This window comes from Pricia antarctica (assembly GCF_900101815.1).
Lineage (GTDB): Bacteria > Bacteroidota > Bacteroidia > Flavobacteriales > Flavobacteriaceae > Pricia > Pricia antarctica.
The window spans coordinates 634,386-692,056 of the sequence record NZ_FNAO01000001.1; the positions used below are offsets into that span (position 1 = coordinate 634,386).

The 57,671-nt window shown below is 45.1% G+C and carries 42 protein-coding genes and 2 tRNA genes (1 of these 44 only partly in view); 24 read left to right on the forward strand and 20 right to left on the reverse strand.

Features of this window, described 5'->3' with window-relative positions:
• From BLT07_RS02625 to BLT07_RS02640, 4 genes are all read left to right on the forward strand, one after another.
• A protein-coding gene (locus tag BLT07_RS02625) for a T9SS type B sorting domain-containing protein (RefSeq protein WP_091865397.1) crosses the window boundary here: on the forward strand, positions 1 to 8,530 show its 3' portion. It extends 6,122 nt beyond the left edge of the window; only the last 8,530 of its 14,652 coding nucleotides appear in the window; its start codon lies beyond the left edge, outside the window; its stop codon occupies positions 8,528 to 8,530.
• 19 nt (positions 8,531 to 8,549) lie between these two features.
• Positions 8,550 to 9,503: a PorP/SprF family type IX secretion system membrane protein gene (locus BLT07_RS02630; protein ID WP_091865644.1), complete on the forward strand. Its 954-nt coding sequence runs from the start codon at positions 8,550 to 8,552 to the stop codon at positions 9,501 to 9,503.
• 68 nt (positions 9,504 to 9,571) lie between these two features.
• Positions 9,572 to 9,934, forward strand: coding sequence for a dihydroneopterin aldolase (gene folB, locus BLT07_RS02635; RefSeq protein WP_091865647.1), 363 nt, complete (start codon positions 9,572 to 9,574; stop codon positions 9,932 to 9,934).
• Positions 9,935 to 9,978: 44 nt separating this feature from the next.
• Positions 9,979 to 10,049, forward strand: a tRNA-Cys gene (locus BLT07_RS02640).
• Between the two features lie 118 nt (positions 10,050 to 10,167).
• On the opposite strand, the gene BLT07_RS02645 is transcribed toward BLT07_RS02640, so the two are convergent.
• The 3 genes from BLT07_RS02645 to rnr all read right to left on the reverse strand — a co-directional run bounded on the left by BLT07_RS02645 (position 10,168) and on the right by rnr (position 14,097).
• Positions 10,168 to 10,845 (reverse strand): LysE family translocator, encoded by a 678-nt coding sequence (locus tag BLT07_RS02645; protein WP_091865398.1) that lies wholly within the window; start codon positions 10,843 to 10,845, stop codon positions 10,168 to 10,170.
• A gap of 167 nt (positions 10,846 to 11,012) precedes the next feature.
• Positions 11,013 to 11,687: a head GIN domain-containing protein gene (locus tag BLT07_RS02650; RefSeq protein WP_091865400.1), complete on the reverse strand. Its 675-nt coding sequence runs from the start codon at positions 11,685 to 11,687 to the stop codon at positions 11,013 to 11,015.
• Between the two features lie 193 nt (positions 11,688 to 11,880).
• On the reverse strand, positions 11,881 to 14,097 hold the full coding sequence (gene rnr / locus BLT07_RS02655; RefSeq protein ID WP_091865402.1) for a ribonuclease R: 2,217 nt from the start codon (positions 14,095 to 14,097) through the stop codon (positions 11,881 to 11,883).
• 704 nt (positions 14,098 to 14,801) lie between these two features.
• Between rnr and BLT07_RS02665 the strand changes: the two genes are divergently transcribed.
• Positions 14,802 to 15,731 (forward strand): cation diffusion facilitator family transporter, encoded by a 930-nt coding sequence (locus BLT07_RS02665; RefSeq protein ID WP_091865406.1) that lies wholly within the window; start codon positions 14,802 to 14,804, stop codon positions 15,729 to 15,731.
• Positions 15,732 to 15,878: 147 nt separating this feature from the next.
• Positions 15,879 to 16,322 (forward strand): GNAT family N-acetyltransferase, encoded by a 444-nt coding sequence (locus BLT07_RS02670; RefSeq protein ID WP_091865649.1) that lies wholly within the window; start codon positions 15,879 to 15,881, stop codon positions 16,320 to 16,322.
• A gap of 29 nt (positions 16,323 to 16,351) precedes the next feature.
• Here the strand turns inward: BLT07_RS02670 and BLT07_RS02675 are convergent, their stop codons facing one another.
• Both BLT07_RS02675 and dcm read right to left on the reverse strand, forming a co-directional pair.
• Positions 16,352 to 16,726 (reverse strand): hypothetical protein, encoded by a 375-nt coding sequence (locus tag BLT07_RS02675; RefSeq protein ID WP_091865407.1) that lies wholly within the window; start codon positions 16,724 to 16,726, stop codon positions 16,352 to 16,354.
• A 336-nt stretch (positions 16,727 to 17,062) separates the two neighbouring features.
• The gene (gene dcm, locus BLT07_RS02680; RefSeq protein ID WP_091865408.1) at positions 17,063 to 18,319 is read right to left on the reverse strand and encodes a DNA (cytosine-5-)-methyltransferase; all 1,257 of its coding nucleotides are present in this window, start codon (positions 18,317 to 18,319) and stop codon (positions 17,063 to 17,065) included.
• 107 nt (positions 18,320 to 18,426) lie between these two features.
• Between dcm and BLT07_RS02685 the strand changes: the two genes are divergently transcribed.
• Positions 18,427 to 19,617, forward strand: coding sequence for a C40 family peptidase (locus BLT07_RS02685; protein ID WP_091865411.1), 1,191 nt, complete (start codon positions 18,427 to 18,429; stop codon positions 19,615 to 19,617).
• Here the strand turns inward: BLT07_RS02685 and BLT07_RS02690 are convergent.
• From BLT07_RS02690 to BLT07_RS02705, 4 genes are all read right to left on the reverse strand, one after another.
• The gene (locus BLT07_RS02690) at positions 19,607 to 20,668 is read right to left on the reverse strand and encodes a Gfo/Idh/MocA family protein (protein WP_091865414.1); all 1,062 of its coding nucleotides are present in this window, start codon (positions 20,666 to 20,668) and stop codon (positions 19,607 to 19,609) included. The two genes, BLT07_RS02685 and BLT07_RS02690, sit on opposite strands and share 11 nt — an antisense overlap.
• A gap of 192 nt (positions 20,669 to 20,860) precedes the next feature.
• Positions 20,861 to 22,984: a pyrroloquinoline quinone-dependent dehydrogenase gene (locus BLT07_RS02695; RefSeq protein ID WP_091865417.1), complete on the reverse strand. Its 2,124-nt coding sequence runs from the start codon at positions 22,982 to 22,984 to the stop codon at positions 20,861 to 20,863.
• Between the two features lie 30 nt (positions 22,985 to 23,014).
• Positions 23,015 to 23,878: a fructosamine kinase family protein gene (locus BLT07_RS02700; protein ID WP_091865419.1), complete on the reverse strand. Its 864-nt coding sequence runs from the start codon at positions 23,876 to 23,878 to the stop codon at positions 23,015 to 23,017.
• Positions 23,879 to 24,039: 161 nt separating this feature from the next.
• Positions 24,040 to 25,137: an SGNH/GDSL hydrolase family protein gene (locus BLT07_RS02705; RefSeq protein WP_091865422.1), complete on the reverse strand. Its 1,098-nt coding sequence runs from the start codon at positions 25,135 to 25,137 to the stop codon at positions 24,040 to 24,042.
• Positions 25,138 to 25,350: 213 nt separating this feature from the next.
• On the opposite strand from BLT07_RS02705, the gene BLT07_RS02710 reads away from it, so the two are divergent.
• Together BLT07_RS02710 and BLT07_RS02715 are read left to right on the forward strand one after the other, a co-directional pair.
• Positions 25,351 to 26,457, forward strand: coding sequence for an acyltransferase family protein (locus BLT07_RS02710; protein WP_245726429.1), 1,107 nt, complete (start codon positions 25,351 to 25,353; stop codon positions 26,455 to 26,457).
• A gap of 37 nt (positions 26,458 to 26,494) precedes the next feature.
• On the forward strand, positions 26,495 to 27,304 hold the full coding sequence (locus tag BLT07_RS02715; RefSeq protein WP_091865424.1) for a 3-keto-disaccharide hydrolase: 810 nt from the start codon (positions 26,495 to 26,497) through the stop codon (positions 27,302 to 27,304).
• A gap of 58 nt (positions 27,305 to 27,362) precedes the next feature.
• Here the strand turns inward: BLT07_RS02715 and BLT07_RS02720 are convergent, their stop codons facing one another.
• The 6 genes from BLT07_RS02720 to BLT07_RS02745 form a co-directional block, all read right to left on the reverse strand.
• Positions 27,363 to 28,145 carry an SDR family NAD(P)-dependent oxidoreductase gene (locus BLT07_RS02720; protein WP_091865426.1) on the reverse strand — a complete coding sequence of 261 codons (783 nt, stop codon included), beginning with the start codon at positions 28,143 to 28,145 and terminating at the stop codon, positions 27,363 to 27,365.
• A 134-nt stretch (positions 28,146 to 28,279) separates the two neighbouring features.
• Complete coding sequence (locus tag BLT07_RS02725) at positions 28,280 to 29,911, reverse strand: S41 family peptidase (RefSeq protein WP_091865428.1); 1,632 nt, start codon at positions 29,909 to 29,911, stop codon at positions 28,280 to 28,282.
• Between the two features lie 17 nt (positions 29,912 to 29,928).
• Positions 29,929 to 30,303 carry a ribonuclease P protein component gene (gene rnpA, locus BLT07_RS02730; RefSeq protein ID WP_091865431.1) on the reverse strand — a complete coding sequence of 125 codons (375 nt, stop codon included), beginning with the start codon at positions 30,301 to 30,303 and terminating at the stop codon, positions 29,929 to 29,931.
• A gap of 4 nt (positions 30,304 to 30,307) precedes the next feature.
• Positions 30,308 to 32,167: a M1 family metallopeptidase gene (locus BLT07_RS02735; RefSeq protein WP_091865434.1), complete on the reverse strand. Its 1,860-nt coding sequence runs from the start codon at positions 32,165 to 32,167 to the stop codon at positions 30,308 to 30,310.
• Between the two features lie 101 nt (positions 32,168 to 32,268).
• The gene (locus BLT07_RS02740; RefSeq protein WP_091865437.1) at positions 32,269 to 33,900 is read right to left on the reverse strand and encodes a S8 family peptidase; all 1,632 of its coding nucleotides are present in this window, start codon (positions 33,898 to 33,900) and stop codon (positions 32,269 to 32,271) included.
• 594 nt (positions 33,901 to 34,494) lie between these two features.
• Positions 34,495 to 35,415, reverse strand: coding sequence for an MBL fold metallo-hydrolase (locus BLT07_RS02745; RefSeq protein WP_091865439.1), 921 nt, complete (start codon positions 35,413 to 35,415; stop codon positions 34,495 to 34,497).
• A 261-nt stretch (positions 35,416 to 35,676) separates the two neighbouring features.
• On the opposite strand from BLT07_RS02745, the gene BLT07_RS02750 reads away from it, so the two are divergent.
• Positions 35,677 to 37,686: a cation:proton antiporter gene (locus tag BLT07_RS02750; RefSeq protein WP_091865442.1), complete on the forward strand. Its 2,010-nt coding sequence runs from the start codon at positions 35,677 to 35,679 to the stop codon at positions 37,684 to 37,686.
• Between the two features lie 136 nt (positions 37,687 to 37,822).
• Positions 37,823 to 39,721 (forward strand): cation:proton antiporter, encoded by a 1,899-nt coding sequence (locus tag BLT07_RS02755; RefSeq protein WP_091865445.1) that lies wholly within the window; start codon positions 37,823 to 37,825, stop codon positions 39,719 to 39,721.
• Positions 39,722 to 39,835: 114 nt separating this feature from the next.
• Here BLT07_RS02755 and BLT07_RS02760 read toward each other — a convergent pair whose 3' ends face one another.
• From BLT07_RS02760 to lepA, 3 genes are all read right to left on the reverse strand, one after another.
• Complete coding sequence (locus BLT07_RS02760) at positions 39,836 to 40,069, reverse strand: GTP-binding protein LepA (RefSeq protein WP_091865447.1); 234 nt, start codon at positions 40,067 to 40,069, stop codon at positions 39,836 to 39,838.
• A 317-nt stretch (positions 40,070 to 40,386) separates the two neighbouring features.
• On the reverse strand, positions 40,387 to 42,021 hold the full coding sequence (locus BLT07_RS02765) for a fasciclin domain-containing protein (protein ID WP_091865450.1): 1,635 nt from the start codon (positions 42,019 to 42,021) through the stop codon (positions 40,387 to 40,389).
• A gap of 616 nt (positions 42,022 to 42,637) precedes the next feature.
• Positions 42,638 to 44,434: a translation elongation factor 4 gene (gene lepA, locus BLT07_RS02770; protein ID WP_091865453.1), complete on the reverse strand. Its 1,797-nt coding sequence runs from the start codon at positions 44,432 to 44,434 to the stop codon at positions 42,638 to 42,640.
• A gap of 217 nt (positions 44,435 to 44,651) precedes the next feature.
• Between lepA and BLT07_RS02775 the strand changes: the two genes are divergently transcribed.
• Both BLT07_RS02775 and dusB read left to right on the forward strand, forming a co-directional pair.
• Positions 44,652 to 47,051, forward strand: coding sequence for an outer membrane beta-barrel family protein (locus BLT07_RS02775; RefSeq protein WP_091865455.1), 2,400 nt, complete (start codon positions 44,652 to 44,654; stop codon positions 47,049 to 47,051).
• 35 nt (positions 47,052 to 47,086) lie between these two features.
• Positions 47,087 to 48,085 carry a tRNA dihydrouridine synthase DusB gene (dusB, locus tag BLT07_RS02780; protein ID WP_091865458.1) on the forward strand — a complete coding sequence of 333 codons (999 nt, stop codon included), beginning with the start codon at positions 47,087 to 47,089 and terminating at the stop codon, positions 48,083 to 48,085.
• 21 nt (positions 48,086 to 48,106) lie between these two features.
• Here dusB and BLT07_RS02785 read toward each other — a convergent pair whose 3' ends face one another.
• Entirely contained in the window at positions 48,107 to 49,300 is a 1,194-nt protein-coding gene (locus BLT07_RS02785; RefSeq protein WP_091865461.1) for an ABC transporter permease, read from the reverse strand.
• A 26-nt stretch (positions 49,301 to 49,326) separates the two neighbouring features.
• A complete protein-coding gene (gene rbfA, locus BLT07_RS02790) occupies positions 49,327 to 49,719 on the reverse strand; it encodes a 30S ribosome-binding factor RbfA (RefSeq protein ID WP_091865463.1) in 393 nt (130 codons plus the stop codon).
• A 268-nt stretch (positions 49,720 to 49,987) separates the two neighbouring features.
• On the opposite strand from rbfA, the gene mce reads away from it, so the two are divergent.
• The 11 genes from mce to BLT07_RS02855 all read left to right on the forward strand — a co-directional run bounded on the left by mce (position 49,988) and on the right by BLT07_RS02855 (position 57,619).
• A complete protein-coding gene (mce, locus tag BLT07_RS02795; protein WP_091865466.1) occupies positions 49,988 to 50,389 on the forward strand; it encodes a methylmalonyl-CoA epimerase in 402 nt (133 codons plus the stop codon).
• A gap of 102 nt (positions 50,390 to 50,491) precedes the next feature.
• Positions 50,492 to 50,565, forward strand: a tRNA-Ile gene (locus tag BLT07_RS02800).
• A 979-nt stretch (positions 50,566 to 51,544) separates the two neighbouring features.
• Positions 51,545 to 51,901 carry a single-stranded DNA-binding protein gene (locus BLT07_RS02810; protein WP_091865655.1) on the forward strand — a complete coding sequence of 119 codons (357 nt, stop codon included), beginning with the start codon at positions 51,545 to 51,547 and terminating at the stop codon, positions 51,899 to 51,901.
• Positions 51,902 to 51,972: 71 nt separating this feature from the next.
• Complete coding sequence (locus tag BLT07_RS02815; RefSeq protein WP_091865472.1) at positions 51,973 to 52,359, forward strand: DUF6876 family protein; 387 nt, start codon at positions 51,973 to 51,975, stop codon at positions 52,357 to 52,359.
• 74 nt (positions 52,360 to 52,433) lie between these two features.
• Positions 52,434 to 52,883 carry a JAB domain-containing protein gene (locus BLT07_RS02820; protein WP_091865475.1) on the forward strand — a complete coding sequence of 150 codons (450 nt, stop codon included), beginning with the start codon at positions 52,434 to 52,436 and terminating at the stop codon, positions 52,881 to 52,883.
• A 12-nt stretch (positions 52,884 to 52,895) separates the two neighbouring features.
• Positions 52,896 to 53,093, forward strand: coding sequence for a hypothetical protein (locus BLT07_RS02825; RefSeq protein WP_091865478.1), 198 nt, complete (start codon positions 52,896 to 52,898; stop codon positions 53,091 to 53,093).
• Positions 53,094 to 53,489: 396 nt separating this feature from the next.
• Positions 53,490 to 54,065 (forward strand): BfmA/BtgA family mobilization protein, encoded by a 576-nt coding sequence (locus BLT07_RS02835; RefSeq protein ID WP_091865484.1) that lies wholly within the window; start codon positions 53,490 to 53,492, stop codon positions 54,063 to 54,065.
• Between the two features lies 1 nt (position 54,066).
• Positions 54,067 to 55,092, forward strand: coding sequence for a MobB family relaxase (gene mobB / locus BLT07_RS02840; RefSeq protein WP_091865487.1), 1,026 nt, complete (start codon positions 54,067 to 54,069; stop codon positions 55,090 to 55,092).
• A 48-nt stretch (positions 55,093 to 55,140) separates the two neighbouring features.
• A complete protein-coding gene (locus BLT07_RS02845; protein WP_091865657.1) occupies positions 55,141 to 56,739 on the forward strand; it encodes a type IV secretory system conjugative DNA transfer family protein in 1,599 nt (532 codons plus the stop codon).
• Between the two features lie 118 nt (positions 56,740 to 56,857).
• Positions 56,858 to 57,061, forward strand: a complete 204-nt coding sequence (locus BLT07_RS02850) for a phospholipase D-like domain-containing protein (RefSeq protein ID WP_091865490.1) — start codon at positions 56,858 to 56,860, stop codon at positions 57,059 to 57,061.
• A 99-nt stretch (positions 57,062 to 57,160) separates the two neighbouring features.
• Positions 57,161 to 57,619: a phospholipase D-like domain-containing protein gene (locus BLT07_RS02855; RefSeq protein ID WP_175455232.1), complete on the forward strand. Its 459-nt coding sequence runs from the start codon at positions 57,161 to 57,163 to the stop codon at positions 57,617 to 57,619.
• Positions 57,620 to 57,671: the final 52 nt, after the last annotated feature.

Genomic DNA, 57,671 nt, shown 5'->3' on the forward strand with positions numbered 1-57,671 from the left:
CGATGCCTCCTTTACCTATAGCTTAGATGGTACGGCCGGTGTTTCTGGTGCCGGTGCCAATATCTTCAACAACGTCACCTTAGGGATCCATACTGTTACCGTCAACTATGGAAGAGCGTGTACTACGGACATTAACGCAATCGTAGCTGATGGAAATGCATTCGAGGCCTCAATTACAGCCTCTGAGAACCTGGATTGTAACGGGGACGCCTCCGGTACGATTACCATCGATGCCGATAATTTTGGTGCGGGAGGTTACGAATATAGCTTGAACGGTGCTGCTTTTGTCGGGCCGTTTACTACGGCAGAACAGCTTACCGGACTTTCGGCAGCTGCGCATACCATCGATGTACGCGATGTTGATAATGCCATTGCCGGTATGCCCGGTTGCACCGTACCCTTAAGCCGAACATTGACAGAGCCTGCGGCAATGGCGGCTTCAGCCAGTATTACCGAACAATTGACCTGTACCAACGGTGGTGCCACTATAACCGCTAGCGCAACAGGTGGAACTCCCACCTATATATATCAGTTGGAAGATACCGGTGGAACAGCCATAGCTTCCTACGATTTCGCGACTAACGGAAACAACACGGCCTTCTCAGGTCTTGCCGCAGGAGACTATATCGTACGCGTCAGGGATACCAACGGCTGCGAAGATGAAATCGATACTGCCCTAACGGTCGACCCGACGCAGGCCATAACCTTTGATGTGACTCCCGTTGCCTGTTACTCCGGTGCCAACGATGGAACCATTGTAGTCAACGTTACCGATGGAAACGGCGGCTATCAATTTAGGATCGATGGAGGTCCATGGATAACACCTTCCCTGGCTTCCGCAACTACCTACACCTTCGAAAACTTGGCGGACGGAACCTATGGCATAGAAGTAAGGGATTCCTTCGGATGCCCCTCCCCTTTGCCTGCACCTCAAACGGCAACTGTTGCTCCACAACTGGTTACGTCCGTAGATGTCCTGGCTATCAGTGCCTGTAACGATGGCTCGATCACCGTAAACGCAACCGGTGGAAACGGCATCTTGGTATATGCAATAGTTCCGGCAAATACAAGCCCGTCCGGACTATATACTACCACGAGTAGCTTGGTCATTGACAATGCAGCGGCTACCTCGAATCCCGCAGGTTACGACGTATATGTGCTTGACGACAATGGTTCGGGTACCTGTGCATTTGTACAGGAAGATATTCTCTTGACCCCCGTTGCCTCTTTAACGGTAAGCGGTACGCCAACAGACCCTGAATGTTACGACGGTCTTGGAGCTATCGATGCTACCGTAGGGGGCGGAACCGGGCCTTTTACTTATGATCTTGTAGATCTATCCCCGGCAGATGGCATCGATTACGGTACATCCAATGCTAACGTTTCAACCACATCCTTAGCGTTCAATGGAATTGGTGTCGGTGATTATGAAATTACCATTACAGATGTCAATAGCTGTACGGTAACCTCATCTACAATTACAATTAACAACGCCGTCGAAATTACGGCCAACATTTCACCGCTACTGCCAACAACCTGTACTAGTACGACTGAAAGTGATTATGGGTTCGAGTTTTTAACAGTAACCGCTCCCACAGGAACTGTTGAATACAGTAACGACGGAGGAACTACTTGGCAGGCTTCGAACGAACTACGGGGTACTGTGTCAAACCCGACATTTTCGGGTACGTCGGTATATCCTTCTATTCGGGTCACTTTGGCAAGTGGCACTGTCTGTCAAAAAGATTTTCCGCGATATCTTATTCCATATCCTTTGGATAACTTGGATATTAGTATCAGCGCCATTGTTGTTAACTGTAACGACCTACAAGTTAGGGTTCAGGGTACCGCTGGGGTCGCTCCTTATGAGTATTCCTATGCTGAAGACCCTGCCAATTTTAACCCTGGAACAGCGACATGGCAACCGGGCGGAACTATAGATTCAGGCGGAAATACGGTTACTGCAGGTGATGGACTTTACAATTGGACCGGTCTGACCCCTGGAAGAACCTATGTGTTCTACGTAAGGGATAATTCAGGATGTGTACGTCAAAGTCTTATCAATGTTAATGACTTGATTGCCGAGCCGATAGAAATAACGGTAGATGTTACGCCCAGCTGTTTCAATGCAGCACCTGGAGTAGGAAACGGGGAAATTACGTTTACACTTAATCCTAGTGCTTCAAGCACCCATATTCGATGGGAAGTTTTCGAATTAGGAAATGCCACGCCCATTCAAGTTAGTGGCGGAGGAGCTTCCGCAGTGAATATTCCTTACAACAATACAATCACGGCGACAGGTCTTGCCGAGGGCGAGTACTATGTGCAAGTTGTTCAGTCAGACGGCACCACGGACACCTGTACAGGTGGTAGTGAAAATGCCTTAGTCGATCAACTAAATGCAATAACCGCAACACCTGTAGTGACCCGGAATATCTCCTGTAACCTGCCCGGATTGATTTCCATAAACGGAATCAATGGTGGCGGCGGCCCCGCTTATACCTTTGATGTAACCGGACCGGCTGGATTTACAGCTTTAACCGGATTAAACAGTAATCCTGTACAAATTCCGATCAATTCACCTGTTGGCAATTACACCGTTACTATAAACGATCAATATGGTTGTCCGGTCGCTTTGGCCCCGGTCGCTTTGACCTTGTCGCCGAATCCGACTATTACATCCGTTACACAAGACAACTGTAACGCGCCTATAGCCCTTACCGTGGTCGGTGCCTCGGCAGCGGGAAATATCCGTTATGCCATCGTACCAGCAGGCGACCCCGTACCTACCACATACTTAGATAATAATGGTGTCTTTAATAGTGTTGCCCCAGGCTCTTATGATGTATACATTATAGACGGCAATGGTTGCACCAATTCACAAGCTGCGTTTGTTGTGCATCCTGTTTTATCAGCCAAAACGGAACTTACCAAGGTGTTGGATTGTACCGCCTCACCGGAGGCGACCATCAGTATCGAAGCCTTGACCGGATCTGGAAGTTATGAATATTCCATAACCAACACCGCCGGGGCGCCCGCTGTTGTGCGCACCGCTTTTGGCGGAAGCGCCTTTGATTACTTCGCGCCATCCGCCGGTGATTACACAATCACTATTTATGATACCAATACTCCCGATAATACAGGCTGTAACAGGGCGTTTGTAGTAACCGTTCCTGCAAGAATAGAGCCCGTAGTAGCCAATATAACAGCAACGGATATAACTTGTATAGGTGATACGGATGGAACGATTACCATTTCCGCAGTTGACAATGGCGTAGGCCCATATTCCTTTGAAATCACCTCTTTAGATGGTGCCGCGACTAGCATCAACCCGACAAATTCAACGAATACGACTGCAACATTTGCGGGCTTGGCGCCTACTATCGCCGCAGGTTATATAGTGACCGTAACCGCCGATGCCGGCACGAACAACTGTTCTACGGATAGCGCCGCGATTACCATCGCAGAGCCCTCGACCATTGTAGTGACCTTAGATCCAATCGTAGAATTTGCGTGTGCCACTGGAAATAACGATAATGATGCAAGTATTTCGGTTGCAGGAGTTGCTGGCGGATCAAATACTTTTGTTCGCTACGAATTTATCAACGACCAAGGTACAGCCGCTACTGGCGACGACGTGGTCGTTCAGAACGGTACAAATACCGTTTACACGGAAACAGATACAGATGGTGGCACTTACATTGTAAATGTTTATGATAACAAAGGATGCGTAGGCAGTACAACGGCCACCATTTTGCCCTTCGTAGAAATCAGCGATCCAACCGTTACCGTCGATAGCGATGTTACCTGTAACCCCGGCGACGATGCCCAAGTTTCTATTGGGATTACCTTGAATCCTGTTACTGGAACACCGAATATAGAATATGCGGTTGCAGGTACCGATAATGCGTATAATGCACCTAATCAGGCTTCAAATATATTTACTGCACTAGGTATCGGCAACTATGAAGTTACCGTAACCAACACGGATACCGGATGTTTTGTCCAAACCACTTTCGAGCTCGAAAATCCGAATAATTTTGAGATTATCACGACCACGGTAGATGTCGAATGTCATGGAACTGATGGGTCGGTAAGCTTTACAATCAATGATCCAGTAAACCCGTATTCCAATGGATTTACTTGGCAGATTTATGATTCGCAGGGAACTGCCGCTGTCGGAGACGATGTGCCCATCGTCGGAGCCAACGGGATTTGGGCCACTTTCGGCCCGACTACGCCGTTTGCCATCGGCGCAGGGGAGTACCGTGTGGAAGTTGCCCAAGATTCAAATCCATTATGTGTGGCGTCGGAATTCTTTACCATAGCCGGGCCAAGCGACCCGATTACAGCGGATAGAGACGTCAACCCTATCACTTGCATAGGCAACGACGGTGTCATCGAAATCATTGACGTACTCGGCGGATGGGGCGGTTACGAATACTATGTTGGAACTACTGCGCCCGCTTCTGCATCTGTATTCGTTACCAATCCTAGATTTGATACGCTTTCCGCTGGAACGTATCAAGCCTGGGTCATTGACCAAAATGGATGTCAGACAGAAGTTCAGAGCAATATAATTCTCGACGATCCGACACCGATAACCGCAGACCTACAGATCAACCAAGCCAATTGCACCAATTTTGAGGGCGAAATAGAAGTTAATAATGTCTTGGGCGGCCAAGGCAGCAATTATACGTATCAATTAATCAAAGATGGTATGGCCATACGCGCGCCACAAAACACGAGAGTATTCTCTGGATTGGATGCAGGCATCTATGAAGTACAAATCACGGATCAGTGGACGTGTATGTTTACCACGTCGCCGGCAGAAATTTTATTCGAACCCATCTCGCCTTTGGCAACTGTGGTTAAGACCATAGATTGTTCGACCACAGATTCGGGAGGGCAGATTACCATAACACAGACAGGTGGTTCGGGCAACTTCGATTATATTGCGAATTATCCTGATGGGTTTACCTCGGCCTTCAATTCAACTGGCGTATTTACTGGCCTAAATCAAGTGGGTGATTATGTGTTTACGATTACCGACCAAGATGCGGCGCAAGCCTGTCCGACTTACATCTCGCAAAGGCTCGAAACAGCCGTACAACCCGTTATGTCGATAGATACGTTTATGGACGTCACCTGTAATGGTGCCGATGACGGAACCATCTCCGTTAGCGTTCCCGACAATGGGGTAGGACCCTATACTTTTGAGATTACCTCCGGGCCCGGCAGTTCTACTGCCTTCCCGATAGCAGCAACCTCATCGACTGCCACAACAGCGACATTCAACGGTTTGGAAGGAACCGCATCGGGCATTACCTATACCATCCGTGCGACGGGCATAAACGCTTGTACGGACAATATTAGCCAACAAATCGTCCAGCCAGATGCTATTGCGAACGTAAACGCGACCGTAACAGAATTTCTCTGTGCCGCGGGCAACAATTCGAACCACGCTGTCATCGCCGTTGACCCTACGGCTATCACCGGCGGTTCGGGTAGTTATGTGCGCTATGAGTTCATCAACACGACGACCACGACAACAGTTCAGAACGGAGCCAGCGCATCCTATACGGAAACCGATGTCGCAGGCGGGGCCTATACCATAAACGTCTACGACGATAAAGGCTGCGTGGGAACTACCACCACTACGATTCTCCCTTTTGTAGAGATCAGCCTTCCAACCGTCACCACTACTCAAAATGTAGCTTGTTCACCATTGAACAATGCTGAAATTGAAGTGGGAATTACCGTTACGCCAGCGACTGCGACCCCTAATTTAGTATATACTTTGACAGGTATCGGTTCGACGGTATATCCTACCCAAACTATTAGCTCTATGAACAACCCGGAGACATTCGCGGGTCTAGAGTTCGGCACCTATAGTGTTTCTATTACCAATACGGATACCGGTTGTGTTATCAACACCGTTCATAAAATCAATAACCCCGATACCATTAAAGCAATCGCTACCAAACTTACTGATGAAGAGTGTTTGAACAACGGTATAGATGATGGCAGTTTTAGCTTAGAGATAAATGATTATTCAGGGGATTATAGCTATCAAGTATATGATAGGGATGATAATGCTGTGGTCGGTTTTAGCGGCACTGGTAATACCTCTACCGTGCTCCCTCCGGTTACCGGTCTTCCCGGCGGTGTTTACTACGTGCGCGTAACCGCGACCAATGCGCCTAGGTGTGATGATAATTCCAATTACTTTACCATCAATGCCCCAAGTGCAACGATAACCGCGACCGTCCGTGAAGAAGCTAATGTAACCTGTTCGAACGACCAAGGTAAAATCTTTATAGACCCAACGGGCGGAAAAGGACCTTATACTATCCATCTGGAAAACACGGATACAAGCCAAGTGTACAACGAAACCAACGTATCCGCCTTTATTTTCGAAGGCCTGGCCGCAGGAGATTTCAATGTCACCATCACGGATGCCTTTGGATGTGTGTTTTCGGATACTTACGAATTAATTCGACCTGACGATATCGTGCCCACTATAGCTCAGACTCCCTTGACCTGTTTCGATGGCAATACGGCAAGTATCGCGACTAGCATTGGACCTAGAACCAATCCGACCGCACCTGTTTATGAATATCAGCTGTTGAGTTATGGGGATAATCCCACTAATACACCGCAACAGTCCGCATTTCAACCGTCGGCTAGTTTTACAGGCTTATCCGCTGGATTTTATCGTGTGTTTGTAAAAGATAATGTAAGCTGTTCAGATGAAAGCAATATCATAGAGATAGTCAATCCCACGGAAGTAGAAGCGGCGTTGATCAGAACAAGCCCATTGACCTGTGCTACGGGCGTCGAATTAGAGCTGAGCGCCACTGGCGGCAGCGGCATCTACGAATACAGTACCGACAAAGCCACATGGAACCCCATGACCGGCAACAGCGCAAACCTACCCTTAAGCGGTATGTTGAGCGCCGGAGTCTATCAATATTATGTCAGGGATGCCGCAAATAGCTGTGCCGCAGTACTATCGAATTCCATCGAAGAGGATATCATCGAGAATGTGACCTTGATTGTCGATAAATCTGCAGCGGTAATCAACTGTAATGGTGACAATACCGCTATCATTTACGCAAGCGCAACAGGTGGGCTTGGAAACTATGAGTATTCGTTGTATACCAATGCTTCGTTAAGCGCTGCTTCCCGGGTAGCCGGACCGCAAGCCGACGGAGAGTTTAGTGGATTGGCCATGGGCAGCTATTATGTGAACGTGACCAGTGGAAATGCAATTACCAGGGATTGTACAGCTCCCGCTGAAGAGGTAATAATTACCGAGCCGGATTCCGTATCCGTTGTAAAACCTGACGATTTCACCAATGTATCCTGCAACGGCGCCAGCGATGGTACGATAACCGTTGAACTCACTGGGGGTGTAGGCCCATATCAATATGCCATTTCACCCAATCTGAACAAATTCGAAAACGAAAACACGTTCGAGGACTTGGCTGCCGGCGCTTATAGGGTTATCGCTACAGATCGTAACGGTTGTTTTGTATATCTGGATTATACCATAATTGAGCCTGACGTACTGGAGGTAACCCCTACCGTCTTGGCGGAAGTCTGCGAAGGTGAAGAAAACGGCTCTATAGAACTATCGATTATCGGAGGTACCTCGCCGTACAGTACCCGTTTGAACAGCGAAACCAACTTTGTTCAGGGCAGGACCGTCGTTAGTGATTTAGCATCCGGTAGCTATATCGTCTTTGTGAGGGACGCCATGGGCTGTGAGGAATTTGTGTCCGTAACCATCGATCCGGGCGTAAACCTGAACGCCAGCGTAGAACCGGTGTATGGGTGCGAGGATAACATCCCCAGCAATTATATCAATATTGTATTGAATGATGCCAGCATTTCTCAAGAGGTGTTATATGCCCTTGATTCGGAAGACCTGAACGATATGCAATTGAATCCGTTTTTTAGGGATATTGCCCCGGGAACGCATTATATCGCAATCTCCCATGCCAACGGATGTATCGTGACCCATAGCTTTGAAATCGAAGACTATGAGCCCTTGACCATCAGTGTCGAACAAAGTAACATCAATGAGCTCACCGCGACAGTAAATGGCGGCAAGGAAGAGTATACCATTTATTTTGGGGATAAAAATAACGGATCGGACAATACGTTCATAATAAACCGTACTGACACCTATGTGGTAACCGTGTTAGATGAAAATGGCTGTGAAGCTTCTGCCAATATCTTTATAGAGTTCATCGATATCGATATTCCGAACTTCTTCAGTCCCAATGGAGATGCGGAGAATCAGTATTGGAAACCACAAAACGATGAAGGCTTCCCGCAGATACTAACGATCATATTCGATCGTTATGGTAGGGAAGTGTACCGTATCGGCCAGGGAGATCGCGGATGGGACGGTTTTTACCAACAGAACGAACTGCCCACAGGCGATTACTGGTACATCATAAAACTCAACGGCGAGAACGATGATCGGGAGTTCGTCGGACACTTTACCCTATATCGATAAATTCTTAACCTACTTTACCATGCGCAAATTCATACTGACCCTGCTTTGCTTATGTGGCCTTTTTGCCGCTAGGGGCCAAGAGCTTAACTCGCCCCAATTGTCCCAATATCTGGCGGATAACCCATTTGTACTGTCCCCCGTATATGCGGGTATCGGCGACCATGTCAAAATACGCCTGAACGGACTTACCCAATGGGTGGGTATCAAAGATGCGCCCCAGACCCAGTCTTTGGCGGCCGACATGCGCCTTGGCGAAAAATCGGGCCTCGGTCTTTTTTTGTACAACGATAAAAACGGGTATACCAAACAACAGGGAGCCAGAATATCTTTTGCACACCATTTGACCTTAGACCGCTACGATGATGAGTTTTTGTCGTTCGGAATATCCTATAACTTTAACCAGTTCAGAATCGATATCGACCAGTTTATCAATGCCAACCTTGATCCGGGAGTCATCAACAACCGGCAGACCACCAATCACAACTTTGATGTGGGGGCCATGTACCGCTACGGAAAATTCTACTTCAGCGCGAACGCCTCGAACCTATTGGGCAAAGATCCCAGTAATTTCACTTTTAACGCTGACGAGCCCAATGAGCTAAGAAATTACTATGCCTATACGGGATATCGGTATCGAAAGAACAAGAATTCCGATGTAGAGATCGAGCCTTCACTATTGTTCAAAATGTTTGAAAGCGACGGTCGCTCGGAAACGGATCTGAACCTAAAATTCCGATTCTACGATTTTGAGGATTATTACTATACCGGCGTCAACTACCGTTTCTTGAACGATCAAATTGGGGACCCTTTGTACATTGCTCCCTTTGCGGGACTTAAAAAGAGCAATTTCTATTTTGGATATTCCTACCAAATCATTCTCAATGAGATTATTACGTATAGTACCGGAACCCATGTTGTGACCATTGGCGTAGACTTATTTCAAGGGCTTAGTAATTGTCGGTGTACCTATTGAGATAAAAATCAGCATCAGACGCGTGCTATTTTCTAGTGTATTCGTTTAACTTTGCGGAAACCTTTACAGTGGGAAAAGTAAGAATCGACAATATTCGGGTGTACGCCCATCACGGATGCCTAAAGGAAGAAACCGCTATCGGCAGTGAATATCGCGTGGATGTTTCGGTGGATGCCGACCTTTCAAAAGCCTCGCTTTCGGATGCCTTATCCGATACTGTGGATTATGTACACATCAACCATATCGTGAAGCAAGAGATGGAAATTCCTTCAAAACTTTTGGAAAAAGTAGGTCAACGTATTATCACCCGAATTTTTGACGAAATCGATATTGTGAATAAAGCCAAGATCTGGGTCTCAAAAATAAATCCGCCTATTGGTGGTGACGTAGAAAAGGTAACCATTGTCATAAAGGAAAAAAGGGTGTATTAGATTTTCCAATGTACGAGAAAGAATTACCTTTGCAAAATAAATCTGGCATCGTGGCCGAGTGGCTAGGCGCAGCTCTGCAAAAGCTTGTACAGCGGTTCGAATCCGCTCGATGCCTCTAAAAATCCTGACTATGGTAGTCAGGATTTTTTTTTGCCCGGCAATGCTCCCGCTAGTTTGGTACTAATGGGCGGATGAGTGGGATTTACCAAGTGAGCGCCCATTTTATGATAGATTCAGGGGTGTATTCCCAAATCGATATTCTCAATACCTTTTTCGATGTCAAATTGGTCTTTGGGCAAAAATCCCTTCACTATCAATACGATGCCACATATGATCAAAATGAGACCGAGTATTTTTTTTACCCAAAATATGCGTCTAAAGGTGAGTTTTTGTTTGAGCTGTTTGGCCAAGAGAATTTTTAGGATATCCGTTGCGAAATAGGCTCCTATCATGGACGAAAAAAATAACAGTATACGTTCGGGATCATTGTCAAGGCTGGGACCGACCACGATGATAATGCCCAACCAGAACACCAAAACCCCAATATTGATGAAATTGAGCAGAAAACCCTTGACCGTAAGGTTCAAATAATTGCTTTTGGTGGATTTAAACTTGGATATCGCCTTTTTGGAAGGCTTTTTAAAGAAGATGGTTATGCCGTAAACCAAGAGAATTACGCCACCAAAAACGAAAAGTCCCGGTTGGTTGCTGAGATTTTCCAAGAGTTGAAAACTGCTGAAATAGGCAATTAGCAGAAAAAGTATATCGGCTAAAATTACACCCACATCAAAAGCCAAGGCAGCCCTAAAGCCTCTTGTCGCACTGGTCTCCAATAGCACAAAAAAAACAGGCCCAATCATAAAGCTTAATAAAAAGCCCAAAGGTATCGCTGCCTGTACGTCTTGCCACATATCAGTTATTAGTGTTATGTTATGCCTGCTTAACGGCAGGATAGGGTTAAAAGTTAACAGTTAAAACCGAAACAACAATCCCTATTAACTAATAACGATTAACTATTAACATTTTGAGTGGTATGATTAACTTTTATCAACACCTGATGTAACTTAATTTAAACAAATCACATCCGTGTTATCGTACCGCCAAACACTGTTTTTTCATCCATTTTTACAGGGTTCCCGTATACCAGAACTTCGCCACCCGCCTTGACGGTAGCCTTTACATAATCGGAAGCATAAATTTCTGCGCGTGAGCCCGCGTTTACGTTGATTGTAGAAAATTTGGTTTTCAGCGCCTTACCTTCATAAACACCCCCCGTGTTTATGGCTACATCTTGTAAATCAGAGGTTCCTGTAGTAATAATTATACCTCCGGTCACCGTTTTTATCAACAATTGCTCTACTTCCGCGGTGAGAACAATCTCGCCGCCTTCCTGTGCCTTCAATTCCAATACGTCTTGTGAAATGGTTTGTTTAGAGCTGATGCGAGCATCTTCGTTAACATCGATTACGACCAATTTTTCGGTGTAATACACATCGACGAACGTACGGTAACCGCTAAAAATTTTATCAAGCTGCATCCGGATTTTGAGTATACCGTCGTTGTTGACGATAGCCACTTTTTCGATATTCTCGCCCGTAACGACAGCTTTGTTGACGTCTGACTTTATCAGATTTATGGATAGGCCATCAAAAGCTTTGACCTCCGTAAACGGGCTGAGCTCTTGGGTAACGTCTTGAGCTGAAATAACACCTTGCCCCAGCAGTACTATCATAAAAAACATGAACTGTTTCATGATGTCAAATTTAGGTCGGTTGTATAGAACCATTCCTGAAGAGAGACAATTCATTGTATCTGTTCTCTACAGAAAAAGTTGTCGGTCTATATATAAACAAAATCCGTTCCGAAAAATTGTCTTGTTTCGATATAGGCACTCCCTTTACGTTGAAATACCCGGAACGCCATCATGGATTTTGTTTTACTCTATCCTAAGCTTCATGTTTACCAATTAAGGAAAAATCGAGATGTCGTTTTAACAGGTCGGTATCTTTTACCATCACCACGACCTCATCACCCAACTGATAGGATGTCTTCGTACGTTCTCCTACAATAGCGTACTCTTTTTCATCAAAGATATAATAATCACCCTTAATATCACTGATGCGTACCATACCCTCGCATTTGTTCTCTATAATTTCAACGTAGATGCCCCAGTCGGTAACACCACTGATTACGCCAACAAATTCTTGATCTTGATGATCTTGCATGAACTTGATCTGCATATATTTGATGGAATCACGTTCGGCACTTGAGGCCAGATATTCCATATCGGAGGAATGCTTGCACTTTTTTTCATAGACCTCTGCATTGGCCGATTTTCCACCATCTAAATAATGCTGAAGCAAACGGTGGACCATCACATCGGGGTACCGGCGAATGGGAGAGGTAAAATGCGTATAGTAATCGAAGGATAGTCCATAATGCCCGATATTATCGGTGGTATAGATAGCCTTGCTCATACTGCGGATGGTCAGGGTATCGACCAGATTTTGCTCCTTTTTACCCTTTACGTCGCTTAGAAGCTGATTTAGTGAACTGCTGATGGATTTTTTGTCCTTAAAATCCAACTTATGCCCAAAACGGGATATGATACCGTTCAAAGCCATCAGTTTATCAGGATCGGGATCGTCATGAATTCGATAGATAAACGTTTTCTTTGGCTTTTGCTTTCCAATAAACTCCGCCACTTTTCGGTTGGCCAAGAGCATAAACTCCTCTATCAATTTATTGGCATCCTTCGATTCCTTAAAATAAACGCCTTGGGGTTCGCTATCGGCGTTCAATATAAACTTGACTTCTAACTTATCGAACGATAAGGCACCGTCTTGCATACGTCTGCTGCGCATAATCTTGGCCAAGCGGTCCATTTCCAGCGTAGCCTTTACGACGACATCGGCAACCGCATAGGCCGCATCACGAATAGAAATGTCTTCGGGAATATCTCCTTTTTCGGTCTCTATAATATGCTGTGCCTCTTCATAGGCAAAACGTTCATCGGAATTGATAACGGTTCTGCCAAACCATTGGTTCTTGATTCCGGCGTTGTCCTTATCCATCTCAAAAATGGCGGAAAAGGTATATTTTTCTTCATTTGGACGTAAGGAACAGGCGTTGTTTGACAATACCTCTGGAAGCATAGGTACCACGCGATCGACCAAATACACCGAGGTAGCGCGCTCGTACGCCTCATCCTCTAAAATAGTATCGGGTAAAACATAATGGGAGACATCGGCTATATGGATACCTATCTCATAATTTCCATTTTCTAAGACCTCAAAGGACAATGCGTCGTCAAAATCCTTGGCATCCTTAGGGTCGATGGTAAAAGTTAAGGTGTCGCGCATGTCTCTACGCTTGGCAATTTCTTCGGCTTTGATGGAAGTATCTATGGTATCCGCGAAACGCTCGACTTCGGTCGGGAAATCATAGGGCAGTCCATATTCCGCTAGAATGGCATGAATTTCAGTGTTGTGTTCCCCAGGCTTACCGAGTACTTCGGTTACTTTCCCAATAGGTGAATCGCCATTATCGGCCCAGCTTTCAAGGGTTACGACCACTTTATCGCCATTGTTGGCATCCATCGTACTTCCCTTTGGTACAAAAAAATCGGTATACATTCTAAAATCCGTAGGACGAACGAAGGCAAAAGTCTTCTGTAGGTCGAGGATTCCGACAAACTCTGTCTTTTTCCGTTCTAGAATTTTTGTGACCTCTCCCTCGAGCTTTTTACCCTTTCTAGGTTTAAATATGTTCACCTCGACCATATCGCCGTGAAAGGCCTTGTTGACGCGGTTCTTCGGGATGAACACATCATCGTCCATACCTTCGATAACTATATATGCATCGCCTCTACCGGTAAGGTCGACTTTTCCCGTATGAGTACTTCCGCCAAGTTTATTTTTAGATGTAGCGCTGCCAACAACTTTATATTTGCCTTGGTCTTCTTCTTCAATCCTATTTTCGGCTTTCAACTGCCCCAGGCGTTTGATCAATTGATTGCGGTCTTGCGTATCGGTCAGGTCAAGCTTGGCAGCTATCTGTTTATAATCGAATGTTTTCTGGGGTTCTTTTTCAAGCGTAGTGAAGATGCCTTTCGTAATCTCGTTCTTTCTATGGTTTCTGGCTTTCTTTTTCTTCTTCGTCATTAATAATAATTATGTATTTGGGCGGAAAATTACGAATTATACACGTAGTATCCGTAGTTTCGGCCGTTAAGTTGTTGGTTTGAACGGTATAGACCTTTCGAACCTGCGCTCCTTTACTGCAGATTTTCTTTAGGGTTATCAACATTTATTACATATTCTATTTTCTTTTTTAAAATTTTAAATAAAAAATGGTGGTTATGATAGGGTGTTGATAGCGGTATAAAAATTGAAAGTAAAACTTGCTTTGAACAGAAACGTAAACTTGTTGACAACGTATACCGGTTGTCGATGCTTCTGAATCAAAAGATTATACCGGTTATGAAAATTGGTTGATAACCGATGTTAACATCCAATTTTTGATAAGTGAATTGAAATTGAATGTTGATTAGTGAGGATATTTGTTTGACAGACCGCTATCAAGTTCGAACAACTATTTTCTGCGTTTCGGATTCAATTTTGTAAGCGGGAATCGGAATGGGAAATCCTAATTTAGTATCCCATTTCTTTTGATAGGTTATCAACACCTATAGACTAAGTTATACCCTACAAATGAACATCCGTATATGGGAAAATAGAAATATTTCTTGTGAACGTGCGATACAGTGTTGTAAAGCGCTACTATTCGTATATTAATAAGGATGTGGCTATCTTCGTATTTTCTTTGTTAGCATATCTATGGAGTATTTTTAAATTGTAAGCCTTTTATGTCCCATTCCCATTCCCATTCCCATACTCATTCTCACAGTCATTCCCATCCCGATCTAAAAGGAAGGAACCTGATTGTTTCCATCTTACTAAATATTCTGATAACGGTTGCACAGGTAATAGGAGGCTTGATTTCGGGCAGTCTTTCGCTTTTGTCGGACGCCCTTCACAATTTCAGTGATGTAATGTCACTTATCGTAAGCTATATAGCCAATCTTCTTACGAAAAAAGAAGCATCTGACCGGAAGACATTTGGATACAAGAGAGCCGAAATTATTGCAGCTTTCGTCAATGCCGCTACCTTGATTGTTGTAGCCGTCATATTGATTAAAGAGGCAGTCGAACGCTTCCTTAATCCACAGGAAGTAGCTTCGGATTTGGTTATTTGGCTCTCTCTATTGGGTATTGTGGCCAATGGATTCAGTGTTTTGCTTTTAAAGAAGGATGCCGGCAGCAATATGAACATGAAATCTGCCTATTTGCATTTACTGACAGATATGTTGGCTTCTGTCGCCGTCTTGATAGGCGGCCTATTGATGAAATTCTATCAGGTATACTGGATAGATGCGGCACTTACTTTGGCCATTGCACTTTATTTGATTTACATGGGTTACGACCTTTTAAAAGATTCGACCCGAGTCTTAATGCTTTTTACGCCCAATACGATACACGTTGAACAAATTGTCGAGGCTATCCAGAAATTATCGTCCATCAAGAACGTGCACCATATACATATATGGCAATTAAACGAAGATGAAGTACACCTTGAGGCGCACGTCGATTTTAATGAGGATATCCGATTATCGGAGTTTGATAACATCTTGGGCAAAATAGAGAAGGTGGTATACCATGAATTCGGAATCAATCACGTTAATATTCAACCTGAATTCAATAAACCGGATAGTAAGCTAGTAATCGTTCAGGATTAAGGTCGCCACACAATGTCTTTCATACCCACTGTAATGAAAGGCATTGTGTACCGACTACAACAATAGATGTATCACGTCCCCACCATTAGAGATGCATCTTTACCATGGTTAGCAAGCGTGCGGACCTTGGGCCTAGAAACCTATTTTATGATAGAGATTGAAGTCAAGACGTTTAAAAAATTGACCAACAAAGAGCTTTACGAACTGTTGCGTTTAAGAAGCGAGGTATTCGTTGTAGAACAGGATTGTGTATATGAAGATCTCGATGGCAAGGATCAAAAGGCATTACACGTTATTGGAACGAAAGAAGGTGAGATTGTCGCCTATGCCCGTATTTTCAAGTCTGGTGATTATACGGATGAAGCGAGTATCGGTAGAGTAGTAGTAAAGAAAAATCAGCGTAAATTCGGATATGGCAAAATTATCATGAAAAATGCAATACACGCGGTTCATGACCACTTTAACGAAAATGTCATTCGTGTGTCGGCGCAGATGTATCTGGAGCGCTTCTATCACGATTTAGGCTTTAACCAAGTCGGTGATGGCTATTTGGAAGATGGTATCCCGCACATAGGGATGGTTCGAAAATAGTAGGAAAGCGATTTTTCTCTTAAAAGTTCCTATATCTTGATAGGCTCCTTGTTGCTGAGGTTAATATCCTCTAACATGGTATCCGTAAATTTATAGTGTCCTCTTGTAGTGATAATTCGAAACCGATTGGAATTCATTCGGCTCAAAGTATCCAAAAACAGCCACTTGGTCTTTAGCAACCTGGGCTTACTGGATTTCAAGCTTATTTCAAAATAATATTTTCTACCATTTTTAAGTGCTACGATATCAGGTGTAATCTTTGCATCGTGCCCTTTACGGATATACGATTTAGGGGTTTCATACCCTTCCATATCCGCTTTTATATCTTCAAAGCCAGTGGCTTCCAGGTGGTGAATAGACTTTTCTAAAAATGCCTGATTTTCTGACTTTTCTACATTTACCATAGCTCACAAGATACAGCAAAAAATAATAATTACAAACTATACGGTCATATTAACTTGAATTTAGGAATTTCGTTTCACATATCAACTTTCAAGATGGGGGGTTATTCACAGATTGTATATGAGCAAAATTTACTCCTACAAAAACTTTTTTATTAATAGAATACGTGGGGATTAGACGCTGTAGTAGGTAATTGGAGGTATAGCACCTCCTAATTTTATCTATAATACCTATTAAATTCAAGTATGTTCGGACGAACGGTTGCTAATGACAAATAGGAGCGAGGTATATGAGGATAGCAGACCGATTGGTCTGTAAAAAGAAATGCGCATACGTGTTTAGAAACGGATTTTATGGATTAATGCAACACCCAATTTTTCTACTACGCCTACAACCAAGGCGTTTCCCATGAAAAAGGCGCGTTTAGTGTCGCTGATGCCTTCAAGTTCGGTATGGGTATCGGGGAACATGTTCAAACGTTCCAGTTCGACCGGGGTCAATCGTCGCAATCCTTTTCCAGTTTGTACTACATGTTTGAAGCGTGATGGGGTCCTACCACCTTCGCCGGTAATTATAGTACGGGAAGCATTGTGTAGCGCATCCGGAAAAATCATTCCCCCTTCGGTATAGTGGTATTCGAATCCATTTTTGGCGGTTCGTGTTTCCTTTTTGGCCCCTTTCAGATATTCCCATTTTGGATAATCTTCCGAAGGGATAAAAAAAGTGTCATCCACTTCCCCATGTTGAAGGATGTCACCTAAAACCGTCCGTGTTCCGTCATAGTTGGGCGTTGTTTTTATGGTAAAGACCTTTCCTTTTATAAAGAAACCGGTATTTTCAAAGGGGGATAATTTTTCTCCTATATTAAATTTTTCGGAAATTTCTACAAGGGATGCGGTCAGGGCGAATGACGGTCTTTCGATTTCTTGGAAAGTAAACAAATCCTTTTTTTTGGAAGGATTTTGCACTGGAAACGCCTCTGCCATTGTTCCGGAAAGTTGCATCCAGTCCGATTTAGAAGCTCTTTTCAAGCGTTTGTAAACAGGTGTTGATTTGTGATAGGCCACTATGAAAATCCGCCGCCTACGTTGTGGCATCCCATAATCCGCCGCATTGATAACGCGCCATTCCACCGCATATCCCAGATCATCCAAACTTTTTAGAATGATGGCAAAATCCCTTCCCCGCTGTGTCGAGGGAGATTTGAGCAAGCGGTCAACGTTTTCCAGCATCAAATATTTCGGTGGATTTTCCTTTTCGGATACTATCCTATGGATGCTCCACCAAAGCACTCCCTTTTTACCGATCAATCCTTTGGAATTCTTTAGCGTAGTGGCCACGGAATAATCTTGACAGGGAAAACCACCGACCAGCACATCGGCATCGGGAATTTCGCTTGTCTCTACATCGGCGATATCGGCATTGCTATGGTTATCGCTTCCGAAACGGGCCTCATACACCTCCGAGGCATGTTGTCTTTTTGAACTAGGTTCCCATTGATTGCTCCAAACAACCTCAAAATTTTCATTGCTTTCCAGTCCCAGTCGAAAACCGCCGACACCTGCAAAAAGTTCGATGACCTTTAATTTTTCCATTGTTTCAAATTTACATAATTTACCTTGGCGAAATAATCGGGTGTTGTGTCAAAGCGGCAAAAGACACACTGGATTATGCGATAATTTTGGCTTAATTTAGCGCTACTATGAACAAGACCTATTTGAAAGCCGTTATCACCATTCTTTTGGCCGTACTGTTAACAGCCTGTGGAAAGATGGATGACAGGCGAAAGCTGTTGGCACAGGTTCAAATTGTACAATCTGAATATGCACCCGATAAACGCACAGCCTTGTTCGATGTTTCCGTGGTCGATGCCGCCGAAACCTTTGTACTGATGGGCGAAACCAATTTGCCAGAAGCGGTCGAGGCACTGAAAGCCAAGCTAAAATCGGAAAACATCAATTTTAAAGATGAAATCGAAAGAGTACCCTCAAAAAACTTGAACGGAAAAACAGCGGCACTGATTAACATCTCGGTCGCAAACTTAAGGAGCCAACCCAAACATTCCGCGGAGCTGGCCACCCAGGCGACTTTGGGCACCCCGGTGAAAGTTCTTAAAGAACAGGAGGGTTGGTATTATATTCAGACCCCCGACAAATACTTGGCCTGGGTCGATGACGGGGGCATCGAACGTATGGATGACCGTGCCATGGCGAATTGGAAAACTACAGACAAGATAATATATACGAAAACCTATGGCCATTCATACGAGGGCCCGGCTAGGGATCAACCCGTATCCGATCTAGTGGCCGGGAATATTCTGGAAATTATAAAGTATGTGGATGAATTTTTTATTGTGCGCTATCCCGATGGCAGGCAGGCCTATGTCTCAAAGGAAGAGGCGGAACCCTACAAAGCATGGCTCGAAAAATTGACGCCCAATACTGATAGTCTCGTGGCCACATCGAAGACCTTGATGGGCGTACCCTACTTATGGGGCGGCACCTCGACGAAGGGAATGGATTGCAGCGGCTTTACCAAAACCGTATACTTTCTGAACGGCATGGTCATCCCCAGGGATGCCTCGCAGCAAGTACATACCGGAAAGGCCATCGATTCCGTTGCCAATTTCGAAAAGCTACAAAAAGGCGATTTGCTTTTCTTTGGAAAAAAAGCTACCGATTCCACTTCGGAAAAAGTGGTGCACGTAGGGATTTGGATAGGCAACAATGAGTTTATCCACGCATCCGATAAGGTGCGCATCAGCAGCATGGACAAGAATGCCAAAAAATACGATGAATTCAATCGCAACCGCTATCTACGGACCAAACGAATTTTAAAGGAAAAGGATGAGGGGTTGATCAGTTTGTTGGATACGCCGTTGTTCAAAGATTAACCGTTTTCCCCGTCCGAAACGACTCATCCGCTGCCAAAACGATGCGCAGGCTGTTGACCGCGTCTCGCATGTGGTCGCTTAAATCAACGTTATCAGTTATCGCCCTCAGAAAATATTCCTGTTCCAACTTACAAAGTGCATCATGGTCGGGTTCGTCGGAGGTGTTGATAATTTCATCGGGCTTGGCAAAATTTCCTTCGCTGTCCAGTGCCGCATGATGCAGTTTTAAGCCTCCCGTTTTCGTATGGTCTTCCACATTATCGGAATCCCCTTTGGTATCGTCGGAGATGGAAACGCTTCCTTTTGGGCCAATAACGTCCTTAATAAAAAATGCGGTCTCGCTCATCATCGGACCCCAGCCCGCTTCGTACCAGCCCACGGAACCGTCTTCAAACCGTACCTGTAACTGCCCATAATTGTACATTTTTGCATCGATTTCATCCGATAGCCTTGCCCCAATGGCACTGACACTCACCGGAACGGATTGGGTCATCAGGCACATGATATCCACATAATGCACACCACAATCCACAATCGGCGACATGCTGTTCATCAACTGTTTATGCGTGTACCACATATCTCCCGAGGCTTGTTGGTTAAGGTTCATACGCATCACTAAAGGCTTGCCGAGGGTTTTTGCCACTTCGACAAATTTTGCCCAGGCCGGATGCACGCGAAGAATGTACCCAACCACCATTTTTTTATCTTTTTTAAGTGCCAAATCGACCAGGTCTTGGGCTGTTTCGACGGTCAACGCCAAAGGTTTTTCTACAAAAACATGGGCGTTGGCGTTCAGTGCCGCACGAATATATTCCGCATGTGTATCGGGGTAGGTATTGATGGAGACCGCATGGGGTTTTGTTGCGGCCAAAGCATCTTCATAACTGGCGAAAGTCGGGTAGCCGCCCAATGCTGCGGATAGTTTCTCACGGCTTTTGGGCGTTCGACTGACGAGGCCTACGATTTCGAATTCGTCCATCTGATGATAGGCCCGCGCGTGGGAAGCACCCATGTTGCCACAGCCTACTACTAGTATTTTTTGTTTTTCCATGGTGATACAAGTTAAATGTTATTTTGTTATAGGTTATAGACGTTAATATGCCCGTGCGGCCTGACAGTTTCAATCTAGAAACGAAACTTGTCTTTTACCATTGTCATCCCGCTACCCCTAGCGTTAAGCTCGTGAAGTGATGCAACGTTAATCAAGCAAGTTACAATCTTTAGCTGTTGCCGCGCAACTTTTTCACTCCAAGGCAAACGCCAAAATCTTGTTTCCCTTCTCCGTTCCCAACTTCTCCCCGCCACAGGCAATGGCAATATATTGCTTTCCGTTCACTTCGTACATAGCGGGAGTGGCGAACGCGGCTGCTGGCAATTTGTATTCCCAGAGCAGTTCTCCGGTATGTTTATCGAAAACCCGGAAATAACCATCCCGGGTCGCGGCGATAAATAGGAGTCCGTTTTCAGTGACTACGGCCCCACCGTAATTCTCCGTTCCCGTCCCGATGCCTTTTTGTCCTAATTCGGGGGTATTCCCAAAGGGGACCGACCAAATATACTCTCCAGAATTTAAATTGATTGCGTGGAGCGTACCCCAAGGAGGGTCAATTGCTGGAAGGCCTTTGCTATCTAAGAATTTATTATAACCCAAATGTTTATAGGGCAATTGGAAAGCTTCCTTTTTCGTTGAATTCTCGGCAACGTTGTGCTTGACTTCCTGATTGAACAGAAAACGAAGTAGGGCACTCTTTTCCTCAATTTTTAATTGCGGAAAACCGGTCATCATACCCTTTCCGTGCGTAATGATATCCAGTATCTCGTCCGTTCCTTTTCTAAGCTCTATATCGATCAGTGCGGGAAACCCGCTTGCCGCTAATCCTCTGCGGTCCGGTTGATGGCAGGTTACACAGTATTTTTGATACGTAGCCTCGCCCAAGGGCAGGTCGCTAAGCTCGGTATCGTTTACATCCATCTGCAGGATCCAGGGCATTTCGTTGGCATTGACATAAATAATACCGTCTTCGGGATCAGCTGAGGTGCCTCCCCATTCCGCGGCCCCATCGTATCCGGGAAATAGGATTATAGGCTCTAGGCCCGGAGGGGCATACTGCCGCTTTTCTACAGTTTTTAAAATTTGCCGCAACGAATCTGGATTTTTCGAAAACGGACTTACATGGTTCTTGGTCAATTCGGTAGATTGGCGGGCAAAAGGTTTTGGTTTTACGGGAATCGGCTGTGTAGGCCATGCTTTTTCTCCTTCCAAAGTCGATGCGGGAACGGATACTTCGTCAATATCAAAAAGCGGTTCGCCACTCTTTCGATTAAATACATAGACATACCCTTGTTTGGTTACTTGGGCCACAGCGGGAATCTTTTCCCCCGCTCTTTCGACCATCAAAAGATTGGGTGGTGCGGGCGGGTCACGATCCCAAATATCATGATGGGTGAACTGAAAATGCCACAGGCGTTTTCCTGTATTGGCATCCAAAGCAATCAGGCAATTGGAATATAGGTTACTACCGGTTCTGATTCCCCCGTAAAAATCCGGTGCAGCGGAGCCAGTCGGGACATATATAATTCCCGTTTCGTCGTCCACGGCCATACCTGCCCAATTGTTGGCCGCACCGACGATATCACTTGTATAGGCCTCTTTATCTTCCCAAGTATCATAGCCTGCCTCACCGGGATGAGGTATGGTATGAAACACCCATGCTACGGCACCGGTCTCTACATTAAAGGCCATGATATTTCCGGGGGCCGCTCCCTCACCTTCCGAAAGTCGTAAAGGCATTACGATAAGATCTTTATAAATCGCGCCTGGCGTATTGGAAATTACGAACTTCTCTTTGGCACTTTCTGGCATGCCCGACCGCATATCGATTTTTCCGTTGTTGCCAAAAGAGGATATCGGTTTTCCGGTCAGGGCATCCAATGCGAACAAATTCGGACCGCGAGTACAAAGAATACGTTTGTCATCGCCCTTTTCCCAATAGGAAACACCGCGACTGGTCGAATGCCAAACCTGAACGGAATCACCAAATTGCCAGATTTCTTCTCCTGTTTCGGCGTTCAGCGCAATTACCCGAAGAGCTGCGGTAACCCCATATAAGATACTGTCGACGACTATTGGGTTCATCTGCATCTGCCCGAAATCCGGAGCTTCGTACGACCAGGCAACTTTAAGGCCTGCCACGTTTTCGGGCGTAATCTGCGATAAGGTGGAGTAGTGGCTGCGGCCTGAATCCCCCAAATAGGATGACCATGTGGTGTATTCTCTTTTGGGAAGAGGGTCTTTTTCGGAAGTTGTACATCCGACGACTACCAAGACCGCCAATACAAATACGAAAATAGGTTTTTTGATATACATAAGCGAAACGAATGGATGTCCTAAAACTAGTCAAAAATACCTGTTCAAAAGATCTTTAACCGGACGATAATACGATTTCCCGAATAAATTCAAGTGTACGAGCAGAAAATACAACTGATAGATATCTTTCCGCTCTTCTTCACCACCGATTTGTGGAAAATGCTCGTTGTAAGCACCATAAAACGAAGTATCGAAACCCCCAAAAAGTCGGGTCATGGCGATATCGACTTCATGATGTCCGTAATAGGTTGCCGGATCGATTAGGTAGGGCTGGCCGTCTTGGGAAATAATATAGTTGCCGCTCCACAGATCACCATGCAAAAGGGAAGGTTTCACAACGGGAAAAAGGGTTTGGCAGGCTTTTAGAAGGGTTTTCTCGGAGGGAATTTCGTCGTCAAGAAGTCGTTTTTCGTCCGCAGCTAACCTTAATTGGGGCAGTAATCGCTCCGCCACATAAAATTTAGCCCAATCGGAATTCACTTTGTTCGACTGTGGAAGGCTTCCGATATAATTGTCAGCTTCCCATCCAAAAGTGTCGGTTGCAGAATTTTGATGAAGCTGTGCCAGTTGATGTCCGAAGTGTTCCATTTCTTGTGGTGATGCTCTTTTTGGTGCTATGTATTGCATGACCAGAAATCCACCTTTATCTAAAACTTCGCACAACACTACTTTTGGAACCGCAATCGTTTTCGTACTGGCAATTGCCTCCAAAGCCTTTTTTTCCGCTAAAAATAGGGTATCGGCTTGGTCGGCATGGTTCACTTTACAGAAGAAAAGCTCCGATTCGGTTTCCAGCAGGTATCCTTGAGAAGTATCACCGCCTGAAACCGATCGTACACCTTCAATGTTGACGCAAAGCAGATATTCGATGTGATCTTTGAGGTGATTATCCATAAACTAATTTCATTTTTAGTGTCTCAACCATTAGAGGCCCATAATTCTTTAGTTGGAGATATCCGTATTTGCCGCGCCCTTTACCTTTACATCTTCGCAAAAAGAGCGTTAAGCGAATTGTACTTCGCCCTTAGCGATACTTTAAAGGCTAGATTTTAATCTCACTGCCGCACCAAGGGCTCGAGAATTTTTTCATAAGCAGCGGCATACTGCGCCATCCCGAGATCGGTAGGATGCGTGCCATCGACAAAAGCGTCGTTCGAAAGTCCTATTTCCGCCTTGGTTAGCAGGTACATTTTTTCAAATCCATCTCTTTTTAAGGCGTCAAACGATTCGGTCATCCAAGAGTTCAAAGTTTCATAGACTTTCTTTCGGCTCGTATCGACAGGCCCATCGGAATATCCGGCATGCTGAACCAAAAGAATCGGGGTTTGGGGATGTTTTTTCCGAAGGGATAAAACGCTCTCCCGAATGCGTTTTTGAATTTCTTCCTTGGTCCGTTTCTCGTTCGGGGAAAGATTGGGTAGGCAATCGAGTACAAAGACCGAAGCGTCGATTTCGTTGATGAGGTCGATGACTTCCGGTTCCAATCTTCCGTTGCCGGAAAACCCTAAGTTTACGACCGGATAGTCCAGTTTTCGGGAAAGAATATTCGTCCACGCCATCCCGGGACGCGAGGCACAGGCACCCTGGGCAATCGAGGTACCATAGACGACTACGGGTTTTTCGGGCCTTGGCGGGAGAAACCGAAACGAACTTCCCCCCTTTACACCGACCTGAAGAGTTTTAATATTGTTGTAAAGCGGAAAAAGGAGCTGATGTTCGTGAATCCCTTTGGACAGCGCGTTGAGTTCAAATGTATACCTAATCGTATCGTTGAATACTCGTTCACCCCTCGCCCAAAGCCAATCCTTACCGTTTTTGACGTACAGATCGACACCGCTGACCCCAGTGGCCGGCATATGCTCCATGGCCAAACCTCCCCCTACCTCATACTGGACGATAATAGTATCAGCATCCGTCTCAAACCGAACGCCCAATCCGGCAGAATTGCTCGAAAGATTCCAGACGGCATCGCGCACTGAATTTTCGGCCTTGTCCGGCAGCCGATTAAACCCGATATTCTCCCAGCCCTGGCCTTCTAACCGCTGTACCGAATCCGACACGGTATGCCAGAGAGAATTATCCTGTTTTTGGGCGGAAGCCAGAGTTGCTATAACCAAAAACAGAACACATAAAATTTTGCCTTTATCAGTCATAATTTTAGAGACTTATTTTCTTACTGAATAGTTACTATTGAATGGGTTGTATCGGGTGTTTGAAGATATACAAAAAAATGGATTATGCATCGCCACTCTCGACCTAAGGAAATTTTCTTTACATTAGATGCTATAAAGTCTTTGGTTTATCTTGTTTTCGATTTAAACTTAAAACTTACAACCTAATAACGGGTAACCACCAACATCTTCTCTATGTCACAACTGGCCTCGAATGTCTCAAAACGCCTATTTTCTTTAGATGTATTCCGTGGATTGACCATGTTTCTTTTGATTGCAGAAGCCGCTGGTTTTCACCATAATTTTGGAGAACTTACCGAAGGCACCGCTTTTTCCGGTCTTGCCCTTCAATTGGAACACCACCCCTGGAACGGACTTCGATTTTGGGACCTGATACAGCCCTTCTTTATGTTTATCGTCGGGGTCGCCATGCCGTTTTCGCTGCGAAAGCGATTGGCCGTCGGAAGCCACGGAGAGGTTAACAAACACATTTTGAGAAGGTGTTTTTTGTTGTTCGCTTTCGGAGTTTTGTTGCACTGCGTATATAGCCATGCTTTGGTCTGGGAGCTTTGGAACGTGCTGGTGCAATTGGCCTTTACCATCTTGATTGCCTATGCTATCATGCAACTCCCCAATAAAATACAAATCGCTATATCGATTGGGTTGCTGCTACTGACAGAAATTCTGTACCGTGCCTACAACCCCGAAGCGCCCTATGCCCAAGGCCATGAAAGTTTCGGCGCCTACATTGATATGCTGATCATGGGCAAGGTGAATGACGGTTATTGGGTGTTTGTCAACTTTATCCCCACAGCGGCACACACCATTTGGGGTGTGGTCTGTGGCAGAATATTGTTATCCAATGTACCTGTAAAGGAAAAGTTGAAGCCGTTTCTTATCTGGGGCGGGGCTATCTTGATTTTGGGATTTGCAATGGACTGGTTACACATTACGCCCATCATCAAACGAATAGCGACCTCATCGTTTACTTTAGCCTCAGGCGGATTCGCGATTCTGACCCTGACCCTTTTTTATTGGGCGATAGATATTAAAGGCAACAACCCCAGCTGGCTACGGATTTTCTCCGTGGTAGGCACGAATTCCATTTTCATCTATCTTTTTGCGGAAACGGTAGGCGCGCAATGGTTCCGCGGCTTCGGGATGATTTGGACGGATGGCCTGCTCGGGCCGCTTGGGCTATCGGAACAGGTAATTGCGGTGGTGAACGCCTTGCTGGTGCTGTTTATCTTTTGGTATATCACCTACTTTTTAGATAGACATAAGGTGTATTTTAAGGTTTAAGATTAATCTAAAGGACAAAAGATTAAAAAGGGAGAACATGAACACTACTGTATTTTTATCGGTAAAACCATTGGGCATCGTACTCTTGCTCTTAGTATTCCAGCAATGTGGCGGCCAAAACAGGTCTGCGACCGATGACGGTTGGGTCCCCCTATTCAACGGCAAAAACCTGGATGGATGGACCACAAAAATCCACCATTATGAAACGGGGGACAATTATGGTGATACATTCCGAGTGGAGGACAATATGATTAAAGTGCGCTACGACAAGTACGAAGGTGATTTTAACGAACGGTACGGGCACTTGTATTTTGACACTCCCTATTCCAATTACCATCTTTCGATGGAATATCGTTTTGTGGGCGAACTGCATCCCGGAGCGCCCTCCTATACCTTAAAAAATAGTGGCGTAATGTTCCACTCCCAAGACCCCCGCACCATGCCAAAGGAGCAGAACTGGCCGATTTCCGTAGAAATGCAGTTTTTAGCGGGCATCACCGAGGGTGAAGAAAGGCCAACCGGTAATATGTGCTCTCCGGGCACCGAGATAGTCTACGAGGGGGAAATATATCCCGGCCATTGCCTCAACTCTACTTCCGAGACGCTATTCGGCGACCAATGGGTCAAGGCCGAATTGATTGTTCGAGGGGATTCTTTGGTAACCCATATCATCAATGGCAAAAAAGTACTCGAATATACCAAGCCCCAAATAGGCGGCGAAGTGGTAGAGGGCTTTGACCCGAAAATAAAGAAAGATGGGCAGTTATTGAAGGAGGGGTTTATTGCGCTGCAAAGCGAAGGGCAGCCTATAGATTTTAGGGATATTAAGATAAAAATCCTGCAATAATCTAGAGATTAAAAATCAAGAATAAAGATTTTTGGATGGACAGATCATACAAACAAGACTACGGCAAATCTTCCGGATATTTCCCCGCCGTAGTCCATCCACCATCAACGGGGATGGTCTGTCCGTTGATGTGGGAAGCTTCATCGGAAAGTAAAAAGAGGCAGGTATTGGCAATATCTTCTGGTTTGCCGACCCTACCGTTGGGGTTGAGTTTGCCCCAGACCCCTTCGTAATCGGGTTGCTCTTGTTTTGTACGTTCGGTCAGGGTCGCTCCCGGTGCGATAGCGTTTACGGTAATGCTGTATTGCCCCAGCTCATAGGCCAGATTTTGGGCGAGCATCAGCAAGGCAGCTTTGGTCATGCCATAGGCGGACAGCCGGTGGTAGGCACGAATACCTACTTGCGAGGATATCAGAACCATTCGCCCCCCTTGGCCTTGTTGTATCATTTGTTTGGCGGCACTTTGCGCCAGAAAAAAGGCACCTTGCAAATTAAGGCGCATTACTTTTTGAAAAGCTTCAGGAGTAAAGTCTAAAAATTCTCCGAAAAGGGACATGCCAGCGTTGGGTACGACGAAATCAACGCTCCCAAAGGTGGAACGGGCGAATTCAACCATGTTTTTTATGGTCGGCACATCTCCGGCATCACCCGAGAAAGCCAAACAGCGTCCCGTATTTTTTGCATCCAAAACTTTTGCGGCTTTTTCTGCCTGCGTTTTGTCGATATCGTTGAGTACGACATTTGCGCCGGCCATGGTCAGCAATTCGCAGATGGCATAACCGATGCCCTCACCCGCACCGGTCACGATTGCCGTTTTGTTTTTAATACCTGAATACTGCATCAGTCGTTCTTAAACGTAGCTGTTGATTTTCCCGACCGCATATCCATATGTGACCTTCGCCCAAATGAATCGGGAATCAAACAAAATTCTCTTTGTTGATTTATTTTAGGAGGACGGCCTACTAACAGAAGCGGTTATTTCAAAAGCCCAAAATATTTCCCTTCATCCGCCAGCAAACCGGTAGCCGCTAAAATAGTCTCGTCGTTCTTTAAATAATAGTCGTAAAGACCTTCCCGATAGAAGTAGCGTTTTACGATTTCGTCCTCTAACTTCTGTTGGATTTCTTTTTGGAAGTCCTCCAAAGCGGTAATCTTACTTTTTTCAATGTCCAACAACAAGGTCTTAAAATCGTTTTCGATGGCGTCGTTGAAAATGACTTCTTCACGGTCGGTCATGGCCTTTTTCAGTGCTTTTTCGGTCTCTGTCTCATATGAAAAATCGCTTTTGGAAACATAGGTTTTAAAGTCCTGATAATCGCCTTCCGAAAATTTAAAGCTATCAAGATTTTGCAACTTGTGGTGGTAATAATAGTTCGTGGCGTAATCAAAAATAACATGGTTGTTGAGCAAAGCTGTTGTCAACTCGTTCGCTTTGGCCGATGTAATTTCGAGGTCCGGTAACACGCCACCACCGTCCTGAACCTTTCGGCCATTGCGGGTGGTAAAGTCGTTGAACGTGGTTTTTTTTACGGCATTGCCGTCGTCGTCACGGTGCCAATAATCTAGGGATTGAATGCATCGGCCGGATGGTGTGTAGTACCGACTGATGGTCACTTTAAGATGGGTGCCGTAGGTCAATTTTAAAGGACGCTGCACTAGGCCCTTGCCATAACTTCGGGCGCCCATGATAACCGCACGGTCGAGGTCTTGAAGGCCGCCCGAAACGATTTCGCTGGCAGACGCGCTGCCGCCATTGACCAAAACTACTAAGGGAATTTCGGTGTCCACAGGGTTGTTTCTGGTTCGGTACTCGCTATTGAATTTTTTGACCTTCGATTTGGTGGTAACGATCAATTCGCCCTTGTTCACAAAAAGATTGGTCACGTTGATAGCTTCGGATAGCAAGCCGCCGGGATTGTCCCTAAGATCTAAAATAATCTTTTCGGCTCCTTTGCCCTTTAGATCGACCAATGCGTCTTTTGTTTGGCCCGAGGCCTTTGCATTGAATTTTGATAGTACAATATAGCCCGTTTTATCGCCGATCATTTGGTAAAAGGGTACGGCATCGACCTCTACCGCTCCTCGGGTAATTGTAGTTGTTTTGGTCTCCCCTTGTCGGCTATAGGTTACTTCGACTGAAGTATCGTTGGCCCCTTTTAACAACTCACTGGCGTTGTCCTTGAAATCAGGGACCTCGATATCGCCGATTTTCAGGATTTCATCGCCGGCTTTTAATCCCGCTTTGTCCGCTGGATAGTCTTTGTACGGTTCAACGATCAATAGCTTGTTCTCGTACGAGCGTACTAAAGCTCCTATACCGGAGTATTCGCCGGCATTGTTGATGCGATACGTTTCGACATCCTGTTCATTAAGAAACGTAGTATACGGATCTAAATCTTCGAGCATGTTCTTTATGGCGGTATCCATCAACTCGGCAGGGTTGGTCTCGTCGACGTAGTTCATGTTCAACTCTTTGAACAATGTGGTAAAGATTTCAATCTGTTTGGCAATCTCGAAAAAGTCGCTTTTGACGAAACTGCTGCCGGCTAGAAATAACGTAACCGCCAAGACAGGGATTAAGACACGTTTTTTGAGCAGTGTTTTCATGGCATGTATTTAAAGAATCAATCGTCAACTTTCTTCGAAAATCCCGCAAGTACCCCCTTCATCGCCTTTTCAATTTCGGGATATGTGGGCATCTCCTTCCCAAGGTATAAAAATAGAAACGCAAAATAGGCTTCGCTATTGTTAAAAACGAGGTGTTTGTTCAGGCGGTAGGCTTCTCGAAGCAGTCTTTTGATACGATTGCGCTTAACGGCACTTTTAAAGTTTTTTTTGGGTACGGCTACCCCCGCCTGAATCTTTACATCTATAGGGAGTTCGGTGTTCAGATAGATAAGTTTGATGGGATAATTGGACACCGATTTCCCTTGGGCAAAAAGCTGGTCTATTAGCTTCCTGCTTTTCAATTTTTCTTTTTTGGGATAGGTGGTGTCCATGGTACTAGGGGGTCTGAGCCTGCCACACATTATCCTCTTGCTTGACATCGGCCATAAGTTGTGAAGGGTCGATTACGACCGCCTTTATACTTTCTAAAGGTTTGTCAATTGTAAAATCGTAAGTAGGAAAAGCCCAGGGCCAGTCTTTTAATACCGTGCGGTTTATTTGTGGATAGGGATTACTCTTTTCGCCCTGCATCATCCTAAGTGGGGTGTAAAACGTTTCTTTTGTATCATCCTTATAAACGACCAGAATATCCAAAGGCATCGGCATTTGTCCGGTTCGCGTTAAGCTGATTTTAGTTTTACCGCTGTCCGCTACAACATTCTTAATGCCATAATCGATGGTGTTGGTCGTCTGCGTCCAATCTGTTAGATACCAATCGAGCTCGATACCGGAGACTTTTTCAGCTTCCCGTTTTATATCGTTGGGTACGGGATGCTTAAATTTGAAATCCCTATAATAATTCTGGATGGTTTTCATCAGCTTATCCTGTCCTATTACATAACCCAATTGGGAGAGGAAAATAGAACCCTTGCTATAGGCGGCAATTCCGTAGGCGTAGTTGACATTATAGCGGTCCGCATGCGTGGTCTGCGGTTGTTCAAGTCCTGAATTGACCAGACTATAATAGCCTTTATAACTGTCTTCAAATGGATTTTCCTTGCCTTCTTCCATGACCTTGTTCATCGCCAAGGTCGAAATAAAGGTGGTAAAGCCTTCGTCCATCCATTCATGTTTCGATTCGTTGGTGGCCAACACATGCTGAAACCAGGAGTGCGCCATTTCATGGGCGGTTACACCTACGAGACTCCCGAATTTTCTTTCTCCGGTTATCAGGGTCGACATGGCATATTCCATTCCACCGTCACCCCCTTGTATCACAGAATATTGGTCGTATGGATATTCCCCGATATTTTTATTGTAAAACTGCATCAGTTCGGCGGTCTTGGGCTGTAGGTTTTTCCAGTTTTCAAGGATTTCCTTATCGTTTTTGTACAGAAAATGCAACATCGGTCCGTTCTCGACTTGCAATGTGTCGTGCAGATAGTCTGGATCGGCGGCCCACATGAAGTCATGTACCATGGGCGCCTTAAAATGCCAAGTCAATGTTTTTCCTTTGGGTCGCTTAACCTTGGTACCCGGAGCTTCGTACCCGTGACCTATTTCCTGAGGATTTTGTAAATAACCACTTCCTCCGACCACATATTCCTTATCGATGGTAAGTTTTACATCGAAATCGCCCCAGACGCCGTGGAATTCGCGAGCGATATAAGGGTCGGCATGCCATCCTTCAAAATCATACTCCGCCAATTTCGGGTACCATTGGCTCATGGATAATGCCACACCTTCCTCACTGTTACGCCCCGAACGACGGATCTGAAGTGGGACCTGCCCGCGGAACCCCATTTCGAAAGTCGTTTTACCTCCGGGGGGAAGGGGCTTTGCCAAATGAACCGTAAGAACGGTACTTTCTTCGACAAAGTCTACTTTTTGTCCGTCTTGCAATAGGAATGAGGGATGCAAATAGCCCATTTCATCTTCGGATAGCGCAGAAATTCTGCTTTTTCCACCCTCCGTCATCATACGTTTATCAGGATCTTTGATGTTCTGCAACCGGATATCCATCTCGCTACCGGGCTGAAAGGCGTTGAAATAAAGATGGTAGAACACGCGCTTTAGGGTATCGGGCGAATTATTGGTGTAAATCAATTGTTGAGAACCGGTATACTGATAATTCGCTACGTTCATATTGACCTCCATGGTGTAATCAACATGTTGCTGCCAATAGGAGGTATTGCTTTGGGCGTATGAAAGGGCTGAAAATCCGACTAGGAAAGAAAATAATTTAAAAACTCTCATTTTTTATACTCAATGGTTTATAATTGTGGGTAATTACAAAATCCCCGTGCCCCGTACAAATTGCAAAGTGTATAGCACCAGGCGATATGCGTAAATCGGCATTACAATGAAATCTCTCCCGCGGCCACTTTGCTAGCCATTATCAATGCATTATAAGCATTCACAATGTTTCCTGAAACCGATATTTTATTGAATGTTGCCGTGTTAGAGGTGTCTCCTCCCAAAACCACTTTCGCCTGTGGTGCGAGACCTGATTCCATCAAGATATGCTTAACCTGGGGCGCCGTCAATTTTGGAAATTGCGAACGGATCAATGCCGCAACTCCTGCAACGGCCGGAGCCGCCATTGACGTACCTCCTTGAAACTCGTAGTCGTTACCCGGCATCGAGGAGTAAATGGCATCGCCAGGCGCGAAAACATCGACATTGACCTTTCCGTAATTAGAAAAAGAAGCTAACATTTCCGAACCGTAGTCGGAGTTTAATGCGCCAACGGTAATCACGTTGTCTGAAATTTCAGGACCATTGTCAATTTGATCATTGGGAAAGTTGGGATTGGCAGGGTCATCCAAATCGGCGCCCTCGTTACCTGCGGCATGTACAAAAAGCACGTCTTTATCTGCTGCATATTTAATGGCATCGTAGACCCATTCTGCATTTGGCGAAAAAGCCTTTCCAAAACTACCGTTGATAATCTTGGCACCGTTGTCTACGGCATAGCGAATGCCCAAGGCAATATCTTTATCGTACTCATCTCCGTTGGGAACGGCACGAATGCTCATGATTTCTACATTATTGGCAACGCCCTCGACTCCTTTTCCATTACCGCGTTTGGCGGCAATGATACCGGCGACATGGGTGCCATGGCTTTCATCATCAGAGGTACTTTGTGGATTTCCATTGCCATATCCCAAATCAGTGATGTCGTACGGATTGTCACCCACTACTTTTCTTCCTTCAAAGGCTACATTGTAGTTGTATTCGATCTGTTCGGTAAAATGCGCGACACCCTCTTCCAATTGCTCCAGAACGGTTTCAATACTGTCCTCATAGGTCAGCATTTGGGTCAATATGCTTATGTTCTGCTGCATGGCCGCATCTTCGGTCTTGATGCCTGCAAGGTCTTTTTGTGTATAGGATTCCTTACCGAGTTCTTTTTTCACCGCGGTATCGGCATTTTTTACGGCTTGCTGAATCTGTTCGTACCGCTGTTTTTGCTGTTGGGCATCGGCGTATTTTTTGTCGACTAGCGCCTTGGCCTTGGCCTGCGTGGCCGCATCGCCGAGTTTTAGCCTGACAATTCGGGCGGCTTCAAGTTGCTCATTGTATGAATCGCCCAAAAAATTATAACCGTGGATATCGTCGACGTAGCCGTTATGGTCATCATCTTTATTATTGCCGGGTTTTTCGTCCTTGTTCGTCCAAAGTACGTCTGCGAGGTCTTCGTGCTTGAGGTCAATACCGGAGTCGAGTACCGCGACGATGACCTTGTCTCCTTTTTTATTTTTGATGAGTTCATCATAAGCTTTGTCCACACTCATACCGGGTATGGTGTCGGTGACCAGGTCAAGATGCCCCCAGTGTTCTTTTTCCGCGTCGGTCAGGTCCGATATTTTGAGTGGGGTGCTGTCGATATTTTCGATGGGCGTCGAGACTAATGTGGTAGCGCCGCATCCCATTAGTAAAAAGGAAGCTGAAAGAATTACTAGGAATTGAGGGAATTTTTGTGTCATGTAAGGGATTTATGCTAAGGGTTATTTTTTTCTTTCCAAAGGGCAGGACTACCACACCGTTAACGTATTGGGACAACTGCAATTGGACTTGTCGAACGATTAGTTTTGCCGTTTTGAGGCCTCAAAGATAAGATTTAAGGGTCTTTTGAGGTATGAATTATATCTCTTTTATGATTTTTAAGAGGATGAAATGTATCCGTATGATTTTTTGCAGCAGGCAATTTACACATTTTATGTCAAATCATGGCGTAAAGCGTTACTGTGGAAGTATTGATTATCACTAATTCGGGTTTGTTATATAGGGCTCAATTATTTGGTATAACATTCTCAAACGCTCCCTCATAGTACCAATAAATGCTTGTGCTTCGCATTTTTCGTATACGATTTTGATCAGGTTTAGTAACTATGGTTGTCGTAAACTCGATAACTCAAGCGGGACATTATTTTTTTAAGATTTATAAAAGGATGCCATTCCGCGTAAAATGTAATGATTGGTATCTTTATTTCGATGGGAGTATTTTTGCTCAGTGAAACCCGGCAAAACGGCAATTTCATAGAGCCTTACAGAGAACCAGTGAGTCTCACAGAGGACACTCAACTGAAAATCTCGCTAAAACTAAAAACGGTATCAAGCCGTACCCCCTTCTCCGTATTTTTGACCGTACAGATTTCATTACGTGCGTCATGTTCCAAAAACAGATAATACCCATTTTCGGCCGCGGCGTTCAAAAATCGGGACTTTTCTTCTAAGGTCAACAGCGGTCGGGTATCAAATCCCATGACGTAAGGCAGGGGAATATGGCCCACCGTGGGGAGTAAATCCGCAACGAAGACCAGCTTTTTCCCTTGATAATCTATATAGGGCAACATCTGTTTAGCGGTATGTCCGTCTACAAATAATAGACCAAAGCCTAGTTCGGAGTTTTCGACAAAGCTTCCTTTACGAATATCGACGAATGCGGCACCCCTTTCGGGGGAATCGGTGTTCGAGGGTAGGGGACCCGGAACGGATAAAAATTTCAACTGCCCACTTTCCTGCATAGGTAGTAGGTTTTCTTTTAAAAAGGATGCCTTTTCGCGGGCATTCGGATGAATGGCCCATTCCCAATGGGCTTCGTTCGTCCAATAGACAGCGTTTTTGAAAGCGGCTTCGTATCCCGTGCGATTCTTGTTCCATTTAATGCATCCGCCACAATGGTCAAAATGCAAATGGGTCAGGAACACGTCGGTAATATCATCGCGATGAAAGCCATGTTTAGCTAACGATCCATCCAAAGAAAAATCGCCAAAACGGTAATAATAACCAAAGAACTTATCGGATTGCTTGTCGCCCATACCGGTGTCGATCAATATCAACCGGTCGCCGTCCTCGATCAAAAGGCAACGGGCCGACATATCGATCATATTGTTGATATCTGCAGGGTTCGTTTTTTGCCACAAGCTCTTTGGCACCACGCCGAACATGGCACCGCCGTCGAGCTTGAAATTACCGGTTTCTATGGGATAGAGGGTCATAATTGAAAAATAGGAGTCTGCAAATTAAGAAAACTATGATTAGATTCATTTACGGAACTGGCTTTTATTCGGTTTCAGGATGGAAACAAATCCTATTTTAGTTTCAAAGGATGAAGCATAAAAATTTTAGGTTTTATTCCCAGTACATACACTTCTGTTAAATTTTCACCAAGCTTTCACCAAAGAATATCCTGCCAAAAAATACACTATTTTAGCCTTGCCGAACCTTTCCGGATATAACATCCCTAAAACCCCATTCGTATGGACGATATTTCAGAAAGTTTTAGGTTGCCGTGGCAGAACCCGGTGCTGATCTTCTCCTTGATACTTTTTATCATTTTGATCGCTCCGACCGTGTTGAACCGGTTGAAGATACCCGGTATTATTGGGCTGATTATATCTGGGGCGATTATTGGTCCGCACGGATTCAATTTACTGGAAAAAGGACTTTTTACCGAGGTTTTCTCGACGGTCGGTCTTCTCTACATCATGTTTATAGCCGGACTAGAACTCGATATGAACGAGTTCAAGGCACATCGGAACCGCAGCATTACCTTCGGATTCTTCTCCTTTGCGATTCCCCTCGGCATCGGATTTCCCGTGTGCTATTTTCTGCTGGACTACGATTTTTATGCCAGTCTTTTAACGGCCAGCATGTTCGCCACACATACTTTGGTGACCTACCCTATCGTGAGTAGGCTGAGGGTGTCCAATAACCCCGCTGTCGCCGTCACGGTGGGGGGGACGATTCTTACCGATACAGCGGTTCTAGTACTATTGGCCGTTATCGTCGGGGCGCATAAGGGAAGTCTTTCACTGGAATTTTGGATACGCTTGATCCTATCCTTGGCCATTTTTATGGGGATTATGTTCTATATCGTGCCTAAAATCACGAAGTGGTTCTTCAAAAAAATGGCCAGTGAAAAATACGCGCATTTTATTTTTGTGCTTTCGATGGTTTTTCTTGCGGCCTTCTTGGCGCAACTAGCCGGTGTTGAGGCAATTATTGGAGCGTTTGTGGCCGGATTGGCCTTAAACCCGCTCATTCCAAATAGTTCGGTGCTGTTCAATCGCATCGAATTTATCGGCAATGCGCTTTTTATTCCCTTCTTCTTAATCAGTGTTGGGATGTTGGTGGATGTGAGTGTCCTCTTTAACGGGACGTGGGCCCTAATCGTTGCTGGAGCCCTGATTGTGGTAGCCATTTCCGGCAAATGGCTGGCTTCGTTCCTTACCCAAAAAGTATTCAACTATTCAAAATCGGAAAGGCAGTTGATTTTTGGTCTGAGCAATGCACATGCGGCGGCAACTCTGGCTATCATTTTGGTGGGATATCGCGAAGGTATTCTGGACATTAACATACTGAACGGGACCATTGTACTGATTTTGGTTACCTGCGTAGTTGCTTCTTTCGCGACCGAACGGGCTGCCAAAAAGGTGCTGATTTCAACAGGGCAGGCGGATGAAGTACGGAGTTCAGAAACCAATGCGGCTGAAAGGCTTCTTATACCTATCATTAATACGGCCAATATGGAAAGGGCGCTTGAATTTGCCGTTTTAATAAAAGAAAAAAGGTCAACTTTCCCTATTTCGATTTTGACCGTGGTACCCAATAATACGGAAGCCGAAAATAATATTGCTACTGCCCGCCGGACGTTGGAGGATTTTGTCTACGAAACGACCGCATTGGAATCTTCCGTAGAGGTGATTGCAACGATAGACCACAATGCGTCAAGCGGAATTGCCAGGGTCGCAAAAGAAATTATGTCGAACATCATTATTTTAGGATGGCCACGAAAGACAGGATTCATGGATAAAATCGTTGGCGGAAAGATGGACATTATTCTTGGCGGCACCGGAAAGACTATTTTTATATGTCATTTTGAACAGCCCTTACCCAATCACCAGCGCCTAGTTGTAGCCGTTCCCGCATTGGGGGAACTGGAAAGCGGTTTCAGTATTTGGTTGCTAAAAATGGCACAGCTATCTCAAGAATTGACAACACCCATTCACTATTATTGTAACGAAAACACGCAAAAGGGCATCCTCAAGTTTTTAAAATCACGCCGGATCAACAATAAATCGACTTTTCACGATTTGTCGCATTGGGAATCGTTCGTTGAAAATCCCCATAAAACCGGCCCACAGGATCTTTGCGTGATCGTGGCCGCTAGGGACGGATCTGTATCTTATACGCGGACTATGGAAAACCTGGCCGTTAAGATCGATACCGCCATTAAAGCAACGAGTAAAATAATCGTTTATCCTTGATATGCTGTGTGTTCCGATACTACCCCTAAAATTGCATGGCTCTTTCTATCTTTATTTTGATGTATTCCGCATGGAGTTCGCCGTAAGAACCGCTACTTTCAAATAAAAAGAGTATTTTTCAAAAAAATTGTAATCTATGGTAGAACTGGCCGGAATCGTCGTACTCGGAATCATTGCCCAATGGGTTGCGTGGCGTTTTAAGCTGCCAGCTATCTTGCCCTTGATATTGATCGGGCTTTTGGTAGGCCCTATCGCGACATTGTTAACCGAAAACGGTCAAAAATTGATAGAACCGATATGGAACGGTGAACAAGGCCTGTTCCCCGGCGAAAGCCTGTACTATTTCGTTTCCTTGGCCATCGGTATTATCCTTTTTGAAGGAGGGCTTACGCTGAGGCGCGGCGATATTGCCAACATTGGGCCGGTAATCACCAAGTTGATAACCGTGGGGAGTGCAGTCACCTTTTTTTTCGCGGGGATTGCCGCCCATTTTCTTTTTGATCTCAGCTGGCAGATATCCTTTCTTTTTTCGGCTTTGATCATTGTTACGGGTCCAACGGTTATTACGCCCATCCTCAGGAACATCCCCTTAAAAAAGGATGTGTCCGCTGTTCTAAGATGGGAAGGGATCTTAATCGACCCCCTTGGGGCGTTAGTGGCGGTCTTGGTGTTCGAATTTATTAGCGTGGGCGAGGGACACGCCTATACCAAGACTGCGTTCATAGATTTCGGAAAAATCTTACTGTTCGGTTTTGCCTTCGGTTTTACGTTCGCGCATGCACTGATGTTCGCCATCAAGAAAAAGTTTGTTCCCCATTACTTGCTCAACGTGGTTTCACTTTCGACGGTATTGTTGGTCTTTGTGGTTTCTGATGCCTTTGCGCACGAATCCGGGCTATTGGCGGTAGTGATCATGGGGATGGTCATGGGCAATTCTAACCTGCCCAATTTGAAGGAATTGCTCTATTTTAAGGAATCTCTAAGCGTCTTGCTTGTTTCCATATTATTTGTCCTTTTGGCGGCAAACATCAACCTTGCGGATCTGGAATTGCTCTATAATTGGAATACCGTTATTCTGTTCGCCATCATCGTATTCCTGATTAGGCCTTTGGGGGTATTTCTCAGCACTTGGGGATCTAAACTCAAATGGAACGAAAAGATCTTTATCAGTTGGGTAGGTCCCAGGGGTATCGTGGCCGCGGGTATCGCCTCGCTCTTCGGATCAAAACTCATTCAGGGCGGAGAACCCGGGGCGGAATATATTACCCCTTTGGTGTTTATGATCGTTCTGGGTACGGTACTGCTGAATGCCACAACGGCGCGGGTTTTTGCAAAAATGGTAGGCGTATTTTTGACGAAATCAGAGGGCATTCTAATTCTTGGGGCCTCAAAGGCATCGCGACTGATTGCGGATTACATCCATAGAAATAACCGGCATGTGGTCTTAATAGACAACAACCAGAACAACGTGGCGAAGGCTACAAAATTGGGATTGGAAGCGTTGACGGCGAATATCTATTCCGATACGTTGACCGATAACATCGAATTGAACGACATAGGCTATCTGATGGCCTTGACCGGCAACTCCGATATCAATGAATATGCCATAGAGAAATTTACCAAGCAATTTGGGGAAAACGGATCGTTTCGCCTTGTAAATGCGGAGGAGATGAACGACCCTGAAAACAATCCAAAAGAGGGTCTATTTTCCCACACCGACGACTTTATCAAAATGACCGAGACCGCCAGAAAATATCCTGCCGTACACGAAATCGAACTGAAGGATGAAGAACATTATGAAGGTTTGATCGAAATGATAAAGGCCGAAAATTACACGATACCTATCCTCTTAAAAACCCCTGAAGGCGATTTAAAGATCATTTCTTCGTACAGCACTGAATTCAATGACATCACCGAAGGCTCTAAATTGGTCTATTTGGGAAAAATTATTGACGTTGAAAAATCGTTGGATGATGAAGATGATGAAGTAGTCGAGAAAGACCTAGATGCTACAGAAGAACTTAATGAAAATTAGGATTGCATAAAAAGGGGCCTTCCGATAAATCAGGTCCTGATTTTCAAAGTTTCGTAAAATATCTCCCTGTAATCAAGGCACTTTATTTCTAGACAGCTCCTTAGTTTTTGAATATTAGCCCGAAAAGGGCAAAGCTTTACGGACACATATTGAAATATCGTTTTGTTCGATGACGTAATTGTCTCCAGATGCCAGTCGAAAGAAGTGGATCGATGATTCTCTTATAATCTTGTTCGCCAAGAGTTCCTTATCGACTTCGCCGCTCTCTTGTCGCCATATAAAAATGGAATGCTGTTCGATTTCAACCACGCGGTGTTTGGCCGTAAAATGTGCTATGTAGGTCATCATGGATTTGGGGGCTGAATTTTTATAATGAACTCTTATAAAAGGTATCCGATTAAAACAGCAATCGATGTAAAAAATTGTTTTGGGATGTGTTAATTCCGATAAAAGGGGAGTATCACCATGACAACCGACTTTTTTGTTTTTTGGTGCTTGCGTTTTTGATTTTATATACAGGAAGTTGCTTAGTACGGCCTGTATTTTCTAAAGCTGTCTTCCAATTTTGAAATGGAAGGGGTGTTTATTTTAATGCAAAAGGCATCCTATAAACAGGATGCCTTTTATCGTAATTGACATAATAAAGTGTCTTAAAGAGATATTATTTAGTTAATGCCATCATCCTCGTTCAAAGAGTTTATGAAGGCAACGGCGCTTTCTGGCAACAAGACTTTGTCGATAACATGAGCTACGCCATTTCTGGCCAATGCATCCGCAGAAGCTATATTCGCGTTGACATTATTGGTTGCATCCCCGATAACAAAAGTATCTGTTCCGACAACACTGATAATGCTTATATCACTCCCGGCAACAGTAGTTATATCCCCAGCGGCTAAATCGGCACTAGCCACTTTTCCTTCTATCACGTGGTAAAGCAAGATTTCTTTAAGAAGCGCCTTTTCTGCATCCGTATCAAAACTAGCTATGCTTGTGTAGTCAGCTCCCATTGCGTCCAATAACACTTGAAAAGCGGCATTGGTCGGAGCAAGAACAGTAGCTGGTTTGAAATAGGTGAAATTTTCAGGGGTGCTGCGTTGTGCGAAATCGTCATCTTCTTCATCCTCGCCCTGAACAAAGCTCTCATTTGTGATGTCAGCAAAAGTAGTGACAAGATCGGTAGCGGCCAATGCCTCTTCCAATGTACTTAAGCCGGGTTCTCTTGTTACTATAGACGCTAAATCTTCGGTTTGAAGCAATGCTAAAAAGTCAAGGACCGATTGTGGCAAAAGCACTTTGTCGATAATCTGGACAAAGCCATTTTTGGCTGCGATATCGGCAGTCACCGTACCTGCGTTTACAGCTGTGGCGTCTCCGAAAGCAAAACCGCCATTTTCAGCAATAACCTCAACAGAGTTTTCCTCTAAAGCCGTATCCGCTTGACCGGCCATCAATTCGCTAGAGGGTAACACATGATACTTCAAGATATCACCCAACAGAGCGATTTCGGTAGCGTTATCGAAATCATCCAAGCTGTTGTAATCATCACCCAGCGACTCTAAAAGGTCTGCAAAGGCAGCATTGTTCGGCGCTAATACTGTAGCTGAATCCAATCCCGTTACAGTACCTACTAAATCGGTCTTTTTTAAGGCGCTAACCAATATAGTCAAATCCTCGGTGCTGGTCGCCCATTCCAAGATAGTAGGCCGGACTTCAATACTCAAGGTTTCGATGACCCCTTGCGGTAAAAGAATCTTATCTATAAAATGAACGATACCATTAGGCGCAGAGGAATTACTAAAAGAAACTGCAGCGCCTGTTTCGGTCTGAGGTAAATCGGTGGCATCCAATATTTGAATATTACCGTCTTCGTCAATGCTTACCGTGAGTTCGTCACCCATTACCGTAGACAAAGCCTGGCCATCGGTAAGGCTGTCAGCGTCGGCTTCACCGGCCACTACATGGTAGGTCAGGATCGTTGATAGCAATGTAGGGTCGATATTGTCCAATAATGCTGTCGAATTTGCGTATCCGAGTTCCTTGGCCAATGCGGTAAAGGCCGAGTTTTTTGGCGCAAAAATCGTAAATGGACCAGCTCCTTGCAAGGTGGTAGGCAAGTCGCCAGAAGCTGCTTTAAGGGCGGCCCCTAAGGATGATAAGTTACCGTTTGCGGCGATGACATCGTTTACCGAATTTATTTCGCTTTCCGCCAAGTTAATGTTTCCTTCATCCTCATCACAGGAGTTTAGCGCAAACAAGGCGAATACCATGAGAAAAATGTGTAACGTTCTAAATTTTGTCATTATAAAATGAGTTTTTGGTTAATAATATTGTTCTACAACGGTTCAAGGTGCTTATTATTATATTTGGCAGTCAAAATCTTACAATCAACTGTCTTGAATATAAGAATATTCGGAGAGTTAATAAAATAAAATACTACATATTCCGGTTTATAGAATCTCTGATGATTTAATTGGCGTACACGCTTCATCCAAATTGGAAAAAGTATATGGGATTGGATTTCGTCTGCGGAATATGATTTTTCTTGCCAAAACCTATAGTCAAGACATGTTAGGCATAAGTTTGAATATGATATGAATTGCATAAAGGCAATACTTCAACGCTCAATTTGGAAGGGTATTTAGTTAAATACGTTTCTTATTACAATTCGCACAAAAAAAAGACATCCCAATTTTAGGATGTCTTTTATCTTGAATTTCCAGTTAGCCTTTCTAACCAAAGCGGCCTACGGACATTCGGTATAGAATATTTATTTGCCCACCTCTTTGTTCAATGATTTCATAAAGATAATGGGATTCTCGGGACGGGTCAGATTCAGGTATCGATCAAGTTCTTAAGGGGTTATAGCAACAAAAAAATTCTTTTTTCGTAAAACCTCAAGCTATCTCATTAGGCTTTTTAATCATTCAATTTCAATACCGCCATAAAAGCCTCCTGCGGAATCTCTACATTTCCGACTTGGCGCATCCGTTTCTTTCCTTTTTTCTGCTTCTCCAAGAGTTTTCGCTTTCGTGAAATATCGCCGCCATAACATTTTGCGGTAACGTCTTTTCGGAGGGCCTTTATCGTTTCACGGGATATGATTTTCGCGCCGATAGCGGCCTGAATAGGAATATCGAACTGTTGTCTAGGGATGAGTTCCTTTAACTTTTCACACATTTTCTTCCCGATGTTCTGCGCATTGTCGAAATGGATCAGGGCTGAAAGGGCATCGACCGGTTGGGCGTTCAACAGAATGTCTACCCGTACCAATTTTGATACGCGCATACCACTAGGCGCATAATCAAAAGACGCATAGCCTTTGGAAACCGTTTTTAGACGGTCGTAAAAATCGAATACGATTTCTGCCAAGGGCATATCGAAGGTCAGCTCGACCCGCTCCGTGGTGAGATAGGTCTGATTGGTAATAATGCCCCGCTTTTCGATACAGAGAGACATGACATTGCCGACAAAATCGGCCTTGGTAATAATGGTCGCTTTGATATAAGGTTCTTCGACACGGTCTATGCCCGATGGGTCGGGCAGATCACTGGGGTTGTTTACGATTAAGGGTTTTTCGGGATTTTTTCTGGTAAAGGCATGGTAACTAACGTTCGGTACCGTGGTAATTACGGTCATATCGAACTCCCGTTCCAAGCGCTCTTGAATGATTTCCATGTGTAGCATCCCCAGAAATCCACATCGGAATCCGAAGCCGAGGGCGGCGCTGCTCTCGGGCTGAAAGACTAAAGATGCGTCGTTCAGTTGCAGTTTTTCCATGGACGAACGAAGCTCTTCAAAATCTTCGGTGTCTACGGGGTAGATGCCGGCAAAAACCATAGGTTTGACATCCTCAAAACCTCCTATGGGATTTTTAGTGGGATTTGCGGCGTCAGTGATGGTATCGCCCACTTTTACCTCCCGGGCATCCTTGATGCCGGTAATCAGATAGCCGACATCGCCGGCTTTTATGCTTTGCTTTGGATGCTGGGTCAGCTTTAGGGTGCCGACCTCGTCCGCGAAATAATTTTTATTCGTGGCGACGAACTTTATTTTCTGTCCTTTTTTGATTTCGCCGTTGATGACCCTAAAATAAGTCTCCACCCCGCGAAACGGATTATAAACGGAATCGAACACCAAGGCTTGCAAGGGTTCATCAAGAATTCCTTTTGGAGCGGGAATTCGATCGATTATGGCGGTCAATATTTCTTGTATTCCTAAACCGGTCTTCGCACTGGCGGGAATTACATCCTCATGGGTACATCCCAATAAATCAACAATATCATCGGTAACTTCCTCGGGGTTGGCACTGGGCAGATCGACCTTGTTCAGTACCGGAATGATTTCCAGATCATTTTCCAAAGCTAAATAGAGGTTAGAAATGGTCTGCGCCTGAATACTCTGTGCGGCATCGACTACCAAAAGCGCTCCCTCGCAGGCGGCAATGGATCGGGAAACCTCGTAACTGAAATCGACATGGCCCGGAGTGTCGATGAGGTTCAAAACATAGGGTTCGCCATTGTGCATGTAATCCATCTGTATAGCATGGCTTTTAATAGTAATGCCGCGCTCGCGCTCGAGATCCATACTATCCAAAAGCTGCTCCTTTTTTTCACGGTCGGTCACGGAGCCCGTAAAATCGAGAAGGCGGTCGGCCAAGGTGCTTTTGCCATGGTCGATATGGGCGATAATACAAAAATTACGGATATTCTTCATAAAGGGGTCAACTGCTTTGATAGCCTGCAAAGATAGGTTATTTTAGAGTGTTGACATCGTCCTTTTTCTTTGCCTTATTTTTCTGGCTTACATCCCAGTCATACTATGCCGTAGAGGTCACGGGCAAAATTTTCTAAAAAACATACGACATGCGTAGGATTTTACTTAGAAAATAGTAGTTTTACAATGCCCTGGCTTAGAATCAATTGCCCCCATCGTGAAAAACCTATTTTACCCCTTTTTCCTCAGTTTGTACTCCATCGGTATGCTTTCAGCTCAGGAATATAGTATATCCGGATCGGTCAAAAATTTGGAGAACGAGGCAATCCCCTACGCTAATGTGCAGCTTTTGAACGTTGCCGATACCACTTTGGTGAACGGCACATCCTCTGAAAACAACGGCAATTTTGAAATCGAAGGAGTAGCGAAAGGCAGCTATCTTATCAAAGTTAGCTATATCGAAAACGAATCGGCGCTCAAAAAAATAGACGTAAATGGCGATGTCATTCTAGAACCGATACAGTTGAACGAAGAGGCACAAACTTTGGATGAAGTAGTGGTGACCTCCCAAAAGCCCAGATTGGAAAGAAAGGTCGACCGGCTCGTTTTCAATATCGAGAATACGGCAATGAGCGATAACGATATTTGGGACGTGCTTAAACGCACCCCCAATGTGATTATCGTAAACGATAAATTGACCGTAAAGGGCAGCAGTGCCGTGGGCATTTTAATCAACGGGCGGAAGGTAAACTTGCCCAAGGAGGATATCATCAATCTTTTATCGGGCACTTCGGCCAGTGATGTAGAGGCCATCGAGGTCATTACCAACCCACCGGCAAAATACAGCGCCGAAGACGGCATACTTATCAATATCCGAAAAAAAAAGAACTTGGTGGCGGGATATAACGGTGCTGTATACAATAGATATAAGCAAGGAATACTTCCGAAGCACAGCATAGGCACCGATCATTATTTCAAGGGAAAAAGAACGGGATTTTCGGTCAACTACAGCTTTAACCATGATAGAGAGGTCGTTACATATACCGACCTCACAAATTTCATAGAAAACAACTCCGTCGTTTCAACCTGGACGGCGGAACAAGACAACCTAAAACGTAGTAAAAAACATAACATTTCCGCTTTTTTCGACTATGATTTTGATTCAAAAAACAAATTGAGCCTTTCGACGATAACGATTTACCAGCCCGAAGAAACACTGTTTTATGATACAGAAACGGCGATTGTCGGCGATACGCTATCCGGTTTCAATACCATCAACGATTCGGACGTACGGCAACTGAACACCTCCTATTATTTGGATTATGTACATGAGCTCGGAAAGGAAGGAGCCGAAATTTCCTTTAATTCACATTATACCTATTACGATTACGAACGCGGACAGGACCTGAAAACGGTTTTTCTTGGTTTGGATGGAAACCCCGCCGGCCGAAACGACTTCTCCACGGATTCTGGACAGCGTATCGATCTTTACAGCGTACAGGGGGATTACCTAACCCCATTAGGCGAATCGGCCAACTTCGCGTCCGGTTTACGATATGCCGGGATTACCTCGGAAAGTAAAGTGGCCCAACAGGGCTTTGACAGCGATAGGCCGGGTGTCGACCCCATGGAGACAGGAAATTTCAGCTACGACGAATCGATTTTTGCCGCTTATGCCTCTTATAGTGCCAATTGGGATAAATGGAATTTCAAATCGGGACTGCGCGCCGAATATACCGAGACCAATGGCAAACTCGATGTTGGTACACAAAGCAGAAAAAATAATTACCTAAAGCTTTTCCCTTCATTTTCGTTGCAATTTACACCCAACGAAAAACACGATTTTAATCTTTATTATTACCGAAGGATAGAAAGACCTAGATACGACGACATCAATCCTTTTTTGGTTTTTCAGAGTAATTTCTCGACCGTAGAGGGCAATCCTGACCTTCAACCTGCGACGCGCCACTATCTGGCTGGCGGCTATACCTTTAAGAGCAGCTATACGGTCGAATTGTTCTATAAACACATAAATAACGGACTGGGCGATCTGATTTTTCAAGACAATGATCTTCGCTTGCTGAGATTTATCAGTTCCAATCTCAAAAGGAATACCAGCTATGGCATCGATTTATTAATAAATAAGGATGTTACCGATTTTTGGAACTGCTTTCTCGTGGCCAGTTTTTTCGATGAAACGGTAGCCTTCGATAACTTAGGGACTAACAGATTAGTAGAAAACCAAATGTTCACCTGGCTTGTAAGCACCAGCAACGCTTTTAGCTTTTTAAGGGATAAGTCTTTGACCGCCGACCTTACTTTTTTATACACGGGGCCTAAGCTTTCCCAAAATTTGAGATACGACGGCTTTGGTTCCTTGAGTCTCTTGTTCAGAAAAACACTATGGAATAAAAAAACAAGCATTTCTTTGGGTGTCGAGGATATATTCAATCAGGGCAACGAGTTCACTACCCGAAACTACCTTGACCAAAGCGGCACTTCGCTACGCAGGGCCGAGAACCGTTTGTTCGTTTTTGGCCTCCGTTACAAATTCGGCAATACAAAAATCAGGGACAATTACAAATCGAGGAATACCGATGAGGGCGATAGGCTCTAATTTTGTATTTTTGCACTCCTTAAAATTGAATAGGTTTGCCCAAAATAGCCGACATACAACTTCCCGATTTCCCACTTCTGCTCGCCCCGATGGAAGACGTCAGTGACCCGCCCTTCCGTGCTTTGTGCAAGGAACAAGGTGCCGATGTGGTGTATACGGAATTCATATCTTCAGAAGGTCTGATCCGCGACGCCGCCAAAAGCGTCATGAAATTGGATATCTACGAAAGGGAACGCCCGGTTGGTATCCAGATTTTTGGCGCCAATTTGGATTCGATGCTGCAATCCATCGAGATCGTTGAAAAATCCAATCCCGATATCATCGACATCAATTTTGGGTGTCCCGTTAAAAAGGTGGTCAGCAAAGGGGCCGGAGCAGGCATTTTAAAGGATATCGATTTGATGGTCTCCCTGACCAAGGCCATGGTCGAACGAACCCATCTTCCCATTACGGTGAAGACCCGTCTCGGATGGGACGATACCTCCATAAAAATCGTGGAGGTTGCCGAGCGTTTACAGGATGTTGGCTGCAAGGCTATTGCGATACACGGCCGTACGCGCGCCCAGATGTACAAGGGCAATGCCGACTGGAAGCCCATTGCCGAGGTTAAGAACAACCAACGTATGCATATTCCGGTATTCGGCAACGGTGATATCGACACTCCCGAGGCCGCCATGCGCATGCGTGACGAATACGGCCTGGACGGTGCCATGATCGGCCGTGCCAGCATCGGTTATCCTTGGTTTTTTAGGGAAGTCAAACACTTTTTCGAGACCGGTACCCACGCCGAGCCGCCCACTATGGAAGAACGGGTCGAAGCTGCCCGCCGCCACCTACAAATGGCCATAGCTTGGAAAGGCGAAAAACTTGGTGTTTTCGAGACCCGTCGCCATTACACGAATTACTTCAAGGGCATTCCCCATTTTAAGGAATACCGTATGAAGATGGTTACCAGTGACGAATCCGCCGACGTCTTTGCCGCGTTCGATGAGGTGATGGAGCGATTCGGGGATTTTGAGTTCGCCGAAACTTAGATTTCTGTCGCAACAACTTCCCTAAGCGGCAATTAATTTTTTCGTAATTCGACTACTGGCAATTTTAGAGGCAATTATCCCTAAAACCATAATGGTAGCGAGAACGATTGCCACGTTGATCAACTGATATTCCACAGGATAGGCCAACGAGGGCGTAATCTTTAACCAACCGAAGGCCAATTGTGACCAGATGAGCAGAGAGGCCAGGGCAACGCCAATGATGCCGCCGGTGGTCGTCACCAAAATCCCCTGGACAAAATAGATACGCCGTAATTTTTTGATGGTTACGCCCAGATTGAACAGTGTTTTGGAATTCTGTTGTTTGTCCAATATCATCATAATGATTGCGCCGACCACATTGAAGAGGGCGATGATAAGTACAAGTGTAAAAATAAGGTAGGTCGCCAAATTTTCGGTGTTCAGCATCCTATGTAGTGAACTGTTGAGTTCTTGTCGGTTTTTTAGGATGATGTTGTTTCCTAAAATTGCGGTAATTTGACTTTTTAGTGATGTAATATCTGCAGCACCATCCAACTTGAAATTAATGCCTGAAATTAAATTGCTGTCTTTATCCAACAGCTTTTGCACGGAAGATAAATCCGCAAAAACGTATTTTTTATCGAGATTCTCCTCTATTCCATAAATCCCGCTTAGCACGAGTGGTTTTGTTTTGATATCCTGAAAGGTGATGGAGCCTTTGCCCGGTTTTAGAGCCATGATGACTATCGGACTTCGGTATTGATTGACGGTAGTCCCCAAAATATTCGCAACCCCGATACCTGCGACCGCATCCTGTTGGTTGATACGCCAAGTACCGTAAAGAATAGTACTATCGACGCCGGTCACTTTGTTGTAGCTGGAATCCACTCCTCTAATGGAGGCTATGAAGCCTTTCTCTTTATGCTTTAAGTACATTCGTTCCTCCAATTCTTTGGCGTAGGAGGTTACACCATCAATCTGTTGTAGTTTTTGTTCTTGTTCGGGAGAGAGGGTAAAGAACTTTCCGGTTATAGGAACGGCTTTTAAATCTGGATCGAAAGTGCTGCTGAAGGACAGGCTAAAGGTTTTTAATCCCGCAAAGCCGGATAGTACTATAAAAAGGGCCGCCGAACCTATCACGATGACCAAAAAGGTAATGAAATTGATAACGTTCACCGCATTTTGGCTGCTCTTGGAGCGCACATAACGTTTGGCGATGTAGAACGGAAAATTCAAGACAGCATGGGTTTAAAAACAGAGGTTTAGATTTTTTTCCTTTTGGCCAATAAATCCCGATTTTCAATCGGATTTTCATCGCCCTTCAAAGACTTTTCTATGTTTTCTATATAATCCAACGAATCATCCAAAAAAAAGGATAGTTCTGGCACCCTTCGCAATTGGTGTCGGGTGCGCTGCGCCAATTCATGTTTGATCAAGGGTTGGTTCGAAGTAATACCCTCGATGATTTCTTGCGCGTTTTTGTTCGGAAAAATGCTGAGATAGACCTTGGCCAAAGAAAGATCAGTGGGTACGGACACTTTGGTTACGGAAATCAAAGTTCCCTTCAACCCCCCGTCAATAGCGGAACGTTGCAGAATATCCGCAATATCCTCTTGTATAACGCCTGCAATCTTTTTCTGTCGTTGTGTTTCCATAACGCAAAAATACGGAGAATTAAACGTATTTTAGTGGAAGAGACAAGTCCCCTTATTCGGGCCGTTACCGGCATTGTGAACTTTGTGCGAAAATTATTCGGTTTAAACGTGTACTGGTCTATAAGTCGAGAGTCTCAATAACCATGAGTCATGAAAATTTAATTCTTTCAAGATGGGTTGATAGACCGTCTGTTTTATGGGGGAAGTCTAGATGCAAGTACTCTTGGATTATCCGGCTCACCTTAACTAAGGCGTATACCTTTTAAAATTGAAAAAACTAGAACACATCGGCATAGCGGTACGGGATCTGGAAGCTTCCAATACCCTGTATAAAAAACTGCTGGGAACGGCATCCTATAAAACGGAAGAAGTAATATCCGAAGGGGTTAAAACGTCTTTTTTTAGGATGGGCGATAGTAAAATCGAGCTTTTGCAAGCCTTGGACAAAAATAGCCCAATAGCCCAATTTTTGGAGAAGCGGGGAGAGGGGGTGCACCATATCGCTTTTGCGGTCGACGATATTAAAGTCGAGGTGGAACGCTTAAAATCAGAAGGATTCACCGTTTTGAACGAAGAGCCGAAAAGGGGGGCGGATAATAAATTGGTCGTTTTTTTGCATCCCAAAAGTTCTGGCGGGGTGCTTGTAGAGCTATGTCAAGATATTCCGTAATATTGAGAATGGATCGCAAATAGTGGCTTTTCTAATAACCTGAAAATTACTTTGCCCGTTGACGGCAAATACTTAAATTTGCCTTCACTTTTGAAAAAAGCCGGTCCTATAGCTCAGTTGGTTAGAGCACCTGACTCATAATCAGGTGGTCCCTGGTTCGAGCCCAGGTGGGACCACAAGTAAAATCAGGGCTTCGAGGCTTTTTAGCTTCGAAGCTTTTTTCATTTGCACGCAATTTGCACGCAAAAACAGGCCTACCTTCCATCCATTAAAAGTTTATCCATATTGATTTTTTTGTAGTTAAATTTCAGCAAAGTGGAAGCAAACCTGTTCAAACAACAGCTGGTTCTTGATTAAATCCCATCGATTAAGGCACACACCAATATCCGAAAAATATGATTTCGTTACTATACCCCATATACTATCGATACCCTGAAATCGAAAATAGGGGATTGAACAAATGGCGGACATTGTCTCTCCAGTCATAATAAGAATAAACCTTATCCATGGGGTAGCCTACTGCACCCATTCCCTCAGCACATTGCCGCTCCATTCCGCTACTCTCCATTCAGGGCAAAGAGCTTCGTACCAAAATCTTGAACACTGGCCCGAATTTTAGGATTCCCTCCTGCTCATCCCACACTTATATAGAATCATAGGCGTTTGTCATATCCAAAGTACCGCATTCTTCCTCTAAAATCCGGACCAGAGTCCGCTTCACCTGAATTTCGTCATTTCGTTTTGTTCCGCTTCAAGAGGGTTGGATATTTCACCGTTCGGGGTTTTCGACCTGCTGCCCGAACCGCCACCGTTACCTTTTTTTGATGGCAAAAAAACAACATCCGTACTTGGACGGCGGCATAAACCGTTACACTACGCTTCCGCTGTGCTCCAGCTACGTTCCACTATTTATACGCCTTACCAAGCCCGGATATTGTATCACATAAAGCAACAAAAAAAGGTAACGCCACCGGCCCTATGGGAAGTAGATCAAAAACAGGAACCATGAAATCATATCGAATCCTCAAAAATGAAGCGGAACAAAAGTTAAAGAACAAAAAGAAGGAAAACGCTCCGGATATAATAAGTAAATCAGTTTTCAATGCCTGTGCGATGGTCGTACGGGTACCATATAAATCCTTAAATATTTTAATCATGAGTACACTCAGGAACAAAGTCCAATTAATTGGCAACGTGGGGAACGAACCCGAAACGACCGTATTGGAAAGCGGTAAAAAAGTAACCCGTTTTTCGTTGGCCACCAACGAAAATTACAGGAACGACAAAGGCGAAAAGGTGCAGACTACCGATTGGCACAATATCGTGGCATGGGGAAAGACCGCAGAGATTATCGAACAGTATGCTGGCAAGGGCAAACAGATCGCGGTCGAAGGCAAACTTACCTCACGCAATTACGAGACCAAGGAAGGCGAAAAACGCTATATCACGGAAGTCGTCGTTAACGAGCTTGTACTGTTGGGTTTCAAAGGCGATAGCGAAAAGGCTGCCTAACGTGAACTGAAACGGAGAGGGCAAGACCCGGCAAGGTCAAGCCCTCTTTTTTAACTTTTAAAAACAAAAAAATGGAAACACAGATAAGCCCATCGGAACTAAGGAACAACCTCGAAACCTTTACGGGTACGGAAACGTTCCACAGCATACCGCTCTTGAACACACGGTTTACGGACGGTATCAAATATTTAGCGGATGTAGCGAATTGCTTTTGGTTGGTAACGGACGTATCGGTCATCGCCAAAAGCCTGATGGACCGCAGCTATTTCGTTACCATCGACTTTAAAAAACTGTCGGAGGACCAGCAGGATGCCATCGGTTACGAGGCGATAATCGAATATGGCGACGGGAACGGGAACGTATTGGAGACGCACAAATACCATTCTACGGATTTTCCGCTGGACAAGTTGCGCCTATTTTTTACGGACGGTACCTTATTGCTACCGAGCGAACACTAAAAATCAAAGAGGGCGGTTCCTGTCGAAAGTAGCGCCCTCTTTTTCATCACTATCAACTCTTAAAATCAAAAGCAATGAAGAACAAAGTTAATGAAATCCGGATAAGTTATAAGGAGCGGGTAAAATCGCCCTTTTGGAAAAAAGTAAATACTTCAAAGGACGCAGCGGAACTGCTGTACGAACATTGGAACAAGGACAATATAACCGTACACGAAACCTTCAAAATCGTTCTGTTGAACAATGGTAACAAGGTAAAGGGAATCTATCAACTGTCCACAGGAGGAATAACAGGGGTTCTGGTCGATGTACGGATATTGTTCGCTGTCGTACTCAAAACCCTTTCCGTTGCCCTGATCGTTGCGCATTGCCACCCTAGCGGGACATTGCGGCCCAGTGAAGCGGACAAAAAGATTACGAACAAGATCAAAAAGGCCGCCCAACTTTTGGATATCACCCTATTGGACCATCTGATCATAGCCCCCAACGGAGACTATTACAGTTTTGCGGATAACGGGATACTTTAACTCTTTAAAGCTATGATACACCTAAAGTTTCAAGATCTGAGTTCGGAAAAGCAAGAGGAACTTTTAAAGGTTTCCAGGGAACATGTCACGAATATTTTTGGCGAATCCATCCGAAAATATGTTGACGAAACGGGCGAGGATTTCGAAGGCCTGATCGAGGAAGAAACGATCAAGAACCTGTACACCTACAAATTCATATTCGACATCTGAACACAATTTTATCCTGTTACAAGAAAAAGGCTGCCATTATGGTAGCCTTTTACATTTTACATTTTTCACAACGTTTTTTCGAAAACCATAAGAATCCCTCAAAATCCGGTTCCGAAAACTCTTAAAATATTCCGGCCATAACAAATCCGAAGTAACACCGACTACATTCACCGAAGCCATAAAATTTTCCCTGCGGGGAAAAAAGGAATAGCAAGAGGGCAACACGGCGGGCCGGTGTTGCGTGTTTGCGTTTCTTTTTAAACCGCTGTTAAACAGCGTTTTAAAGTCGAAAGGGGTCGGAGGATCGGATGTAATATCGGTCCGATTTTCGTCAAATGGCCCCGCAGCCCCCGGAAACAGGCCCGAATTTTCGTCAAATCAAAAAATGAACAGAACGTGTTGGATTCCTTTTGGACCTTGCGCATCAAAAAAGAAACGGCGGTACGTTTTCGGGCCTTCGCACGGACGTACTATAGCACCCAGTCCCTGGCCTTGGACGGTATGTTGGATTTTTTCAGGTACAACGAGATTTCCCCCCATGAAAAGCTGGGGCCCAGAATGACCCTGATAATGGAATTCCTGAAACACCTGAAGCAGTATCTGGGAAACAGGAACAATGCGACCATTGCCATCATAAAGAACATTGAAAAAGAAGGTGTCCTGCCCACCAAGGCCATGATGCAACTGCTCTTCGAGCAGGCCCCGCGCGAAGAGGAGCAGCCCGAGCTTATCGAGATCGCCCACGGGGAAGTCAAGTATCAAGGGAACTATTACGACTCCCTGGAGGCCATCGAGCTCCGAAAGGAAAAAAATATACTGAAACAGGAACTGGAAAACACCCGAAGGAAGTTCGACGAAATCCTTTTTTCCAAGATCAAGGAGACCAGGCCCAACTTCGGAAAGCCCAAACTGTACCTGGACATGACGCCCGAAGAATTCAGCAGTCTCAAAGAGACATTTAAAAGCGAATGACATGTACATCAGCATCACCCGTCAGCATATGGACACGACCTTTTCGCAAAGCTCCTCCGATTTTGTGGACTATCTGGAAAAGGAGAACGAGGGAAAACGACCGGAACTCCAAGAACACTTCTTTGACCAATACAATGATAAGATTGCGCCGGAGAAGGTGGTACGGGAAATCGACGGGAATACGGCAAAACTGAAAAAACGGGAACCCAAGTTCTACTCCCTGACCATCAATCCGAGCCAACGCGAACTCAGGGCCATCAACAACGACCCGGCATTGCTGCGGAAGTACGTACGCGAGATCATGAAGGACTACGCGGCCTCCTTCTATCGCGAAACGACTGTTGGGGTGGACAGCATCAAGTACTATGCTAAAATAGAGCACGAACGCACCTATAAGGGCTTTGACAGGGAGGTCAAGGAAAACCGGGTATATAAGGCCCAGATCGCAAAACTGGAAAACGATATCCGAAAAATGGAACGCGGCGAACTCAGGGCAAACGTGAAACAACTGGAGCGGCAGATCGAACGGCTCACGGCCCAGATACCCCACCGCATCGACGGCAGGGCCATCGAACAGGGGATGAAAAAACCGGGCCCACAGACCCACGTGCATATCGTAATGAGCCGCAAGGACACAACGAACCGATATAGCCTGTCCCCCGGCAGCAAGTATATGGAATCCGAATCCAAACTGAACGGCAAAACGGTAAAGAGGGGCTTTAAACGGGACGAGTTTTTCGGGAAGGCCGAAAAGACCTTTGACCGGCTCTTCGGATACAATAGGAACTATGTGGAGAGCTACACCGCCCGAAAGACCTTTATCAAAGATCCGCACAGATATTTTGCAAGGTTATTAAAACTGCCCGTCAACGAGCGTAGCGCGGCCTTTAAGCTATTGGGCAAGGCAGGGGTAAACATTCCCAATCTGAACATACCCAAGAGCAAGGTCGAGCTTGCGCTAAAAACGGTGAAACAGTTCAAAAAGGCCATGGATGTGGCCCGGAACGCAGGTTCCATAGGAATATGAGCATTCCTTCTACCGTTAACAGCCAAAAATAATTCACTTATGAAAGACATGATACTTCCTTTGTTATTTATCCATCTTTTCGGCAGTGTTGTTTTCTTTATCGGTTTTCGGTATACCCGTTTCGGGTTCGGGATCAATCTCCTACTTGTTCTTTCGGTTACGTGCCTGGCGTTTATGTTCCGGCCGACAGGCCTTTTCAATCTCCTATTTTTTGTATTGTTTCCCCTTCAGGGTATCAATACGGTATTCTATATGCTGGCCGGATACCGGAAGGAACGGGTACGGACCGAAAGGAAATACCATGTCAGGTTGAAGCTCCGCAGCGGCACACTGTCTCTGCATAATATCCGCAGGGGCATATCCATCATCGCCTCCGCAGGGAGCGGCAAGACCGAATCGGTGGTATACGGACTGTTGGAGCATCTGCAAAAGTTCGAATTCTGCGGGGTCATACACGACTACAAGCATTTCGAGATCACCGAAATGGCCTATCCCCTGTTCCAAAATGACGGCGTTCCCTTCCATATCATCTCCTTCGACGATATCCATAAAAAGGTCAATCCCATTGCGCCCAGATATATGGAGGACGAGGAAAGCGTGAACGAGATATCGCGGGTACTCTTGGAAAACCTTCTGGAACAGCGGGAGAGCATCGCCATGGGGTCCTCGAAGTTCTTCAACGATGCCGTGGAAGGCCTGTTGGGAGGGATGATCTGGAAACTGAGGACCGATTATCCCAAATATTGTACGCTGCCCCACCTGATCGCCATCTATCAATACCTGGGCAAAAGGGATTTGATCAAATGGCTGAGTTCGAACACCACCTCGAAGGCGATGGCCGATGCCTTTATTTCGGGAAAGGATTCCGAACGGCAGACCGCAGGGGTCCTGAGCACGTTGGCCAATGCCCTGAAAAAGATAAGTACGCAGCGGATCTTTATGGCCCTTTCCAGGGACGAGGTCCCGCTTGACATCAACAATCCGAAAAATCCGGCAGTCATCTCCATTGTCAACAACCCAAAGAACGAGACGGCCTATTCTCCCGTCATAGCCGTTATCATCCATACCATTACAAAGCAGATGAGCGTCCGGGAGCGGGAATCTTCGTTTATCCTTATGGAAGAAGCCCCCACCATTCGGCTGTTGAACATGCACCGGATCCCCGCGACCCTGAGAAGTTACGACATAGCAACCATCTATGTCCTGCAGGACAAAATACAGAACGACATGATGTACGGAGACAGGGCCAGCCGTGCCATACTGAGCAACCTTTCCTACCAGTTCTTCGGCAAGGCCAACGATCCCGATACCGCCAGATATTACGAGCGTTTTTTTGAAATCGTGAAGCGGCCGACGAAAAGTGTCAGCAAGGGGGAGAACACACTCAACTTCGATACCCGTATCACAAAGGGCGAACGCGAGGTAAGCAAGATCCGCTCCGATGTGTTCTTCCGTCTAAGGCAGGGGGAGTTCATCTCCTTTGCGGACGGCAGGGACCGAAAGATCCGTTTTCCGGTACCCGATATAAAAAGGGAACTCCCCGAACCGACCCATGCGTACAACGATGCCGAGATACGGGCCAATTTCGAGCGTATCCATTTCGAGGCCCGGGAACTGTTCCGTACCAACGCCAAAAATGTTTCCTAATTCGATATAAGACCCTTGCAATTTGTTGATAACTAACGGTTTTGGGCCAAATCCGGGTCTTGTTCGGTTTTGGGATTCCGTATCTTTAAAGGTCTTCCCTAAATCCAAAAGAAAAGTTATGTTTTTCAACAATGCCAAATGTGATGTCTACATCGGTACCGGGACAGGAAAGAAATTGATGGACGAGATCGAAAACGCCAAAAGATCGGTCAAGATCGTGTCCCCTTTTCTTTCCCCGTTCCTCGTCAAACGGCTGATCGCCCTCCATTCCAACGGAATCGGTGTGCAGCTGATCACCACGGACACCATCGAGGATTTTTAGGGAGATCGGGAACGCAACATACATGAGCTTATCCAACAGGAAGTCCATATCGACGGGCAGGCGAGGAGGGCCAGGAAGAAATATAAAATAATTGCCAAGGTGTTGAACGGGGTTACCATCGGTCTTTTCATCGGTTCAGTGATATTGAATTATTGGCTGAGGGACATAAGGCTTCTGGGGCTATTGATTCCATTGTTCTTTTTCTATTTAATTGCCCAATATTTCAGAAAGAAATCCGCATGTAAAAGAGTCTATACCTATACCTACGACCGGCTATTTCCATTCAAAGTGGTCCTGTCCAAAAACGGAAACGGGTTTGGAAATGCTTATCTGCACAGTAAGATCTATATCATCGATGACGAGATTGCCTATCTCGGGTCGCTGAACTTTACCGGTGGCGGCACCACGAACAACTACGAGACAAGGGTGCGGTTGGGCGATGCGCAGTCCGTTCAAAAAATCGTAGAGGAATTTGATTATTTGATGAACGAAGCAAAGATTGCGGAGGTCGATATTCAAGAATGGGGCAGTCTGTTGTATCGGGAGCCGATAAACTGACCGTTCATTATGTTGGCAAAACCAGATTCAATCTGGTTTTGCAGAAAATTAT

Coding starts and splice junctions, on each gene's coding strand:
- dcm (WP_091865408.1), bottom strand. CDS start 18,319: ATGGAAAAATTAAAGGTCATCGAACTTTTTGCAGGTGTCGGCGGTTTT.
- BLT07_RS02820 (WP_091865475.1), top strand. CDS start 52,434: ATGAAGAACAAAGTTAATGAAATCCGGATAAGTTATAAGGAGCGGGTA.
- BLT07_RS02670 (WP_091865649.1), top strand. CDS start 15,879: ATGATAGAGATTGAAGTCAAGACGTTTAAAAAATTGACCAACAAAGAG.
- BLT07_RS02630 (WP_091865644.1), top strand. CDS start 8,550: ATGCGCAAATTCATACTGACCCTGCTTTGCTTATGTGGCCTTTTTGCC.
- BLT07_RS02745 (WP_091865439.1), bottom strand. CDS start 35,415: ATGACCCTCTATCCCATAGAAACCGGTAATTTCAAGCTCGACGGCGGT.
- BLT07_RS02850 (WP_091865490.1), top strand. CDS start 56,858: ATGTTTTTCAACAATGCCAAATGTGATGTCTACATCGGTACCGGGACA.
- rbfA (WP_091865463.1), bottom strand. CDS start 49,719: ATGGAAACACAACGACAGAAAAAGATTGCAGGCGTTATACAAGAGGAT.
- BLT07_RS02710 (WP_245726429.1), top strand. CDS start 25,351: ATGTCACAACTGGCCTCGAATGTCTCAAAACGCCTATTTTCTTTAGAT.
- BLT07_RS02760 (WP_091865447.1), bottom strand. CDS start 40,069: ATGATGACCTACATAGCACATTTTACGGCCAAACACCGCGTGGTTGAA.
- BLT07_RS02705 (WP_091865422.1), bottom strand. CDS start 25,137: ATGACTGATAAAGGCAAAATTTTATGTGTTCTGTTTTTGGTTATAGCA.
- BLT07_RS02720 (WP_091865426.1), bottom strand. CDS start 28,145: ATGCAGTATTCAGGTATTAAAAACAAAACGGCAATCGTGACCGGTGCG.
- BLT07_RS02845 (WP_091865657.1), top strand. CDS start 55,141: ATGATACTTCCTTTGTTATTTATCCATCTTTTCGGCAGTGTTGTTTTC.
- rnpA (WP_091865431.1), bottom strand. CDS start 30,303: ATGGACACCACCTATCCCAAAAAAGAAAAATTGAAAAGCAGGAAGCTA.
- BLT07_RS02825 (WP_091865478.1), top strand. CDS start 52,896: ATGATACACCTAAAGTTTCAAGATCTGAGTTCGGAAAAGCAAGAGGAA.
- BLT07_RS02740 (WP_091865437.1), bottom strand. CDS start 33,900: ATGACACAAAAATTCCCTCAATTCCTAGTAATTCTTTCAGCTTCCTTT.
- BLT07_RS02665 (WP_091865406.1), top strand. CDS start 14,802: ATGTCCCATTCCCATTCCCATTCCCATACTCATTCTCACAGTCATTCC.
- lepA (WP_091865453.1), bottom strand. CDS start 44,434: ATGAAGAATATCCGTAATTTTTGTATTATCGCCCATATCGACCATGGC.
- BLT07_RS02685 (WP_091865411.1), top strand. CDS start 18,427: ATGAACAAGACCTATTTGAAAGCCGTTATCACCATTCTTTTGGCCGTA.
- BLT07_RS02645 (WP_091865398.1), bottom strand. CDS start 10,845: ATGTGGCAAGACGTACAGGCAGCGATACCTTTGGGCTTTTTATTAAGC.
- BLT07_RS02815 (WP_091865472.1), top strand. CDS start 51,973: ATGGAAACACAGATAAGCCCATCGGAACTAAGGAACAACCTCGAAACC.
- BLT07_RS02700 (WP_091865419.1), bottom strand. CDS start 23,878: ATGGATAATCACCTCAAAGATCACATCGAATATCTGCTTTGCGTCAAC.
- rnr (WP_091865402.1), bottom strand. CDS start 14,097: ATGACGAAGAAGAAAAAGAAAGCCAGAAACCATAGAAAGAACGAGATT.
- mobB (WP_091865487.1), top strand. CDS start 54,067: ATGTACATCAGCATCACCCGTCAGCATATGGACACGACCTTTTCGCAA.
- BLT07_RS02650 (WP_091865400.1), bottom strand. CDS start 11,687: ATGAAACAGTTCATGTTTTTTATGATAGTACTGCTGGGGCAAGGTGTT.
- BLT07_RS02810 (WP_091865655.1), top strand. CDS start 51,545: ATGAGTACACTCAGGAACAAAGTCCAATTAATTGGCAACGTGGGGAAC.
- BLT07_RS02750 (WP_091865442.1), top strand. CDS start 35,677: ATGGACGATATTTCAGAAAGTTTTAGGTTGCCGTGGCAGAACCCGGTG.
- BLT07_RS02765 (WP_091865450.1), bottom strand. CDS start 42,021: ATGACAAAATTTAGAACGTTACACATTTTTCTCATGGTATTCGCCTTG.
- BLT07_RS02695 (WP_091865417.1), bottom strand. CDS start 22,984: ATGTATATCAAAAAACCTATTTTCGTATTTGTATTGGCGGTCTTGGTA.
- BLT07_RS02725 (WP_091865428.1), bottom strand. CDS start 29,911: ATGAAAACACTGCTCAAAAAACGTGTCTTAATCCCTGTCTTGGCGGTT.
- BLT07_RS02675 (WP_091865407.1), bottom strand. CDS start 16,726: ATGGTAAATGTAGAAAAGTCAGAAAATCAGGCATTTTTAGAAAAGTCT.
- BLT07_RS02690 (WP_091865414.1), bottom strand. CDS start 20,668: ATGGAAAAACAAAAAATACTAGTAGTAGGCTGTGGCAACATGGGTGCT.
- BLT07_RS02755 (WP_091865445.1), top strand. CDS start 37,823: ATGGTAGAACTGGCCGGAATCGTCGTACTCGGAATCATTGCCCAATGG.
- BLT07_RS02715 (WP_091865424.1), top strand. CDS start 26,495: ATGAACACTACTGTATTTTTATCGGTAAAACCATTGGGCATCGTACTC.
- BLT07_RS02735 (WP_091865434.1), bottom strand. CDS start 32,167: ATGAGAGTTTTTAAATTATTTTCTTTCCTAGTCGGATTTTCAGCCCTT.